This is a genomic window from Rhodospirillales bacterium (genome assembly GCA_014323865.1).
GTDB lineage: Bacteria > Pseudomonadota > Alphaproteobacteria > SP197 > SP197 > SP197.
In genome coordinates this window covers 414,567-472,237 of sequence record JACONG010000016.1, presented here as the reverse complement: position 1 = coordinate 472,237, position 57,671 = coordinate 414,567, and the positions used below count along the sequence as shown (strand labels likewise).

The window sequence follows — 57,671 nt, the reverse complement described above, 5'->3', positions numbered from 1 at the left end:
CCGGCGAAGACGGCTGCGAGATTTCCGTCCCGGGCCACGCGGCCGAGGTTCTGGCGCGTCGTCTCCTGGAGGAGGACGAGGTCGAGCCGGTTGGGCTGGGCGCACGCGACAGCCTCAGACTTGAGGCCGGGCTCTGCCTCTACGGGCACGACATCGATAGAACGACGACGCCGGTCGAGGCCGGGCTCGCCTGGTCCATCCAGAAGCGGCGGCGCACCGAAGGCGGCTTTCCCGGCGCAACGGTCGTTCAGGAGCAGCTTCGCAACGGTCCGTCGCGGAAGCGTATCGGCATCCGGCCCGAGGGCCGGGCGCCGGTGCGTGAAGGCGCGGCCGTCCGGGACGGCGACGGCCGTGAGATCGGGCATGTCACCAGCGGCGGCTTCGGTGCCACCGTCGGCGGGCCGGTCGCCATGGGATATGTCGATGCGAACCATGCCACGCCGGGCACGGCGTTGGAGCTTGAGTTGCGGGGCAGGGGAGTTGCCGCCGAGGTGGCCGCACTGCCCTTCGTACCACCGGGTTATCACAGAGGTTGAGGGAGACCAGACATGAGCGACAGACTTTACAGCAAGGATCACGAGTGGGTGGCGGTCGACGGCGACATCGCCACGATCGGCATTTCCGACCATGCCCAGAAGCAGTTGGGCGACGTCGTCTTCGTCGAACTGCCGGAGACCGGGCGCAGCGTGACCCGGAACGAGGAAGCCTGCGTCGTCGAGTCGGTCAAGGCGGCCAGCGAGGTCTACGCGCCATTCGACGGCAAGATCGTCGAGGTCAACGAAACGCTCTCCGAAGACCCCGCCCAGGTGAATGCTGAGCCCTATGGCTCGGGCTGGTTCGTTCGCATGCGTGTCGACAACCCCGCCCAGCTCAAGGAGCTGATGGACGAGAAGGCCTATCAGGAATTTCTGGCGGAGCTCGACTGATGCGCTACCTGCCCCATACCGACTCCGACCGCCGGGCCATGCTGAATGTGATCGGCGCCGGCAGCATGGACGACCTCTACGTGGACGTGCCGCACGATGTCTGGCTCGACGGCCCGGTCGACCTGCCGCCCCATCAGGGCGAACTTGCCGTCGAGCGCGCCCTGGGAGCGATGGCGGCGAAGAACCTGCATGGCGGCAATACGCCGAGCTTCGTCGGCTGCGGTGCCTATCGCCATCACATTCCGGCCACGGTCGATGCCCTGATTCAGCGCGGCGAGTTCCTCACCTCCTACACACCCTATCAGCCCGAGGTGAGTCAGGGCACGCTGCAGATGCTGTTCGAGTTCCAGACCATGGTTGCGATGCTGACCGGCATGGATGTGGCCAACGCCTCAATGTACGACGGCGCATCGGGCGCGGCCGAAGCGGTGCTGATGGCCAACCGCGTCACACGACGTCACAGGGCGGTGCTGTCGGGCGGGCTTCATCCGCATTACCGCGAGACCGTCGAGACCTACGCGCGCTACGGCGACTTCGAGATCGCGAGCCAGGAGCTCAACCCTGAAGGCGTCCAGGACCTCGCGGCGCTGATCGACGGGAACACGAGCTGTGTCGTCGTTCAGACGCCCGACGTCATGGGCCGGCTGCGTGATCTTCGTGTCCTGGCCGATGCCTGCCACGCCGCGGGCGCGCTTCTGGTTGCCGTGGTGACCGAGGTGGTCTCGCTCGGCCTTGTCACCCCCCCCGGCGAGATGGGCGCTGACATCGTTGTTTGCGAAGGCCAGTCGCTCGGCAATCCCACGGGTTTCGGCGGCCCCTACCTTGGCCTCTTCGCAACCCGCGAGAAGTACGTGCGCCAGATGCCGGGCCGACTCTCGGGCGAGGCCACCGATGTCGACGGGCGGCGCGGCTATGTGCTCACACTCTCGACGCGCGAACAGCACATTCGCCGCGAAAAGGCGACCAGCAACATCTGCACGAACTCCGGCCTCTGTGCCCTTGCCTTCACGATCCACCTGTCGCTGCTCGGTGAGGCCGGTCTGACGCGCCTGGCCCATCTCAATCATGAGGCGGCGTTGCGAACCGAGGCGGCGCTCGCTGCGGTCAACGGTGTGACGGTGCTGAACGAGAGCTACTTCAACGAGTTCACGGTGCGGCTGTCGAAACCGGCGGCCGGCGTGGTCGATGCCCTGGCCGCGCGCGGCGTTCTGGGCGGCGTTCCGCTCTCGCGCTTCATGCCGGGGAGAGACGACGTGGCCGAGCTGATGGTTGTGGCGGCGACCGAGATGACGACACCGGATGAGATCACAGCGCTCGCCGACCGTCTTGGGGAGGTGCTGTCATGACCCAGATGACGTCCTCGGGCCATCGTGGCCTTGTGATGCACGAACCACTGCTGTTCGAACAGGATGCCGACGGCCGCACGGGTGTCGACCTGCCGGAGCCCGAGGGCCTGGCCCTGAAGCTCGGCGGCCTGGAACGCGCAGGCCGGATAGGCCTGCCCGGTGTGTCGGAACCCCAGGTGGTGCGCCACTTCACCCGGCTCTCCCAGAAGAACTACGCGATCGATGCCGGGCTCTACCCTCTGGGCTCGTGCACGATGAAGCACAACCCCCGGCTCAACGAGAAGGTGGCGCGTCTGCCAGGCTTTGCGATGGCGCATCCCCTGCAGCCGCAACAGACGGTGACGGGCTGCCTGGAACTGATCGGCACGCTGGCCCACTGGCTCTGCACGCTGACGGGCATGCCGGGTGTGGCGATGTCGCCGGCCGCGGGTGCCCATGGCGAGCTCGCCGGGCTCATGACGATCCGGGCCGCGCTGACCGACCGGGGCGATGCGCGCAAGCGCGTTCTCGCGCCCGAATCGGCCCACGGGACGAACCCGGCGACGGCGGCGCTGTGCGGCTACAAGGTCGAGTCGATCCCCGCCAATGCGCGCGGGCGCATTGATGTCGAGGTGCTCAGGGAAGCGCTCGATGAGGATGTCGCAGCGCTCATGCTGACCAACCCCAACACCTGCGGCCTGTTCGAGGACGAGGTCGTCCAGGTGGCCGAGCTGATCCATGACGCAGGCGCCTTTTTCTATGCCGACGGTGCGAACTTCAACGCCATCGTCGGCCGGGTCAGGCCCGGCGACCTCGGTGTCGATGCCATGCACATCAACCTCCACAAGACCTTCTCGACGCCGCACGGCGGCGGCGGGCCGGGCAGCGGGCCCGTGGTTCTGTCGGAGCCGCTCGTGCCCTATGCGCCGCTGCCCTGCGTCGTGGCCGACGGCGAATCGTGGTCGCTGGTGGAACAGGATGCGACCGGCAAGTCTTTTGGCCGGCTGCGCGGATTCCACGGCCAGATGGGCATGTTCGTGCGTGCCCTGGCCTACATGATGAGCCACGGCTCGGACGGCCTGCGCCAGGTCGCCGAGGATTCGGTGCTCAACGCCAACTACGTCATGGCGCGCCTCAAGGGTGCCTACAACCTGCCGTTCCCCGGCCCCTGCATGCACGAGTGCCTGTTCGACGATCACACGCTGAGGGACACCGACGTCAGCACGCTCGACCTCGCCAAGGCAATGATCGACGAGGGTTTTCACCCGATGACCATGTACTTCCCGCTGGTCGTGCACGGTGCCATGCTGATCGAACCGACCGAGACCGAAAGCAGGCAGAGCCTCGACCTCTTCTGCGACACCATGCTGCACCTCATGGAGCGCGCACAGTCGGGCGACGCCGCGTGGTTCCACGACGCACCGCATCTGGCACCCTGGAGCCGCCTGGACGAAACGGCGGCAGCCCGCCATCCGGTGCTGACTTGGCGACCGCAACCGGAGACAAACCGGGCTGCCTAGAGCAGATTCAATTTGATCGCGGTCATATCCTGCGGTGGCGAAGGTCCAATCCGTAACAACGCGCCATATCTGCTTCCCGTGTGACTTGTGGGTACAGAATCATGTGGCGGAACGAATGGGGGCCCCCTTTTTCCATTCAGCTTGAGATGAAGACGTTCTAGGCTCGCACCCTTCCGGAGGGATGGCCGAGCGGTTCAAGGCGCACGCCTGGAAAGCGTGTTGGGTGAAAGCCCTCGCGGGTTCGAATCCCGCTCCCTCCGCCACGCGGCCGCACATTGTGGAGCCCAGTATGACGGAAAAGGTTATGACGGGAACGGACAAAGACGAACAAGATCCACGGCATGACGTCAGGGCGGTGACAGATGGCGGCCCGGCGGCGGAGCCGGGCGCAATGTCGCTGCGCGACATTCTGGAGCGATTTCGCGCCGAGGCGCGTTCGGAACGCGAGAAGGGCGACTGTTTCGAGCGGGTTGTGCGCGCCTATCTTCTGCACGATCCGGTGCAGAAACAGTTCTGGTCGGATGTGAAGCCCTATGGCGAGTGGGCCGAGGCGCAGGGCCGGGCGAGGACCGACATCGGGATCGATCTGGTGGCGACACATGCCGACGGCTCGGGCCATGCGGCGATCCAGTGCAAGTTTCTGGAGCGCGGCGGGCGCATCTCCAAGCCCGCGATCGACAGCTTCATCTCGGCGGCGGGAAACGAGACGTTCACCCGCCTGATTATTGTTGACACGAGCCAGGACGGCTTCGGGCGAAATGCGAAGGAAACGCTCGAAAACCTCTCGAAGAACTGGAACCGGATCGGGCTTGGCGAGCTGGAGGCCAGCGGCATCGACTGGTCGCGGTTCCTGCGCAGCGGCACGGTCAGCCTCGCGCCGAAGAAGGAGCTGCGCGACCACCAGCGCAATGCGCTGCAGGCGGTGACCAAGGGTCTTGCAGACGCCGACCGCGGCAAGCTGATCATGGCCTGTGGCACGGGCAAGACCTTCACCGCGCTTGCGATTGCCGAGACCATGGCGGGGCGTGGCGGGCGTGTGCTCTGCATGGTGCCGTCGCTGGCGCTGATGTCGCAGACGGTGCGCGAATGGAAGACCGACTGTGCGCAGGACTTCACCGCCTTTTCGGTCTGCTCGGATCAGGCGGTGGGCAAGAGGCGGCCGGACCCCGACAGCCTCGACCTGACCGTGCATGACCTGGCCTTTCCGGCCACGACCGATGCGGACCGGCTCGCCGGTCAGGTGGCCGGTGCCCCGGCGGAGCGGATGACGGTGGTCTTTGCCACCTATCACTCCATCGACGTGCTGACCCGCGCGCAGAAGGACCACGGCCTGCCGGCGTTCGATCTCGCGATCTGCGACGAGGCGCACCGCACCACGGGCGTCACGCTCAAGGGGGAGGACGACAGCGCCTTCGTGCGCATCCACCGCAACGAACACGTGTCGGCCCGCAAGCGGCTCTACATGACGGCGACGCCGCGTATCTTCGGGGAAGGGGCGAAGCGGAAGGCGGACGACCATGAGGCCGCCCTCGCCTCGATGGATGACGCGGAGATGTTCGGCGAGACACTGTTCCATCTGGGCTTTGGCCAGGCGGTGGAGGACGGGCTGCTGACCGATTACAAGGTGGTCGTGCTGGCGGTGGACGAAAGGCTGGTCTCGACGACTGTGCAGAACCGCCTGCGCGACGGGCCCGAACTGACGCTGGGCGACGCGACCAAGATCGTCGGCTGCTACAAGGCGCTGGCGAAGGAGGGCATGAAGGACGATACCTGCCCCATGAAGCGGGCGCTGGTGTTCTGCGACAAAATTGCCGCCTCCCGCATCGTCGAGAAGGAGTTTGCGCAGGTGGTTGCCGAATACACCAGCGACTCCGGCGAGGATGTCCGGCACATCACCACCGAGGTGCGCCATATCGACGGCAAATTCAATGCTTCGGCGCGCGAGGAGAGGCTGGACTGGCTCCGTGAAGAGGCAGGCGAGGACACCTGCCGCATCCTGACCAACGTAAGGGTTCTGTCCGAAGGGGTGGACGTGCCTGCCCTGGATGCGATCCTGTTCATGCATCCGCGCAAGAGCCAGATCGAAGTGGTGCAGTCGGTGGGCCGCGTCATGCGCCGGGCCGAAGGCAAGACGCTGGGCTATGTCATCCTGCCCGTTGCCATTCCGCCCGACATCAGCCCCGAGGAGGCGCTCAATGACAATGAGCGCTACCGGGTGATCTGGCAGATCCTGAACGCGCTGCGCGCCCATGACGAACGGCTCGATGCGCGCATCAACCAGGCCCGCATCGGCGAGGATATCAGCGACCGGATCGCCCTGATACGTGTGGCGGAACTCGATGCGGTGACCGCCGTTGTCGAGGATTTCTCCACCGGCGGGACCGGGAAGGAAGGGCGCGGGGGCCGTGACCCGGGAGCCCGGTACATCCATAACCCGGAACCCCAGTACGAGCTGGCATTCGACGCCGTAACCCGCGCCATCATGGCGAGGATTGTCGAGAAATGCGGCACCCGCGACTACTGGGAAACCTGGACCGGGGATATCGCGCGGATTGCCGGCACGCACATCACACGCATCGGGACCATCGTTGCCTGTGACGGCCCGGCGCGGCAGGCCTTCCTGGCGTTCCTTGAGGAACTGCGCGACGACCTGAACCCGTCGATCACCGAGGCGGAGGCCATCGAGATGCTGGCCCAGCATCTCATCGCGAAGCCTGTCTTCGACACGCTCTTCGGGGACAACGCCTTTACGGCACAGAACCCGGTATCGCGTGCCATGGAAACCGTGCTGGAACAGTTGCATGGCCACAATCTGGCAAAGGAAACGACAGACCTGGACCGGTTCTATGCCAGCGTGGCGCGCCGCGCCGAAGATGTGGTCACCGCCGACGGGCGCCAGAGGCTGATCGCCGATCTATACGACCGGTTCTTCCGCAATGCCTTTCCGCACCTGACCGGGCGGCTGGGCATCGTCTACACGCCGGTCGAGGTGGTGGACTTCATCCTCCGTTCGGTCAATGACGTGCTGAAGGCTCAGTTCGGCCAGACACTGGGATCGAGGGGTGTGCATATCCTCGACCCCTTCACCGGCACGGGCACCTTCATCGCCCGGCTCCTGCAGTCGGACCTGATCGCGCCCGAAGAAATGGCGCACAAATACGCCTGTGAGATTCACGCCAACGAGATCGTGCTGCTGGCCTATTACATCGCGGCCATCAATATCGAGACCGTGTATCGTGAACGGGCCCATGGCGCATTGTCGGACAACGCGCCCTACGAGCCCTTTACCGGTATCGCGCTGACCGACACGTTCCAGATGTACGAACAGGAACGCGACATGATCGCCGACCTGCTGCCCGACAATTCGGAACGCCGGACGCGGCAGAAGAAACTCGATATCCGGGTGATCGTAGGCAACCCGCCCTATTCTGCCGGGCAGAAGAAAGAAAACGATAATGCAAAGAATCTGAAATACGAAAACCTCGACGCCAGGATCAGGGACACCTACGCGGATCGTTCCAATGCTGTGCTGAAGAAAAACCTTTATGACAGCTACATCCGCGCCTTCCGCTGGGCCAGCGACCGGATCGGGGATGCGGGCGTGATGGCCTTTGTCACCAATGCGGGTTGGATTGATGGCAATGCGATGGACGGTCTGCGCGCGTGTCTGGCCGAGGAGTTCAGCGATCTTTATGTGTTCCACCTGCGGGGCGACATCCGCAAGGATATGCTCTCGAAGGGGGCTGCCGGGGAAGGGGGGAACATCTTCGGATCGGCCAGCATGACCGGCACATCCATTGCCATTCTGGTCAAGAACCCCGGGGCGACGGAACACGGGCACATCCGTTTCCACGACATCGGCGACGATCTCGACCGCGAACAGAAGCTGGGCCTTATCCGGGACTTCCGTTCGATCGATGGCATCACACAGGCCGGGAACTGGACACAGATTACGCCGGACGCGAACAACGACTGGCTCGATCAGGTGGACCGGAGCTTCGAGCGTTTCCCTGCAATGGGTGACAAGACGTCAGCCGATATGGCGATATTCGGGAATTACTCCTGCGGAATTGTCACCAGCCGCGATGCATGGTGCATCCAGTCGAGCCACAGGAAACTCATGGACAACATGGCCCGCATGATCGAATTCTACAACGCCGAAGCTGACCGCCATGCCGAGGCCGGGGAAAGCCCGATGTGGATGGCTTCGTCAACACCGACTCCAGGGCAATCAACTGGAGCCGCGCCCTGAAACAGGACCTGAAGAAGGGCCGCAGGATAGCATTCGACGCGGGGAACATCGTTCCCAGCCTCTATCGCCCGTTTCACAAACAATGGCTTTATTTTGACCGCCGCTTGAATGAGATGGTCTACCGGATGCCGCGCATCTTCCCCCATGCGGAGGCAAAAAACAGGGTCATCCAGGTCTCGGGCACCGGAGCGGGGGCCGGGTTTTCAGCACTGATGACGGACGCGGTGCCCAATTTTGACACGATAGAAAAAGGCCAGTGCTTCCCGCTCTACCTCTACGAGCAGGCAGGGCCGGAGGGCGGTCTCTTGAGCGGCGGGGAGACCGAAACCGGCCATGACCTCACCCGCCGCGAGGCCATTGCCGATGCGGGGCTGGCACCGTTCCGCGCCGCCTATCCCGGTCGGGACATCGGCAAGGAAGACCTCTTCTACTATATCTATGGCCTGCTTCATGCGCCCGACTATCGCACACGCTTCGGAAACAACCTCGCCAAGGCCCTGCCGCGCATTCCGCCGGTGAAGCGCTTCGAGGATTTTGCCGCCTTCCGCGATGCGGGCCGCGCCCTTGGCGACCTGCATGTGAATTTCGGCAGCGTCGAGCCCTTTGCGGTCACCTTCAGGGAAGGCGACCACCGCCTGATAACGGAGGCCCGGACCGATCCGGTCGCGTTCTACCGGGTGAGGAAGATGAAGTTCGGCGGCAAGGGACGGGAGAAGGACAGAACCACGGTCATCTACAACGAGCACATCGTCATCACGGACATTCCGCCGGAAGCCTGGGACTACATCGTCAACGGCAGGCCCGCACTCGAATGGGTGATGCAACGGCAGGCGGTGAAGACCGACAAGGCCAGCGGCATCGTCAACGATGCCAACGACTTTGCCAACGAGACCATGGGCGATCCCCGCTACCCGCTCGACCTGTTCCGGCGTGTCATCACCGTCAGCCTGGAGACCGTGAAAATCGTGAACACCCTGCCCCCGCTCGACATCGATTGACATTGAACGATCATTGTTATCCCCGGCGGCGAAGACGTTCGTGCCGTGCTGTGGCGTCAAGCTATCGATAATCGTTGCGATGGCCTCCCGGAGGTCACCGGGCGGAAGCCCCCATCCGTCAGAGCGTCACTGGCCAGACACGTGCCTCGATCTCTTCGGGAAGACGAGGGGCACCGGCGTTGGCGCCGATGCCCTTTCGGGGTCCGGATTTGCCTCCGGATATGCTGGGAACTCTCCTAGGAACTCTCCCGGGAACTCAGTGCAGCCGCCTGGCGACCTCGGCGATTGCGTCGTCGACCAGCCTGGCCTGTTCGGCTTCACCGATCCTGTCGTCAAGCAGTTTGCGGGTGGCCTTCAGCGCCAGATCGACCGCGCTTGTGCGAACCTCGCGCACAGCGTCCGCCTCGGCCTGGCCGATACGGTCCATGGCCTGCTGTCGGCGGCGCGCGACCTGATTCTCGAGATCCTCGGCGGCCCGCCTGGTCAAACGGTCCGCTTCCTCGCGCGCCTGGTTGACAATACCCTCGGCTTCCCTGGTGGCCTCACGCTGCTTGCGCTCGTAGGACGCCAGCAGTTCCTGGGCCTCCTCGCGCAGGCGACGGGCCTCGTCGAGCGCGCTTGCGATCTTCTCGCTACGGCGATCGAGGCCGCCCAGAATCATCCTGGAGAGTGGCTTCCAGACGATTGCAATGGCCGCGAAGAAACCGATTGCGACCCAGAAGGTCGGATCCGCAAAGAGCTTGTCCATCCTCAGGCCTCCCTGGAGGCCGCGACGGCCCTGTTGACGTCGTCTTCGGAGACCTCGACACCGATCAGCCTGGCGGTCGCATCGCGTGCCGCTTCGGCTGCCATGCCGGTCAGGTTGTCCATGGCCTCGGACCTGGCGTCGGCGATAGCGCGCCGGGCTTCCTCGATCTGCCCGGCGATCTCGGCGTCGAGCTCGCGGTTGCGCGTTTCGGCCGCCCTGGCACCGGCTTCCGAGGCCGCCGCGATCACGGCATGGGCTTCGTCACGGGCGCCGGTCAGCGAAGCCTCGTGGGCTTCCAGCGCCGCATCGGCCTGCGACCTGGCCTTCTCGGCAGCGTCGAGGTCGGTTTCGACCTTCTCCTTGCGCTTGGCCAGCACGCTGCCGATGCGCGGCAGTGCGACGAAGGCCATCACGCAGTAGAGGATCGTGAAACAAACGACGAGCCAGAAAAACTGCGGCAGAAAGTGCCAGAATTCCAACTGAGGCATGGCTTCGAGCCTTCCTGTTCGGAAAGAACATGCGCCGGACCCGTCAGACGGTCCGGCGCGGCGATCAGAACACGAAGAGCAGCAGAAGCGCGATGAGCAGCGCGTAGAGCGCCACGGCCTCGACCAGCGCGAAGCCGATCCACATGAAGCCCTGGACGTTACCCGCCGCGGCCGGGTTGCGGCCGACCGACGAAATCATTGAGGCGAAGATGTTGCCGATACCGGCACCGACGCCGCCAAGGCCGATCACGGCCAGACCGGCACCAATGAGCTTTGCAGCTTCAGCTTCCATGATCAATGTCCTCTTCCCTGGTCCTTTGAGGTTTGTTGTGGCGTTCCCGGGAGCGCCCCCGAGAGCACCGTTGATTCAGTGCATGTGGATCGCGTCGTGCAGATAGATGCAGGTCAGCACTGCAAAGACATAGGCCTGCAGGAACGCGATCGCGAATTCGAGAAGGGTGAGGCCGATGGTCGCCGCCATCGGGATCGCACCCGGGAGGATGTAGAAGGCACCCAGCGGGGCGATGAAGCCCGCGAACACCTTGAGCATGGTGTGGCCGGCAGTCAGGTTTGCGAACAGACGCAGACCCAGGCTGACGGGGCGGATCAGGTAGCTCAGCACCTCGATCGGGATGACGAGAGGTGCGAGGAAACCCGGCACGCCGTGGGGCAGGAAAAATCCGAAGAAGCCAAGGCCGTGCCTCACGAAGCCGACGATGGTGACGCCGATGAAGACGGTGAAGGCGAGTGCGAAGGTCACGATGATCTGGCTCGTTACCGTGAAACTGTAGGGCAGCATACCGAGCATGTTGCAGAACAGCACGAACATGAAGATCGTGAAGATGAACGGGAAGAAGGGCCGGCCCTCGCTCCCGACATTGTCGCGAATCATGTTGGCGATGAACTCGTAAGAGACTTCGACCAGGGACTGCATCCGGCCCGGAACAAGAGCGCGCTTCTGCATGAAGATCGTGGTGAAGGCAATGATCAGGACCGTGGCGGCCATCATCCAGACGACGGAGTTGGTGATGTGGAACGACAGACCGCCGATGTCGATCCCGATGATCTTCGAAACAGCAAACTGCTCGAGAGGGCTGTGTCCGCCATCGCCGTGAGAGTCAGTCGCCACCCGCCCGGTCCTCTTTGTCGTTCTTCTCGTCGTTCTTCGGAGCGCGGAGCGATCCGTGTGTAAAGCCGCTTACGGCCTTGTAAGCGTTGATAAATCCGGCCCCCATGCCCATGACCAGCAGGATCATGAGAAACAGGGGCGCGGTGCCCAACTCGCCGTCAATCCAGAGACCCAGAAAGACGGACACGGCCAGGGCCGCAACCATCTCCATCGCCAACCGGATAGCCATGCCGTAGCCGGTCGCTGTCGCGCGCTTCCGGGAATCGGGCCGTCTGGCGGCGTCCTCCCGTTCGCGTACGGCGGCGATCCGCTGCTGCAAGTCGGAAAGATCTGACGGACAGTCCTGCTTGGTCATGACCACCGCCCTTCGTCATGCGCGGAGCACCCGGAACCAGGCGAAAGAGCGGACGAAACATACGGAGGCTCCCATGTCGTGTCAAGGACACCGGGAGACTCTTTCGATTCCCGAATAACACAATGATTTCAAAGGGTTGAGATGGTCACGCAATGGCGCGGAGCTGCTCCGCCGCGGCCAGATCGACCGAGACGAGCCGGGAGACGCCGGGCTCGCTCATGGTGACACCGAACAGACGGTCCATGCGCGCCATCGTGAGCCTGTGGTGGGTGATAATCAGGAACCGGGTGTTGCCGGAGTTGGCAAACTCGTCGAGCAGGTCGCAGAAGCGGTCGACATTGGAGTCATCGAGCGGCGCATCGACCTCGTCGAGCACGCAGACCGGCGAGGGATTGGTCAGGAAGAGCGCGAAGATGAGTGCCATGGCGGTCAGCGCCTGCTCGCCGCCCGAGAGCAGCGAGAGGGACTGCATCTTCTTGCCCGACGGGCTTGCCTCGATCTCAAGGCCCGCTTCCAGCGGATCGTCCGAATCGACCATGGTGAGCCGTGCATGACCGCCGAACAGCCGTTTGTGCAGGCGCTGGAAATGGCCGTCAATCTCCTGGAAGGCGATCAACAGGCGCTCGCGGCCCTCGCGGTTGAGCTCGCCGATGCCGCGGCGCAGTCGGGCTATGGCGGCCTCGAGGTCCTCGCGTTCGGACAGCATGACCGAGAGCTGTTCGTCGACCTCCTGCGCCTCGATTTCGGCGCGCAGGTTGACCGGTCCCATGTTCTCGCGCTCGCGCACGACCCTGGCGAACTTCGCCTCGAGTTCCCCGGCGTCGGGCAGCGTGTCGTGATCGGCGACCCGGTCCTTCAGGCCGTCCGGCGCGGTTTCGAGCCGTTCCTGAATCTGGCGGGCGATCTCGGTCCCGGCCTGGCGGGCCTGCTCGACCACGCCCTCGCGCCGGGCGCGTTCCTCGCGGCGGTCCGACATGCCGGCTTCGGCGCGGCGCAGGCCCCGGGCGCGTTCGGCGAGCGTTTCCTCGGCCGCCGCGCGTACATCGGAGGCCTGGCGCAGCGCGTTTTCCGCGTCGGAGAGCCGGTCGGCCAGATCGCGCCGCTGCGCCGCGATGCGTTTGGGTTTGTCCTCCAGATCGGCCGCGGCCTGGCGGCCCGAATCGAGGCGCTGATCGAGATCGGCGATGCGCGTGTCGGCACCTGAGGCGCGTTCCTGCCACGACTGTCGCTCAACGGCGATCGCCGAAACGCGGCGTTCGCGGAACTCGGCCTCGCGGTAGAGCCTGTCGTGTTCGGTCTGACGGCGCGAGAGCTCGCTGCGTTTGCCCGTCAGCTCGTCGCGCAAGGCTTCAAGCCCGTCATCGCCATCGTTCTGCGGCAGGGCATCGCGTTCGCTGCGGACCTCGCCGAGTGCGGTCGCAAGTTCGCCGCGTTCCGCCGCGATGCGTTCGGACATGGCCGTGAGGTCCCGGCGACGGCTTTCGGCAGCCTGACTGCGCGCCTCCTGAGACCGTCGGTTCTCGCGGGCATGGGCCAGCGCCTCGGCGTGTTCGTCGGCCGTGTCGCGGGCCGATTGCGCGGCTCGTGACGCCTCGACGGCGGCTTCGGCAGCCTCGGTCAGTGCGCTTTCCGCTGCTCCGCGCTGGCGTTCGGCGTCGGAGAGTTCGCGACCCAGTTCCTCAAGCCTGCGTCGCTGCGCCAGAAGTGCGGCCGCACCGGTCTCGCTGTCGTTGATGACGAATCCGTCCCAGCGCCACAGCCTGCCGCTGCGCGTCACCAGGCATTGGCCGGGACGCAGCCGGCGCGCCAGTTCGGGCCCGTCCATATCGTCGACCACGCCGACCTGGCTGAGACGACGCGCGAGCTCGCCGGGTGCGGCGACATGGTTCGCCAGAGGTTCGGCGCGATCCGGCAGCAGCGGCGCATCGGCATAAGGCGGCAGCATTGTCCATCCGGTCGCGCCGTCGGGTCCGACCGGCGAATCGAGATCGTCGCCCAGCGCCACGCCGAGCGCGGTCTCGAAGCCTTCGGCCACGCGGATCGAATCAATCACCGGCGCGCCGTCCCGGATGCCACGTTCGAGCAGGGACGCGAGCGCGTCGCGCTCGGCCTTCAGTCCGACATGGCGAGCATCGGCGTCACGGAACCGCGCGCGGCTCGTCTCTTCGTCGGTGCGTCGGGCTTCAAGTGCTTCGGTCGCTGCGACCAGGGCATCGCGCGCGGTGTCGAGCGCCGTCTGAGCCTGGCCCTCCTCGCGACAGAGCCTGTCGAGCGAATCGGTCTCGTCGAGACCCAGATTGAGCTGGCCGTGCTCGGCTTCGATGTCGCTCGCCTGCCGGTCGAGCCGGGCGAGCCGGCCTTCGAGATCGGTGATGCGCGCTTCCAGCGCGCGGCGTTGTGCGGCACGGGCGGCGCGTTCCTCGGCAAGCCGTGTGACACGCTTCTCAAGATCGGACACCACGCTCTGCATGTCGTCGCAGGCGGCCCTGGCCCCGGCGACGGCCTCGGCTTCAGCCTCGCGCTGAGCCAGGAGATCGCGTTCCTCGTCGTCGAGGGTCGACAGAGCCCGACGGGCGTCTTCGGCCAGCGTCGTCTCGCGCTCCAGATCGGTCGTGAACTGATCGAGACGCGCGACAATCTCGCGCCGCTGTTCGTTGATGCGCCGTTCTTCGGCTTCCAGTGCGACGCGGGCGACGGTGAGTTCGTTGAGCGCTGCGCTGGCCTGGCCCTCGGCCTCGCGCAGAGGCGGCAGGGCCTCGGCGGCCGTCGCCTGCGCGGTGGTCGCCTCGGCCACCTGGCGTGTCGCCTCGACCACCTCCGATTCGATGGCCAACAGGGCTTCGGTGCTGGTGGCGACGGCACCCTCGGCATCCTGCCAGCGGCGCAGGAGCCAGCGTGCCTCCGCATCCCGGATGCGGTCCGACAGGCGGCGGTAGCGCTGGGCCTGTCGGGCCTGGCGTTGCAGGTTGGCGAACCGGGTCTCAAGGCCGCCGATGACATCGCCCAGGCGTTCGAGATTGGTCTCGGCCGCACGCAGGCGAAGCTCGGCCTCGTGTCGGCGCGACTGCAGTCCCGCGATCCCGGCCGCTTCCTCAAGCAGGTGGCGACGAGCCTGGGGCCTGGAGTGGATCAGGTCGGCGATCTGGCCCTGGCTCACCAGGGCCGAGCTGCGCGTACCGGTCGCAATGTCGGCGAAGAAGAGCTGCACGTCGCGGGCCCGGGTCTCCTGGCCGTTGATCCGGTAGCTCGATCCACCGCCGCGCTCGATCCGACGCACGATCTGGACCTCGTCGTTGTCGTTCCAGGCCGCCAGCGCATTACGCTCCGAATTGTCGAGTGTGACCGTGACCTCGGCCACGTTGCGGCCGGGCCGCATCTCCGTGCCCGAGAAGATGACATCGTCCATGCCGCCGCCGCGCATCTTCTTGGCCGACGCCTCGCCCATGACCCAACGCAGGGCTTCGAGCAGGTTCGACTTGCCGCAGCCGTTGGGCCCAACCACACCGGTCAGGCCCTTTTCAATGACGAACTCTGTGGGGTCGACGAACGACTTGAAGCCGCTCAGACGAAGTCGCGAAAAATGCACGCTCGCGCTCTCAGCCGGATGAGGGTTGGCGATGGAACGAGCATTGCATCATTCAGACGTTGCCCTCGATGTTGCGCAGAAGCTCGTCGAACGCCTCGAAGCTCATATTGCCGGCGGTCTTCTCGCCGTTGACGATGAACGTCGGAGTCGCGCTGATCTCGTACTGATTCGAGCCGTCGAGTCGGATCGCCAGGATGCCGTTGATGATTTCCTGGTCTTCGAGGCATGCGCTGACGAACGCGGGATCCTGACCGCCCATGCGGATGATCTGTTCGATCGCGCCGATCGGATCGTCGGAGCGAGCCCATTGGTCCTGGGTCTGGAACAGCACGTCGACGAGGGGGAAGAAGCGCTCTTCGCCGCTGCAGCGTGCAATGGCGGAGGCGGCGAGCGCCACACGGTCGAGCGGGAACTCGCGGAACACCAGCCTGGCGCGTCCCGTATCGATGTACCGCATCTTCAGTTTCGGCAGGGTCTCCTTGTGGAACGCAGCGCAATGGGAGCAGGTCATCGAGGCGTATTCGATGATCTCGATGGGCGCATCCGCGTCGCCCAGCACCATGTCCGGCAGCATCACCGGATCCTGGGCACGGGCGCCGACAACGGGCAGAACCGCCGCGGTGGCAGCGGCGGTCAGAAACACGCGTCTGTTCAGCAAGGTCCGATCCTCTTTGGGATACGAGACGCCGGAACGGGTTGACATAACTCGGCTTGACATGACTGAAGTATAGCGGGCGGGAGACCGGCGCCTCAAGTGTCCCCCCACTCCCTGACAAGGCGTTGTCTCTGTGGATAAATCCGGTCACGCGACGTCCCGTCCTGAACCCAGGACGGCGCGACCCAGCCGCTCCAGCACGGCCCGCAGGGCGGTGTCGTCGACCGTATCCAGCTGGGCGTCGAGAACGGCTTGTTCCGCTTCCGTGAGCGGGCGCGGTTCGCGTCTGCGCGGGCTATCGTCGCGCAGGATCTCTCCCTGGCGCAGCTTCAGCCGGCTGACGGCCGGATGCCCGAAGAAGGTGGCGATGCGTTCCAGAACCCTGGGTTCCAGATGCTGGAGCTCCAGCGCGAAGGCAGGCACCACCCGAACGGTCAGGGCGCGATCGCGTGCCAGCTTTTCCGGTACGCACACATCGGCCAGGCGTTCCCCGACGATCGCGGCCCAGTCGGTGATGAGCCGGGCTTCGGCAAAGCCGTGCTTGCGATAGGCGCGGGCAGCCGCTTCGGGCAGCAGCAAACCGGCGCGGATCGGATACCTGCGCCGCCGCTCGTCGGTCTTCCTGCTGCCGGCCCTGGTCGTGGCCATCGCTGCCCCTTCCCTATGGGAACCTGTGCTACCGGTGCAGCACGCTCCGGCCGCGCCGATCCCCATGGCTGCAGACCGAGTGCGTCAGTAATGTGGCGAGGCGATGGCACAGGCGTCAACGACAGATGATGACCTGACGGGCAGCTTGCTCGACTGGTATGACCGGCACCGGCGTGATCTGCCGTGGCGCGCGCGGCCCGGTGAGCAGCCCGACCCCTATCGTGTCTGGCTCTCCGAGATCATGCTGCAGCAGACCACGGTGCAGGCCGTGATCTCCTATTTTCTGCGCTTTCTGGAACGCTGGCCGACGGTGACCGCGCTCGCTGCGGCCGAACGCGATGCGGTCATGGCGGCCTGGGCAGGGCTCGGCTATTACGCACGTGCACGGCGACTTCACGATTGCGCGCGCATCGTCGCGGGCGAGCTGGGCGGTCGCTTCCCGGATACGGAGAAAGGGTTGCGCGACCTTCCGGGAATCGGGGCCTACACGGCCGGCGCGATCGCAGCGATCGCGTTTGATCGGCAAGCAGCCGCGGTCGACGGCAATGTCGAGCGGGTGATCGCCCGTCTCGATGCCATCACTGAGCCGCTTCCTGCCGCCGGGAAGCGGATTCGCAGCCGCGCTGAAGCGCTCGTGCCGGTCGACCGACCGGGGGATTTCGCCCAGGCGCTGATGGATCTTGGCGCAACCGTCTGCACCCCGCGCAATCCGGCCTGCGGCATCTGTCCCTGGGGCGACAGCTGCGAGGGGCACCGCTCAGGGAGCGCCGGGGATCTGCCGGTGCCCGCGCCCAAGAAGGCGCGCCCGCATCGCCACGGCCTTGTTTTCTGGCTCGAACGGCCCGATGGCGCGGTGCTGTTGCGGACGCGCCCCGACGAGGGGTTGCTGGGCGGGATGCTTGAGGTGCCGTCGACCCCCTGGCGCAACATGGCATGGTCGCTCGACGAGGCGCTTACCCACGCCCCGGCGGCACGCCACTGGGTCCTTCTGCCCGATGTCGTGCGTCACGGGTTTACGCATTTCACCCTCGATCTGCAGGTGGCGGCAGCGGGCGGAGACGACGGCGAACCGGATGGCACCTGGCATCACCCCGACGACTTCGGTGAGCTCGCGCTGCCCACCCTGACGCGCAAGGTCGCGCGTCACGCCCTCACGGCAAACCGGCGAGCGCAGCGATTGGCTTGAACGAACGGCGGTGATGCGGCGTGAGCCCGAGGCGCTCCAGACCCGCACGGTGTTCGGCAGTGCCGTATCCGGCATTGCGCTCCCAGCCGTAGCCCGGGTGGCGCTTGGCCAGATCGGTCATCATGCGGTCGCGTGTGACCTTGGCGACGATCGACGCCGCGGCGATCGAGACCGAGCGGCCGTCGCCCTTGACAATCGTCGTGACCGGGCAGGCGAGCGACGGTGCCCGGTTGCCGTCGACCAGGGCGTGGGCCGGCGCGATCGCCAGCGCTTCGATCGCCCGGGTCATGGCGAGCATGGATGCCGCGAGGATGTTGAGCCGATCGATTTCGGCGACGTTGGCGATGCCGACACCGACCGCGGCGCTCACCGCGATCTGCTCTGCCAGAGCATCGCGTTTCCGTGCCGTCAGTTTCTTTGAATCGTCGAGGCCCTCGGGAATGGCTGTCGGATCGAGAATGACGGCGGCTGCAACGACGGGTCCGGCCCAGGGACCGCGCCCAACCTCGTCGACCCCGGCCACCGGGGACGCGACGGCGGCCTCAAACGTCAGGTCCGGACCCATCATCGTTTTTATCATCGTTTTTCCGGCGGGTCCGGGACGGCGGCTCATCAATCAGGCTCTCGGGCAAAGCTCTGCTGTGGCGGCGCGTCAGCTCTTCGCGGATCGTCTGCAGCCACGCGGCCGAGCGCACCGTGCGGTCGGTCGCCTGCGGGTAGAGTCGTGTCATCAGCTCACGCCAGGAGTCGGCATGGACGGCGAGGCGCTGCAGGCGGCGTGCGCTGTCGAGCCAGAGCGGGCTGATCATCAGGCTGAGCGCGATCACCGCAACGAACAGACGGTAGCCCTCGCTGTCGATCGCACCGACCGAGAGACCGAGAGCGAAGAGCACGAACGAGAACTCGCCGACCTGGCCAAGCGCGACGCCGCCGAGCCAGGCACGCGGCCACGGTTCCTTCAGGAAGCGCAGGATGCCAACGTTCATGGCCGTCTTGCCCAGCGTGACCAGAAGCAGCATCAGAAGGATTTCGCCGAAGTTGTCCCAGATGAAGCCAAGGTCGATCAGAAGCCCGATCGACAGGAAGAAGACCATCAGCAGAAGCCCCTGGATCGGCAGCGTGACGCGCAGCATCTGTTCGCGATCGGTGCAGTTGCCCAGGAGCAGGCCGGCGAGGAACGCGCCATAGGCGGTCGACATGCCGAACAGGCCGCTGACAGCCGCGGCGGCGAAGCACAACGCCACCGCCCCCACGGCGATCAGGTCGGCCTGGTTGCGGGCGAACTGGATGATCGGCAGATCGATCCGGCCGCGCCGACCGAGAAACCAGATGAGCCCCGCCAGGATGAAAACCGATCCGATCAGCGGCAGAATCGCGCGGATCGTGACCGAGGTGTCGGGCGCGAGCGTCGCCACGAAGAGCATCATCGGAACGATCGCGAGGTCCTGGGCGATCAGGATGGCAATCGCCCTCTGGCCGACCTCGTTGTGGATCTCGCCCACGTCCTCGAGAAGCTTGATCGTGACCGCCGTCGACGAGAGCGCGACGCCGAAACCGACCAGGATGCTCTGTTGCCAGGGCCAGCCCAGCGGCCAGGAAAGGGTCAGGATGACCGTTGTCGCGATGACGATCTGAAGACCCGTACCGATGAAGGCGAAGCGCAGGACCGAGCGGAAGTGGCTGACGTCGAGCTCCATACCGATGGTGAAGAGCAGGAGCAGCACACCCAGTTCCGCGAGCAGCGTGATCTGTTCACGATCCTGAACGAACCCCAGGACCGACGGACCCAGCACGACACCGGCCAGGATGTAGCCGACGATCGCGGGCTGCCGGATGCGCGCCAGCGTGAGGCCGCAGACCAGTGCCACCGAAATCAGGACGGCGATGTTCGTGAGATCGGAGCCGTGTTCCATCGGGCGACTTTATCACGCGCATCTGTGGTGTGATGAAGACATTGCGGTGTCAGCAGCGCAGAACGTCCTTCACACGGGCGGCCATGACGCGGGCATCGTCAGATCGGCATCAGGCCGTAGAGCAAGGTCTGGATGGTCAGGCGAAGATCAGCTGTCTTCACCATGGTTCGAAGACGTCATGGACATGGGCCGTTGCTCCGTCACGAAGCGAGCGACGGCCAGAGCAGGGCGAACTGGTTGGCGTCGGCGCTCGGCTTGACGAACTTCGTGGTGTCGAGCTCCCAGCGTCGCTTGTCGAGGCCATAGCGGCGGCAGGCGATGGCGAAGCGTCGGGCAACCATGTCGGCGAAGGGGCCTGTGCCCCTCATGCGCTTGCCCCATTCGGGATCGTAGTCGCGCCCGCCGCGGCAGTCGCGCACCAGCGCCATCACGCGCCCGGCACGGTCGGGATAGTGCGCCTCGAGCCACTCGCGAAACAGGTCCTTGATCTCGAGCGGCAGCCGGAGAAGCACGTAGCCCGCCGTGCTCGCACCGGCGTCACGCGCGGCCTGCAGCACGTCCTCCATCTCGCCGTCGTTCAGGCCAGGCACCACCGGGGCGAACATCACACCGACCGGCACGCCGGCCTGCGCCAGTGCCTCGATCGCCTTGAGCCGCTTCGCGGGGGCCGGTGCACGTGGCTCCATCCTGCGCGCCAGCGTGCGATCGAGCGTGGTGACCGAGATGCAGGCGCGCGCCAGATTCCCGGCGGCCATGGGACCCAGGATATCGACATCCCGGGCAATCAGCGCCGACTTCGTCACGATGCCGACGGGGTGATGGCACTCGGCCAGTACCGCCAGCACCTGGCGCGTGATGCTGTAGCCGCGCTCGATCGGCTGGTAGGGATCGGTGTTGGTCCCCAGCGCGATCACCTGCGGCCGATAACCCGGCCGCGCCAGTTCCTGCCGCAGCAGCAGGGCGGCGTCGGGTTTCACCAGAAGCTTCGATTCGAAGTCCTGCCCGGCCGACAGGCCGAGCCAGGCGTGGGTCGGGCGCGCGAAGCAATAGACGCAGCCGTGCTCGCAGCCGCGATAGGGGTTGATCGCGCGGTCGAACGGAATATCGGGCGAGTTGTTCCGTGCGATCACGGTGCGGCTCGAATCGATGCCGATCTCGGTATTGAGCGGTTCGAGGTCCTCGTCGATCGTGCCCCAGCCGTCGTCGAATGCCTCCCTTGTGTGCGTTTCGAAACGGCCGCTGCGGTTGCTCGCGGCGCCGCGGCCCTTGCGCTGCAACAAATGTGCCCGGTGTTGAGTCATTGTTCCTCCCGAATCAGCATAAGAACATTAAAAGAACAAAAGAACAGTGAACAAGTCCGTCAAGCGGATTTCACGAAGCCGATATATCATCGGTATGATCGGTGTCATGGAACGCATCGCCGTCATCATCCCGGCACTCAACGCCGCTGCGGGCTTGCAGCGGACGCTTGAGCGCGTGCAGGCAACGGATGTCCTGGCGATCGAGCCTGTGGTGGTCGACGGCGGATCGAGCGATCCGACGCCGGAGCTCGCGCGTGCTCTCGGCGTGACGCTGGTCGAGGCGGCTCGCGGCAGGGGCAGCCAGCTCGCCGCCGGGGCCGCGGCGTCCGACGCGCCATGGCTGTTCTTCCTGCACGCCGACACCTGGCTCGACGACGGCTGGGACCGTCTCATCGCCGGCTTCGTCGGTGACCGGAACAACGCCGACAGCGCGGCGGTGTTTCGCCTGCGCTTCGATGACGAGGCGTCCGGTGCGCGCCGCGTCGAGTGGTTCGCCAGCCGCCGAAGCCGATGGCTCGGCCTGCCCTACGGCGACCAGGGGCTGGTTATCGCGCGGACGCACTACGACCGCCTGGGCGGCTTCAAGCCGATACCGATCATGGAGGACGTCGACATGGTGCGCCGCATCGGACGGCGGCGGCTGATGACCCTGCCGTGCGACGCCGTCACGAGCCCGGCGCGGTACCGACGCATGGGCTATACACCGCGCATGCTGCGCAACCTGGTATGCCTCGCGTCGTACTACCTGGGCGTTCCGCCCCGCGTCATCGTGAAGCTTTACGGATGAGAGATCGGCGCCATGTCGTCGTGATGGCCCGGCGCCCGGAGCCCGGCCGGGTCAAGACGCGTCTTGCCGCCGGGATCGGGAACGCGGCCGCGCTCGCCTTCTATCGATCCATGCTGCGGCGCATGTTGACGCGCATCGGGCGATCGTCGCGCTGGTCCACCGTGGTTGCCGTGACCCCGCCCGATGCGGCGACAGGCGACGAGACGTGGACCCTGGGCCTGCCGGTCGTTCCGCAGTCGGACGGCGATCTCGGCGAACGCATGCAGGCGGCGATCGATGGCAGGCCCCCGGGACCGGTCCTCATTGTCGGCAGTGACATCCCCGATCTGACGCCCGGTCACATCGCACAGGCCTTCCGCCTGCTGCGCAGCCATGATGCGGTCCTCGGTCCGTCCGACGACGGCGGCTATTGGCTGATTGGCGCGGGCCCGTCCCTGCGCCTGAGGTCTCTCTTCGGAGCGGTTCGCTGGTCGAGCGAACATGCGCTCGCCGATACGCTGGCCGGTCTGCCTGCCGATGCCCGTGTCGCACTGCTCGGTGTCTTGCACGACATCGATACCGCCGATGATCTCGCGCGATGGCGCGCCCGCCGGAAGCGGATCCAGGCTCGCTGCGTTCAGCGAGGTCCGATGTCCGTTCCCTCCCGCCCTATGGCCTCCCATCCTATGGCCTCCTATCCTATGGTGTTTCGATGACGCAGCCCCCGGACGGTGTCGCCGACAGCCTGTCGGCCTGGCGCGTTGCCCTCGCGTCGCTGTTGCTGATCTCGATCGGCATGGGGATCGAGTACCTGCTGTGGTCGAACGTGAAGACGATCTCCGACGACATGGGCTGGTCGCGCGGTACGACGTCGGCGGCCTATGCGCTCGAGATGCTGGGCACCGGCGTGGGTGGTATCCTGATGGGCCGCTGGGCCGACAAGGTGGGCGTGGCACCGGTGGCGCTTATCGGCGCCATGATGATTCCCTCGGGCGCCCTCGCGCTGACCCGCGTGACCGAGGCCTGGCAGTTCTGCCTGATCTTCGGTGTGATGATAGGCTTCATGGGAAATGCCACGCTTTTTGCGCCACTGATCACAACGGCGACCCGCTGGTTCGACCGCAAGCGCGGGCTGGCTGTCGCCATTGTCGCCTCAGGCCAGGGTCTGGCCGGCATCATATGGCCCTATGTCTTCGACAGTCTCATCGCACTCTACGGCTGGCGCGGTGCGACCTTCATCTACGGCGCCTTCGCCATGGTTACGATGCCGCCGCTGGTTCTTCTGCTGCGCGGCAACCCGCCGGGCTGGAGCGCCATGCAGGCCGAACGGATCGAGCGCCAGGTTGGCGGCTTCCAGGTCGGCGGTGTTGCCGGGAATCTACCGCACGGTCTCCTGTGTGCGGCGATCCTGTGCTGCTGCGTCGCCATGGCCATGCCGCTGGTCCACGCTGCCTCCCATGCCCAGGACATCGGCTACACCAGTTCGGACGGTGCCTTCCTGCTGGCCTGGATCATGGGCGCATCCTTCGTCGGCCGCCTCGGCATGGGATTCCTGGCCGACCGCATCGGCGGCATGAAGGCCATGCTGCTGGGTTCGGGCATGCAGGCTGCAGGCTTGCTGATCCTCGCTCCGATCGACAGCTATGCGGTGCTGCTGGTCGGCGCGACGGTCTTCGGCTTCGGCTTCGGCGGCCTGGTGCCGATGTACGCCGTCGCCTTGCGCGCGATCTATCCGTCTCAGGGCCTGGGCTGGCGCGTCGGCGTGATCTTCCTCTTCGGCGCCATCGGCATGGCGGCAGGCGGCCAGTTCGCCGGCTCCATGTTCGATTGGACCGGCACCTATCGCTGGGCCTTCCTGCTCGGCTTCGCGGCGAACGTGGTCAATCTCGCGCTGCTGGTCGCCGTCATGACAATCACGAGGGGCACTCGGCCGCAGCCCGTCGTCGCCTCAGCCTGATGGGGCGGACGCAAGACTGGTCCGCACTATCGGGACTCGTTGGTGCCAGACTGGCACCAGATTCCAGTGTGAACTGCAAGCGTAGGGAGACCGTGCCGGGCAAGGCAGGCCGGGATGCCCCTCAAGGGGCAAATGCAGGCCTTCGGTTGATGTGGTGCCGGTTGCGGCATCTCACGATAACCTCCAGCATGGGTTCTTCTTGTGCAATTGCCGGAATCCTCCGGTCCTCTGGGGAGGTAAGAAACCCATGTCCATGAAAAAACTGATGGCGGGCGTTGCGGCTGGCGCGTTCGCTCTTGTTTCCACGGCCACCGGCGCGCTTGCGCTCGACAAGATCACCGTGGCCTATTTCCTCGAATGGCCGACCGCAAACCAGGTCGCCCAGGTCGAGAAGACCTATGATGAGGCGCTCGGTGTCGAGGTCGAATGGCGCGCCTTCGGCAACGGCAACGAGATGACCCAGGCCATGGTCTCGGGCGATGTGCATATCGCCTACAGCCAGGGCTTTGTGCCCTTCGTCGTGGGTGTCTCGAACGGTGCGCCGCTCAAGCTCGTTGGCATCGCCGTGACCTATGCCGAGAATGATCTCTGCGTTGTTCGCGACGACTCCGGCATCACCCGGGAGAACGCCAGCGAGCTCGAGGGCATGAAGGTCGCCACGCCGATCGGCAACGTGACCCATTACAAGCTGCTGCGCACGCTCGACCACCTCGGTGTCGATGCCTCCAAGGTCGAACTCGTACAGATGAACCCGGCCGACGCGGCCGTCGCGCTGATCCGTGGCGACGTCGTCATGGGCTGCGCTTTCGGCGGTGCGCTCGATCGCATGAAGGAAGTCGGCTCGCCGCTGATGACCGGCGCCGAGCAGGAAGCCGTCGGCATCAACACCTTCGACATCGTGACCGTGACCGAGGACTTCGCCGACGAGCATCCCGATCTTGTGCGGAAGTTCATGGAGGTCACCGAGGCCGCCAACGCAGCCTACAAGGCCGATCCCTCCGCGTCGCTCTCGACGATCGCCGGTGCCGCGGGCATGGATGAAGACGCCACGGCGTCGATGCTCGCGAACTTCGGTTTCCCGAGCGCGGACGACCAGATGGGCAAGAACTGGCTCGGTGGCGGCGTGCAGGCGATGACCAAGGGTGTCGCCGACGTCATGGTCGAGGCCGGCAACATGGAGTCGTCACTCGACGACTACTCGATGTTCATCGACTACAGCTATCTGCAGTAGCACCCAATCGGACGGCAGGTTCGCCTGCCGTCCGACACCCTTTCCGGAAGAGCGGGGACGGGGCCGTGGCAGGTATCGCGATCGACAACATTTCCATGGTCTACACCTTGCCGGGCGGCGGCAGCGTACATGCGCTGAGTGACGTTTCGCTCGATATCGCGCAGGGCGAGATCATCAGCGTCCTGGGGCCCTCGGGCTGCGGCAAGACGACATTGCTCAACATCATTGCGGGTTTCCTCTCGCCTACGGCGGGCGAGGTGCGGCTGGGCGATGCCGTGGTGCGCGGCCCCGGCGCGGAACGCGGCATGGTGTTCCAGCAGGGCGCGCTCTTCGAGTGGCTCTCGGTCGCCAGGAACGTGGCATTTGGACCGCGCATGGCCGGCAAGCCCAAGAGCGAGACCGAGGACAAGGTCGAGCACCTGCTCAACACTGTTGGGCTGAAGGGTTTCGGCGACAAGCCGGTCTACCAGCTGTCGGGCGGCATGCAGCAGCGTGTCGCGCTCGCTCGCTGCCTGGCAAACGATCCCGATGTCATCCTGATGGACGAACCGCTCGGCGCGCTCGACGCCCTGACCCGCGAGAAAATGCAGAACCTCGTGCTCAAGCTCTGGAAGGAAACGGGCAAGACGATTCTCCTGATCACCCATTCGGTCGAAGAGGCGCTCTTCCTGGGCGAACGGCTGATCGTCATGGCGCCGCGGCCCGGTCGCATCGAGAAGGAGTTCTGCCTGCCATTCCCCGACGAGGCGCTCGAACGACCGGCGCGTGAGGTCAAGGCCGGCGCCGAATTCGTCGCCACCCGTGAAGAGGTTCTCTCCATGATCTGGAACATGGAGGAGGAGATCATGGGCCAGGTGCAGAGCCCGGAAGGTTAGGAGGCGACCATGGACGACAAGAAGAAACCTTCCGAGCTCTCGATCTGGCTCGGCCTCTCCGACAACACCTTCACGCGCCAGAAGACCGTCAAGTTCGGTGATGCGACAGCCGTCAACTCGGGCCGCATCTATTCGATCGTCGCCATCCTGATTCTGCTCGTCGCCTGGATCATCGCTTCGGTCTTCGATCTCGTGGAGCCGTTCTACTGGCCGTCGATCGATGCGACCTGGGACCGGCTGATCAAGCTTCTCAGCGAAGGCTTCCGTAACGTCGCGCTGTGGGACCACGTCGGCATCAGCGTCTACCGCGTGCTGTCCGGCGTCTTCTACGGCACCTTGATCGGGGTGCCGCTAGGCTTCGCCATGGGGCTATCGTCGATCGGTCGGGGCCTCTTTGATCCCATCGTCGAGTTCATGCGGCCGATCCCGCCCCTCGCGCTGATCCCGCTCATCATCCTGTGGTTCGGCATCGACGAGTTCGCCAAGATCTTCCTGCTTTTCCTGGCCTCGCTCTTCATTATGACGATCGCGGCGCGGGCCGGCGTTTCCAGTGTGCGCATCTCGAAGGTCCATGCTGCCTATTCGCTCGGTGCCTCGAAGTTCCAGGTGATGCGCCACGTCATCCTGCCCAACGCGCTGCCCGAGATCTTCACGGGCTTGCGGACCTCGATGGGCGTATGCTGGGGCACGGTGGTTGCTGCCGAGCTGGTCGCTGCCGACAAGGGGCTTGGCTCGATGATCATGATCGCCAAGAATTTCCTGCAGACCGACACTGTGGTCATCGGCATCATCATCATCGGCCTGATCGGCTATATCATCGAACTCATCATGCGTCGTCTTGAGCGCTGGCTGATTCCCTGGAAAGGGAAGGGCTGATCACGCAGGGGGGCCCTTGCGCAAAAAGAACTGGATCAGGCTGGACTACGCTGGATTCAACGAGACAAAGGGGTGCGTTCGCCGGCTTATGCGAGTGAAGGCCAGACCCTGGCAGCAAGATCGGCCAGGGTTTCACCCCGAGCCCGGATGCTCATTTCATCCCACGCGTCGTGCTCAGCAATCTGTCGGTTCATGGCAAGATTGGAGTGCTCAACCAGCTTCCGTCTCTTGTCCGAAAACGCCGCGTTACTCAAGGACGGATTGAGTCGGTCCGTGACGATTGTCAGGTTGCCCAGGGTCTGGAGAGCGGCCTCGCGCTCCCGATAGCCTGGTATCTGCCAATCGTTCGTTTCTACGAACTCACCGTTCAAAGACCAATTCTCTTCCCAGTTTTGGGGCATGATGTGTTCGATCTCTATCGAAGGCGGGCGTGTCGTGGCTTCCGTCATACCAGACCGGCTCGCCAGTTCCAGTGACCACAACATGTCAGACAGGATGCGCGAAGGGACGCGCCCGTATGCTGGACTCTCAAGAATCCCCGATTTGAGTTCGGCATCGTTGGGAAATCGGGCGGTATCCGTTGTCATGCCAGAAAAGAAGTTTCTGACGACTTCGGTAGACACGCCCTTGCTGTGAAGGGTGTCGGCCAATCTTGGAAACACTTTGTTGAGGTTCTTGGTCGTAAGATCGCATAGCAGACGCCTTGCGAAATAGCTATCAAGCCATTTCGCGACCTGCCAACGCGTTTCGCTATCCACGGTGTCCAGGGCAATCTGGAATGCTATCGGATAAGCCGTGGTGTTTTGCCAAAGGCGCAGTCTATCGCCCAGCCAAGCTATGGCCTCGTCCCCCTTTTTGCGACCTTCCAGAGTCTCGAAGGCCGGGACATGACGTTGAAGGACTGCGAGCTCGTCCTCCACCTTCTCGAATCTGGGTTGTCGCTTCGGGGTCGCCCAGGCACGGTATTCCGCATAAAGTTCTCTGACCGTAATCCGATCACCTGTCTCGGCAGTCAGCACGTTTGCAAGGAAATGGTCGATGCGCGGTCGAGCCGGCCGGGCATTCGGTGCGTTCTCGCGCCACCAACCATGATCAAACGGCCCCCAAACCTCATGATAAAGGCGCTCAGCCCTCTTCCGAGCATCTTCTGCCCCGCGATATTGCGCTTCAGCTCTGTGGAAGATGTTGTTTCTCACGAGGTCCATGGCGAGAAGGGGCTGGGACTTCGAGTTCAAGGTCTCAAAGATGACCTGCGCGTCGTCTTCACGCTCAAGAGTGATGACAATCAGCTTCATATGAAAGACGAGGGCTTCGAGCAGGGCGTCCAGTCTCTTCCGGCTTTCTTCCGTGTTCTCGTTATCTGTTGTCTCTTCGGATTCGTCAGTGTCGATATCGATCTCTGTCTCATCGCTCATGCCATCTGAGACAAATTCACTGATCTGGGCATAAAAATACTCGTAGGCCCGGAGTGAGCGTGCTGCTGTATTTTGAGGTACGCGCCCTCCCCAATAATACTCATCCCAATTGTTTGATCGTACCTCAGAATAAGGATTCTCCAGAATATCGAGGAAAACAGTCCGATCCACGGGCGTAGGTGTCAGCTTGAACCGGGAAAGAGGATCAGTATCGGCGCGACCAGTTTCGTTGAACAGATATTTTTCAATCTGGTCGATCAGGACTTGATGGTCGTACCCTCGGCCAACTTCGCGCAATGCCGCCAGCATGATCAAAAACGTGGTCAGGCGCTGTTGCCCATCAACAACCTGAACGACAGGCGTTGCTCCAAAGGAGCGTGACATCGCCTCAGGAGCCAAAAGCAGCGCTCCCATGTAGTGATCAAACCGAGCGTTTCTGTCGATGACTTCCGAGGCTTTCGCAACAACATCAAGCCAGAAGGAACTTGTGCGGCCTTCATATCCTTTATGATCGTGCCACTGATATTGTCGCTGATAGAGCGGAACGACGAACCTCTCATTCCGGCTTAGTATGTCAGTGACTTTGAATTCCCTTGCATCCACGACTATACCCTCCCAAGTCTAGCAAAATCCCAGCTACCACACCCTAGCCTGTCGTATCCCGTACCAATGCTTCATCGCCTGCAAGGGCTTTTGCTGTTCAAAGCCGATTGCGGGCGTTGCCGGTTATCGCCATACCCGGGCGGGCCGGACTAGCCCGCCGACAGCGATGTTGTCACGGCTACTTCCGGGCGGTCGCGCGGCCTGACTCGGTCAGGCGCGGCATCAGTTCCACGAAGTTGCAGGGCCGGAAGCGGTAATCGAGCTGATGAACCAGGATGTCGTCCCAGGCGTCCTTGCAGGCCCCGGGCGAACCCGGCAGGGCAAAGAGATAGGTGCCGCCGGCGACACCCGCGGTCGCGCGGGACTGCACGGTCGACGTGCCGATCTTCCCGAATGACAGCCAGCGGAACAGCTCGCCGAAACCGGGGATCGCCTTCTCGCAGACCGCTTCGAAGGCTTCCGGCGTCACGTCGCGGCCGGTCACGCCGGTGCCGCCGGTGGCGATCACGACGTCGATGCTGTCGTCGCCGATCCAGTGCCCTAGCGCGGCTTCGATCCCGGCCTGTTCGTCCCGGATGATCTGGCGGTCGGCAACAATGTGACCGGCACCCTCGATGCGTTCGACCAGGATGTTGCCGGACCGGTCGTCCTCAGGCGAACGGGTGTCGGAGACCGTCAGCACCGCGATCCTGACGGCCAGAAACGCCCTGCTCTCGTCAATTCCCGGCATGTTGCTGTTCCTCCCGGTCATGGAGCCTGCGGCTACCACATCCAAGGTGGGCGTCGTCGGGTCGAGGCGCAAGCGATCGATCCAGTTGCTTGCCCCGGTCGTCTCGCCCCAGTCGTCTTGCCATGACGTTCTCCCATGGCGTTCTCGATTTGACGGCCGTGCCCCCCGGGATTGCCCTCAGGATTCCTGCGGAGTCGCGCCCGGCATCACCCCCAGCGCCTCGGCTTTGGACCGAATCGCCAGCAGATCGCGCCAGCTGTCCTTCTTGCGCGCGGGCTGGCGCAGCAGATAGGCGGGGTGGAACATCGCGATGGCCGGAATCGGCTCCAGTCCCTCGCGCTCCAGGCTGAACCAGCGGCCGCGCAAACGGGTGATGCCCTCGCTCCGGTTGAGCATGGCCTTGGCGGCCGTGCCACCAGTGTAAACCAGGAGCGCGGGGTTGATCAGAGCGACCTGCCGTTCCAGGAACGGCAGGCAAAGCATGATTTCCTCGGGCGTTGGCGTGCGGTTGCCCGGAGGACGCCAGTAGAGCGTGTTGGTGATGTAGGTCGTGGTGCGGTCGAGCCCGATCGCCGCCAGCATCCTGTCGAGCAGCTTGCCGGCGGGCCCGACGAAAGGTTTGCCCTGCCTGTCCTCTTCACCCCCCGGCGCCTCGCCGATGATCATGATGCGCGCCTCGGGGTTGCCGTCGTAGATGCATGTCGTGGTCGCCGTCCGCTTGAGCGGACAGCCCTCGAAGGCATGGATGGCGGCAATCAGCTCATCATGGGTGGTGGCCGCCATCGCGGCGGCGCGGGCATCGCTGTCGCTGGCGATCGGTGGTGGCGGTGTCGTGGACCGCCTGGGCAAATCGATCCGGGCAGGAGGTGCCGGCGCCGTTACGGCCGGAGGCGGCGCAGGGGAAGCGGGCGCGGCGAAGCGATCGACCGGCTGGGCCGCAACGGCTTCGTCGACACCGATCTCCATGTACCAGCGCAGCAGCGCGGCGGCCTCGTCCCGGGTCATCGTCATGGCCCGACATTAACATTCCCGGCGATTGTGTCGCGTGTTTCCCTCGTTTAGAGAGGATGCGCGGTGGCGGGCGTGGCAGGAGCAAGGCGCAGGAGCAAGGCTATGGGCGACGTTGAGCGCGAGAGCATGGAATTCGATGTGGTGATCGTGGGTGCGGGGCCGGCCGGTCTCGCAGCGTCGATCCGCCTGATGCAGCTGGCCGGGGAAGCGGGCCAGGAGATCACGGTCTGCGTCATCGAGAAGGGTTCGGAAGTCGGTGCCCACATTCTCTCGGGCGCGGTCATGGAACCGCATGCCATGAACGAGCTTTTCCCCGACTGGAAGGAGCGCGGCGCGCCGCTCAACACACCGGCCAGGAAGGACAGGTTCCTCTACCTGACCCATTCGAACGCGATCCGGTTGCCGACGCCGCCGCAGATGAACAACCACGGCAACTACATCATCAGCCTGGGCAATGTCTGCCGCTGGCTCGGCGAGCAGGCCGAGGCCATGGGTGTGGCGGTCTTCCCGGGCTTTGCCGCCTCCGAGGTGCTCTTCAACGACGACGGTTCGGTCAAGGGTGTCGCGACCGGCGACATGGGCATTGGCAAGGACGGTGAGAAGAAGGCGCATTTCGAGCCCGGCATCGAGCTCCACGCCCGCCAGACCCTGTTCGCCGAGGGCTGCCGCGGGCATCTCTCCAGACAGCTCATGGAGCACTTCGACCTCAGGAGGGATTGCGATCCCCAGACCTACGGTATCGGCATCAAGGAGCTGTGGGAGATCGACCCGGCCAGGCACGAGGAAGGCACGGTCATCCACACCACCGGCTGGCCGATGGATTCGAAGACCTACGGCGGCTCGTTCCTCTATCATCTGGAGAACAACCAGGTATCGGTCGGTTACGTTGTCGGGCTCGACTACGAGAATCCCTATCTCTCGCCGTTCGAGGAGTTCCAGCGCTTCAAGACGCATCCCGTGATTCGCCAGCACTTCGAGGGCGGCAAGCGCATCGCCTACGGCGCACGTGCGATCAACGAGGGCGGCCTGCAGTCCATCCCGAAGCTCACGTTCCCGGGCGGCGCGCTGATCGGCTGTTCGGCCGGCTTCGTGAACGTGCCGAAGATCAAGGGCAGCCATACGGCGATGAAGACCGGCATGGTCGCGGCCGAACAGGTCTTCGCCTGGCTCGGCGAGGAGAACCCGGACTCGAACGAGGTGACCGCCTATCCCGAGGCGCTCGAACAGAGTTGGGTCTATGACGAGCTGCGCAAGGTGCGCAACATCCGTCCCAGCTTCCACAAGGGCTTCTGGGCGGGTTTCATCTATTCGGCGATCGATACGGTCCTGCTGCGCGGCCATGCGCCCTGGACGTTCCGCAATCGCCCCGATCACACGGCACTGAAGCCCAAGTCCCGGTTCAAGCCGATCGCATACCCCAGGCCCGACGGCGAGATTTCGTTCGACCGCAACAGCTCGGTTTTTCTGGCATCGACCAACCATGAGGAAGATCAGCCGGTCCATCTGACGCTGAAGGACCAGACGGTGCCGATCGCGACCAACCTCGCGACCTACGACGCACCCGAGCAGCGTTACTGCCCGGCCGGTGTCTACGAGATCGTCGAGGGCGACGACGGTCCGGCACTGCAGATCAACGCGCAGAACTGCGTGCACTGCAAGACGTGCGACATCAAGGACCCGACCCAGAACATCGTCTGGGTCACGCCCGAAGGCGGCGGCGGCCCCAACTATCCGAACATGTGACGCTCCCGGCTGACGCTGATGTGACGTGTCGTGCTTTGAGTGTCATGGCCGGCTCTGCATCGAAAGACCCGGAGCATCTTCACCTGTTCAGATTGATTCAATCTGAACGGGATATGCTCTAGAGTGATGGGATGGGTGATGGCCTCGGCCGTCCCGTTTTCCCGAACCTGGCAGGATCGCGTGATCAGATCGGTTCCACACCGCCACCTTCTTCCGGTCGTACTCGCGGCGGCGGCGCTGTCGCTTGCTGCCTGCAAGACGACGACCGGGACCAGCTCCGCACCGCAAGCTGCGCCGACGCTGGCCCAGGCTTCCGACGAGCTCGTCGACCTGTCGTCCGGTGTCGGGGTGCCGCTCGCGCCCGTGGCTTCGTCGTCGGGCGCCTATCTCGCGGCGCAGTCGGCGCTCTCGAACCGCGACATGGTGGCGGCAGCGGACTATCTGGTGGTCGCGCTGGCGTCCGACCCCGACAACAAGGATCTTCTGCGCCAGACTCACTTTGCCCTGGTGTCGGCCGGCCGCATTCCCGAGGCCCTGCCCCTGGCGCGCAAGCTGACGGTCGGCGAGGGCACCGATCAGTTTTCGCCGCTGACGCTGGCGGCCGATGCGCTCGACCGGGATGCCTTTGCAGATGCCAACGAGGCCCTGGGGCGGCTGTCGGTCAACGGTTACAACACGATCATCATTCCCATGCTCGAAGGCTGGGTCGCGGCCGCCCGGGGCGACTACGATGGCGCGTTGTCGGCAATCGGCCCGTCCAACCTGACCGACGGCTTCGATCCCCTGCGCGCCTACCATATTGGCCTGATCGAGGAACGCGCCGGACGCGATGAGGAGGCCGACGCGGCGTTCCGGCAGGCCGTGGAGAGCCAGCCCGGCGGCGCGTTCCACGTTGTCCTGGCCTATGGCGCGTTTCTCGAGCGTCAGGGCCGTATCGACGAGGCGCGAGCGCTCTACGACGGTTTCGTCGCCGCCAATCCCGAGACCCTCTGGCTCGATCTGACCTATGAGCGCCTCTATGAAGGCGGTGCGCCGCCGGAAGCGATCGACGAGGCCCGCGAGGGTGCGGCGGAAGCGCTGTTTGCGGTTGCCAGTTCGGCCGAATCGAGTGACGGGCCGGAGATCGCGCTCGCCTTCGCCCAGCTGGCGGCCTACCTGGCACCGCAGAACAATGTGGTCTCGCTTCTGATCGGCGACCTCTTCGAGGCCCAGGGCAAGCATGACGAAGCCGTCACGGCCTATCGCCGGATCAGCGCCAAGTCGCCGATCGACTGGAGCGCCAGGCTTCGGATCGCACTCAGTCACGACAACGCCGGCCGGTCGGACCAGGCGATCGCGCTGCTGCGCCAGATGGCCGACGAACGGGAGGATCGCTCCGACGTGCTGGTCGTGCTGGGCGATATTTTCCGCATGCACGAACGCTGGCCCGAGGCGGTCGAGGCTTACGACGGCGCCTTCGCCCGCATGAGCAGCGCGGCCGGGGACGATTGGCGCATGCGCTACGTGCGTGGCATTGCGCTCGAACGTTCGGGCGACTGGGACCGGGCGGAGCGCGATTTTATCGCTGCGCTCGAGGTCGAGCCTGAGCACCCCTTCATTCTGAACTATCTCGGCTACACCTGGGTCGACCGGGGCGAACACCTCGACGAGGCGCTCGACATGATCGAGCGTGCGGTCGAACAGCGGCCGACCGACGGGTTCATCATCGATAGCCTCGGCTGGGCCTACTACCGTCTCGGACGCTACGAGGAGGCCGTCGTGCAGCTCGAACGTGCGGTCGAGTACGAGCCCGGCGATCCCGTGATCAACGATCATCTGGGTGATGCCTTCTGGAAGGTCGGGCGGTTTGCCGAGGCACGGTTCCAGTGGCGTCGCGCGCTGTCGCTCGGCGGTGAGGATGACCCCCTGGCCGCGACGATCGAGTCCAAGCTGCAGTCTGGCCTTGACGACGAAGGCTCCTGATTGGTCGGGACCGTTCAAGGCCCGGGCCAAGGTCAATCTCTATCTTCACGTCACCGGCCGTCGGGACGACGGCTATCATGAGCTCGACAGCCTGTTCGTGCGCGTCGATCTGGCGGACCGGCTCTGGCTCGCGCCGTCGGACCAGGACCGGCTGGAGGTCTCGGGACCATTTGCCAATGCGATCGGCAACGAGCCGCCGTACAACAACCTTGCAATGCGGGCGCTTTCGGCGCTGCATGAACGCTCCGGCCGGCGGGATCGTTTCAGTGTTCACCTCGAAAAGAACATCCCTGTCACGGGCGGGCTTGGTGGCGGATCAGCCGACGCCGCGGCGATGTTGCGGGTCGCCGCGCCCATGTTGGGTGTCGATGACGGTGAGCTGGAGAGTGTCGCCCTGGAGCTGGGCGCGGATGTGCCGCCCTGTCTCCACGACGAACCCGTCCTCGCTTCGGGTATCGGCGAGGTTCTTCGCGCCGCGCCGCGCCTGCCGGTCGCGGCCCTGGTCCTCGTCAATCCCGGTGTCGCGGTCCCGACACCTGCGGTGTTTGCCGCGCGCAGCGGTCCGTTCTCGCCATTGCACCCGCTCCAGTGGAGCCCGGTCACCGTCGATGATCTCATGGCGATGCTGGCCGACCGCGCCAACGATCTGGAGCAACCCGCGATCGGGATTGCGCCGGTGATCGCCGATGTTCTCGAAACGCTCGACGCCTGCCCCGGTATCCGGCTGGCCCGGATGAGCGGGAGCGGCGCCACATGTTTCGGTCTTGCCGCGGTTCTGGACGAGGCACAGGCCGCCGCATCGGCGATCGCACGGGATCACCCCGCCTGGTGGTGCGGTGCGACAGAGATCCTGGTCGGGCGGTAACGGGAGCACTTCGGCAGCACTTCACAAGACTCAGGCGAGCGGATAAAGGGCCGTCATGAACGAACTTCAGACCCGTATTGCCGAACGCGACGCCTGCGTGGCCGTGATCGGTCTGGGCTATGTCGGCCTGCCGCTGGTGCTTGCTGCGCATGATGCCGGCTTCCGCGTGCTCGGCTTCGACACCGATCCCGACAAGATCGCGCAGATCGCTGCCGGGACGAGCTACATCAAGCACATTCCGGCAGACCGCATTGCCGAACTGGCTGGTTCCGACCGATTTGATGGCACGGTCGACCCCGCGCGCCTGGCCGGTGCCGACGTGATCCTGATCTGCGTGCCGACCCCGCTCACGCTCAATCGCGAGCCCGACATGCGCTACGTCGAAGCGACCACGCGGACGATCGCCTCGGTGCTGCGGCCCGGCCAGCTGATCATCCTGGAGTCGACGACCTATCCCGGCACCACGGACGGGCTGATGAAGCCGATCCTGGAAGAGAGCGGGCTGCTCTCCGGCCAGGACTTCCTGCTGGCCTATTCGCCGGAGCGTGAAGATCCCGGCAACCAGGGCCACAGCACAGTCGAGATTGCCAAGGTTGTCGGTGGCGACGGCGCGTTGGCGCGCGACACGGCCTGCACACTCTACGGTGCGATCACGCGCGCGGGAACCATTCCGGTGACCGACAACAAGACCGCCGAAGCGGTCAAGCTGATGGAGAACATCTTCCGCTCGGTCAACATCGCGATGGTGAACGAGCTCAAGCTCGTCTACGGTGCCATGGGGATCGACATCTGGGAGGTGATCGAGGCGGCCAAGTCCAAGCCCTTCGGCTTCATGCCGTTTTATCCCGGACCGGGTCTCGGCGGGCACTGCATTCCGATCGATCCGTTCTATCTGACCTGGAAGGCGCGCGAGTTCGAGGTTGCGACCCGCTTCATCGAGCTGGCCGGCGAGATCAATACCGCCATGCCGCTCCACGTCACGCGCCGCCTTGCCGAAGAACTCGACCGCCGCTTCGCCCGCGGGCTGAACGGAGCGCGAATCCTGCTCGTCGGCATGGCCTACAAGAAGAACGTCGACGACATGCGCGAGAGCCCGGGGCTCAAGATCATGGCCCTGCTCGAGGATCGCGGCGCGATCGTCGACTTCCACGATCCGCACGTCGCCGTCATCGGCATCGTCCGCGAACACGCTGCGCTTTCGGGCCGCGAAAGTCTCTCCTGGGATGCGGCACTCAAGGGCGGTCACGATGCGGCGCTGATCGTCACCGACCACGACGATATCGATTATGCGGGCCTTGTTGCCGCGCTGCCGCTCGTGGTCGACACGCGCAATGCAACAAAATCGGTGAGCGGGACGCGCGACAGGATCGTGCTGGCCTGAACTCCGTGTGACCGCCTTGCGCCCGTCCCGGAATCCGGGTTACGAGGGCACCCGGTTGGGGCGTGGCCAAGCGGTAAGGCAACGGGTTTTGATCCCGTGATCCCTGGTTCGAATCCAGGCGCCCCAGCCAGTCCATTCCAATCGTCAGGTGTCCAGCGATCCTCCAGACTGCCGAGCGCAGATCGGACGAGAGACCTGCCTGCTCGCGACCGATGACGGCTGGGACGCGGCGTTCAACGAGATGCGCGCGATGGGCATGCCGATCCCCGGGGATCCGGCCAGGTGCGTGAATCCGCTCTGCATCCAAAGACTCGGAGCATAACCTGCATGACGACCTGTTCGGCGAGAATCAGGTTCCCTAGAGTGTATTCTTGCGTATTTTTCTGCTTCGATTACGGAATTTCGTCTGATCGTGGAAGGAAACCGGTGCCAGGATAGGTTTCTCCGCCGAGAGGGAACGATGCAGGATCTCGGCGGTGCCTTTGGCGAGGCCTTTCGGCTGATTGCGACGTTGGACGGCGACCTTGTGGAGATCGTCTCGCTGTCGCTGGGCGTCAGCCTGATGGCGGTTGGGATCGCATCACTTGTCGGCCTGCCGCTCGGGGCGGCGGTCGCGGTGACACGGTTTCCCGGGCGCCCGGCAGTGATTGCGGTGCTCAATGCCCTGATGGGCCTGCCGCCGGTGGTCGCCGGCCTGACCGTCTATCTGCTGCTCTCCCGCGCGGGACCGTTGGGCGAGCTCGGTTTGCTCTACACGCCCGACGCCATGGTCATTGCCCAGGCTGTCCTCGTGACGCCGATCGTTGCCGCCCTGGCGCGCCAGACCGTGGAGGATTTCCACCGCGACTACGACGAACAGCTCCGCGCCTTCGGGATCGGGCGGACAGGCACCATCGCGACCCTGCTGTGGGAGGCGCGGCTGTCACTTGTCACCGTGCTGCTGGCCGGCTTCGGGCGCGCCGTGGCCGAGGTCGGTGCGGTCATCATGGTCGGCGGCAACATCAACCACGTCACCCGCGTGATGACGACGGCCATCGCGCTCGAAACCTCGAAGGGTGCGCTCGATCTGGCGCTCGGACTCGGCATCGTGCTGCTGGTGATCGTGCTCGTCGTCAACGGCATCGCCGGCCTGCTGCGCCACGCAAGCACCGGTTCCCATGCCTGACGACACGTTCCCGATGGATGCTCCTGTCATCACGTCACCGCGGGGCGCCCTGCCGATCGACGGGCGGCGTCTCCGGTTGGTGCGCGACGGCCGCACCCTGGTCGACGACGTCGCGATCACGCTCGATGCACATCCGGGAATCACGGCGCTTCTGGGTCCCAATGGTGCAGGCAAGAGCCTTTTGCTGCGCCTGATGGCGGGTCTCATTGCGCCCGACGCCGGGTCGGTCACCTGGGCCGGGCGGGCACCGGACCGGCAGCGGGCGAGTCTCCTGGGCCTCGTGTTTCACAGGCCGGTGCTGTTGCGCCGCTCGGTCCTCGACAACGTGCGCTATGCGCTCAAGGCCGCGGGCGTCGCGCAAGCGCAGCGGCGTGATCGTGCCATGGCCGCACTCGAGATGGGCGGCCTTGCCCATCTTGCCGGCGGTCCGGCCCGTGTGCTGTCGGGCGGCGAGCAGCAGCGTCTCTCGCTGGTCCGTGCCCTTGCCGCCGTCCCTGAAGCGCTGCTGCTGGACGAAGCGACCGCCAATCTCGATCCGGCCTCGACGCTGGCGATCGAAACGCTGGTCCTGCAGGCGCGCGACACCGGCACCGCTGTGCTGCTTGTGACCCACGATCTCGCGCAGGCACGCCGCCTGGCCGACCGGGTCATCTACCTCCACGGCGGTCGATGCGAGGCGGATATCGCCGCCGACACCTTCTTCGCCTCACCGCCGACCGAACACGCCCGTGCCTTCGTGGAAGGCCGTCTGGTTCCCTAGAGCGGTTCCAACCAGGTGCGTGAAATCCGCTCTGCATCCAGGGACTCGGAGCAGGAACAGGAAAGGACCCCGACCCATGCGCCGTCATCTCATGGCTCTTGCCTGCCTGCTTGCGTCGGGCTTCGGCGAGAGTCTCGCCGAGGCGTCCTACATCATCGTCCAGTCGACCACATCGACACGGAACTCCGGCCTCTTCGATCACATCCTGCCCGTGTTTACGGCCGGGAGCGGCATCGAGGTCAGGGTGGTGGCGGTCGGCACGGGTCAGGCGATCCGGAATGCGGCGAACGGCGATGGCGACGTGCTGCTGGTCCATGCCACGGAGGACGAGGAGGCGTTCGTCGCCGCCGGCTTCGGCATGGCGCGTTTCGACCTGATGTATAACGACTTCGTTATCGTCGGACCGGCCGCCGATCCGGCCGGGGTCAACGGCATCAACGACGCGACGGCCGCTCTTGCCTTGATCGCCGCGGCGGAAGCGGACTTCGCCTCGCGCGGCGACGACTCGGGCACCCACAAGAAGGAGACGGCGCTCTGGCGGATAGCCGGAGTCGATGCCGCGGAGGCCAGCGGCACCTGGTACCTCGAGACCGGCTCGGGCATGGGTGCGACGCTGAACACGGCCAGCGGTCTCGGCGCCTACACCCTCACCGACCGGGCAACCTGGATCGCGTTCGCCAACAAGGGCGATCTCGTGATCCACGTCGCGGGCGACGACAGGCTTTTCAATCAGTACGGCGTGATCGCCGTGAACCCCGCGGTCTTCGACCACGTGAAAGCCGAGGAGGCCCGGGTCTTCGTCGACTGGCTGCTGTCGGATGCCGGACAGTCGGCCATTGCGTCCTATCGGCTCGACGGCCAGCAGCTCTTCTTTCCCAACGCGGAGTGATACCTCAATCCGTCATCGCCCCACGTGATGGAGCGATCCATCGACGATCCGACCGGGCCGCTCGAACCCGGGATGGATGCAGAGCGGATTCACGCAGTCAGTTGGAACCGCTCTGGCCGCGGCATGACGGCTGTGGTCGGGTCAGCGCCGCCCGTTGAACTGCACCGTTCCGGTGTCGCGGAGGTCGTAGCCGCCCAGTTCTGCGGCGCGTTCGGCGAAGCTCTCCGTGCGGGTGAAGGCGAAGAGCTTCTGCATCGGTTCCTCGAAATAGGCATGACGCCAGACGGCGAGGTCGAAGCGTTCGCGAGCCAGGGGCACGAAGCCGAGACCGAACTGCGTTGCCACGGCCTCGATCGCGAGGCCGGCGTCCGCCTTGCCGCCCGCGATGGCCTGAGCGATATCGGTCTCGTTGCGGGCCGGCGTGTCCAGCAGCGTCACGGCGCCGTCGAGGCCGGCCCTGGCCATCAGGTGTTCCAGGAGCATTTGGCTGCCTGCGGCCGCCTGACGCGGCAGGATGGTTCGGCCGGCGAGATCGGCGACGCCGGTGATCCCAAGCGGGTTCCCGGCAGCAACGACGAGACCCTGCTGGCGGCGCGCCCACGCGATCAGCACGACGGACGTCAGCCCCGGCGTGCGGGCGACATGAACCCGGTTCCAGCCGCCGTTCTCCGGCTCGAAAATATGCAGCCCCGCCGCCTGGGCCTGGCCGGAGGCGAGCTTGTCGAGCCCCGCGAGACTGCCCTCGCAGACCGTGGCGAGGCCCGAGCGGGACTCGCGCAGGGCCCAGTCGAGCAGCGGGTCGTGGCTTCCGGCAACGACAGGCGGCGACGGCCGCAACGCATCGGTATCGCCTGCGTATTCGGCGCTCCGATCGACCCAGGCCTCGATCATCCCGCGCGGGAACAACAGCTTGCCGGTCACCCGGCAGACAGGAATGCGACCCTCGGCAACAAGGTCATAGACCTTGCGCTCCTTGATACGCAGCAGGTCGGCGACCTCACGTGTCGTCAGGTAACGCTGCGTCGTCAAAGAAGCCTCAGCGTGTCGTGACGATCCTGCGTGTCGGGCCGGTTGTGGCCGAAGCGGAAGCAGGTGACGCCGTTCCACAGGGGCTGGATGACCTGGCCGCCGTGGCTCCGCATCGACGGGATGCGCACCTCATTGCCCGCGTTTGTGCTCATCGGCAGCCGCCAACAGGCGAGAGGGCAGGTCACCTTGCGGTGCCCGGCGTCGTAGCAGAGCCGGGCCACGCCGCGATGGCTGTCGTTCTCCCGTTCGTTCGAGAGCCGGAAGGGGAAGGCCGCATGGCTGAGCATATCGTCGGGTTCATACCAGCCCGTTCGCGATTCCCGGAAGATATGGCATTCGCTGCCCGTGCGGCCACCGGGATCGGCGCCGTCGTCCCGTGTCCCGACCGGGAACCGGGCGGCATCGGGCTTGCTGTCGACATCCTCGAAGACATGCGCGCCGCAGGTCTTGCAGAAATGACGGTGGGTGCCTTCCGACGAATCGCAGGTCGAGACGTTGTCGTCGCGATGTTGTCGATGCCACGCAGCAGCCGGAACCCGCTGCGAGCGACGACGGCATGAGTCGGACAGAGCGCGACCTGGAGCTTGCGGCAGATCGAGCGGTGGCCGTGGCAAGTGTCGTTGCGCGGGTGCGGTGCGCTCATGGCGGACGGCACCGCACAGTCCGCCGCCTGTGATCGTTTCGCTCATGATTTCCCGCATCCTTCGTGTTTCGGCAGGTCCCCGCCGGGATCGTAACAGTCTACGCGGTCTTCCCGGAAAATGTGGCGCGCGCTGGCGGGATCGTGACCCGGGTTCTGGCCGGGATTGAGCGCGGTCAGACGCTGACTCGTGATCTGCCGTTTGCGCAGCCAGGCAGAGAGATACTGTTCGTTACACCTTGACTCGTTACTCCGAGCGGTGTCAGGTTTGCCGGATAGAAACTCACAACCAACCCTCACAACCAACAGGGGAAAGGTAACTACCCATGAACAAGCTTCTTACATCTGTTGCAACCTGTGCCCTGTTTCTCACCGCCTGTGGCGGGGGGGGGGGGGGGGGGGGAGGATCGGGTGGAGCCCCAAGCATAACCTTTCCCGATGTCAGCAACCTTGAGTCGCCGCAGGTACTCCCCAGCGGCAGGGCCTCACTGACAGGGCATGTCGTCTTTAATGATGATGACGGAAATGATGATGATGACGGAAATGATATATGGGGGGATCTAACAATCGAGGCGAATTTCGATTCTGGAAAGGTAGACGTAAAGGCTAATAATTTCGCCGTCACTGGCAATCTAAGTAGGGGGCAGCGTACAGTAGTGACCTTTGACCGCAATTTCACCGGCACCCTTCGAGGGAAGGGTACGATCACACGTACCGACATCGAGAGTACGTTGGACGGCACCCTTAGACAGAGCGTTAATGTTCGGGACCGACGGTCGGGAGAGACCGTTACAATCCCCTGGGAATTGCATGTTGACTCGGACATGGATGGGAAGGTGTATGAAAAGGATGAGAAAATCCTGGTCCGGGGCGACGTAAACGGTTCCATGTCGGCAAATGTGAGCCAAAGTTTCCTTCGGCAATACAACATTGACCCATCATCGGTTGCAATACCAGATGGGCAAATTGACGGCGAGTTCTACGCCGAGGAATAGTCAAGGAAAAGTCCCGACAGAGACTATGACCTTATTGTTGTACGCAATGCCGACCATAACCCGTAGTTTTCTATTGACTTCGGGGAGCGGTGTTGCGTACCGCAACCAACCTGACAGAAAGGTAACCAACCATGTCGCCATCACCGGGCCGTCTTCCCAGCTTGGTGTCACCCAGACGAAGGCAACGGCGACAGCGCTGAGAACTGTGAAGGCGATGGCGGTGCAGATCGACAACGAGGCGGTCGTGACGACCCGGCCCAGAACGCGCGTCATCATCATGCCGGTGGTGAACATGATGTTGGAGAAGAGCAACAGCAGCGCGCCCTGCCACGGGATGTCGCCGCCTGGCCGGTCGCGGTCGTGCGCCGGACCGCTCACCGCGCGGCTCTGGTGCAGCGTTCGCGTTCGGCGCGGGCGGCCGTCAGGAGGTCGTGCATCGGCCCGCGCGTCTGACCCATCTCGATCAGCAGTTTCACCGTGTTCTCGAGATACTCGATGCAGGGGCCCAGCGGGCCCTCGGCACAGCCGATGTGATGGGCCTGGACCTCGAACGGCACCCGGTGGCCATAGCGCTCGTAGCCGGGATTGATGGCGAAGCTCATGGCGGGGACGGTGCGGTCACCGAGATCGGCCCGGACCCAGATCGGAATGTAGGCGCCGGCGATCATCTCGCGACGCCAGATCAGGAAGGTCTCCGACTCGACCTTGTCGGCCTCGATCCGGAGCGCCATGCCGCGGCAGGCTCCACCGGGCTCCAGCCCCAGCGTCAGCCCCGGGAACCCGGCATTGCCGCGCCCCAGGTGGGTCCAGAGATTGAAGCGACGATGCCAGCCCCGCACCAGGGCGGGGATGACCTCGGCGACGTCACAGGCCGGGTTCCACATCAGAGAGCCGAAGCCGAAGACATAGGCGTCGGTGCCCGGCGGATGCTGTTCCAGCATGGCGCGCCGGTTGGCCTCGCGGTCCTCGTCGGACAGCAGTTCGATCAGGCCGGCACCCTCGGCGGCCTTCAGATGGGGCGACAGTTCGCCCGAGGCGAGCGCCTCGCGGGACAGGTTGAACCGCTCGGTCATGACGCGGGGAACGTTGCCTCCGGATCGAACGGATACAAGGGCCTGCGGACGTTCCTGAAATCGAAACGCGTGAAATCGGGGGTGGCGAGCGCGCCGGAATCGCAGACGATGACCTTTTCGGCCAGCGGCTCGTAGGTGGCGCGGAAGTGCTGCATGGATTTCAGCGCCACGGTCTTCTTCATCCGGGGATCGATACCGTGGGCCAGGAACTGCTGCAGGTCGATGATCTGCATCAGGTTCGAGACGACCAGAATGTCGATGCCGTCGACCCGGAAGACGGCCGTGGGGCCGAAGCTTGTGGTCACGCCCGCCATCATCGGCCCGTCGAAGGTCATGACGCCGTCCGAGAGTGCGACGACATCGCCGGTCAGCAGGAGCGGCGGGCCGCCGAAGGCGGGATCGGTCCTGCCGCCGAGGTGAAGCGTCATGCGAACGCCGAGCCCGGCGGTGGTGAGGTCGGCGGCGGCGGCAGGGTCGTGGAGCGCGCCGAAACAGGCATCGTCGACACCCGCATCCAGCATTGCCTTCAGGAGATTCGTCGCGTCGCCATAGGCACCCGCGCCGGGGTTGTCGGCATAGTCGGCGATCACCAGCGGCTTGTTGCCGTGGTTGAAGCTGCGCGCGATCTCGGCCGCCTCGCCGACGCTGTAGTAGCGGTTGTTGACGACGTCGCGGGTCTCCCAGATCTCGACGATCAGCTCGTCTGCGATGGCCTGGAAGGCCGGGTCCTCGCCGTCGGCGGTGACGATCACGGTGGGGCCGACGTCGTGGATGTCGGACTGGTTGAAGCCGGCGTTGATCGAGATGTCGAGCACGCGCGGATCGGCCGCCATGTGGGCCGCGGCTTTGGCCTGCAGGCCGATCATCGGTTCGACATCGGTCCTTCCGCCATCCGCACCCTGCACCATGGGTGCGCGGGCGTAAGCCAGTCGCGGGCGGATCGCGCCCGCCATGGCGCGCTGCAGCAGGTCGCCTGCCTTCTTCGCGCGCTCGCGCATGTCGATGTGGGGATAGGTGAGATAGCTGCAGACGATCTCTACCATCGCGGCGAAATCCGGCCCGACATTGGCGTGGAGATCGAAGGTCGTGCAGATCGGCACGTCGGGCCCGGCGATGGCGCGGATGCGCCGGACCAGCTCGGTCTCCGCATCCTCGTGGCTTTCACTCACCATTGCACCGTGCATTGCGAGCGCAATGCCGTCGACCGGACCGTGCTCGCGCAAGCCGTCGAGGATCAGGCCGGTGAAGTGTTCGTAGGCTTCGTCGGTGACATGGCCCAGCGGATTGGCCGCCGCCGCCACCGTATGGATCAGCTCCCAGCCGTGTTCCCCGGCGGCGTCGATATAGCCGGCGGTCTCCGTGTTGGTGTCTTTAAGATGACTGACGACCTCGTCCTCGCCCCGGCAGCAGATCATGCGCTCGAATTCGGCGATATCGGTCTTCACCGTCGCGAATGTGTTGGTCTCGTGCATGAACTGCCCGGTCAGCACCCGGAAGGCCATCGGTGACTCCATTGCGGGGTTGTTGGCGTGGTGGAGCCGGAGGGTGTCACGGAACGGATGACGGTGTCATCAACGACCCTCCCCGACCTCCACAGTCATGCCCCGGTTCAGCCGTGGCATCCATGCCTGAGCGTTTCGGCAATGCCTGGTCTCGTCACGGGACTGCGGAATGGATGGCCCCATCGCGTGGGGCCATGACGGAATGACTGGAAGGAACGGAACCCCAACCCGTCGTGTCATCGCGGCCGAGGTCCCGGCTCGGCGCTCGCGTTGCTCGCGGGACCGGGATGACAGCTTCGGTCGCTTACCGGCCGCTCGCCCACTGGCAGCTGGCCCAGTACTCCTTGAAGAAGTGCCAGTAGCCGGGGATCAGGTGCCGGTGGCGCGGGGCGATCCTGTCGCAGGCCTCGTGGAGCCGGTGGAAGGGGATCGCCGGGAAGACATGGTGCTCGACGTGATAGGGCATCTGCCAGGCGAACCAGCGCACCAGTGCGTTGGTCTTCATGGTGCGCGTGTTTTCCAGCATGTCGGGCACATGCGGCAGCAACGTGTGTTCGGCCAGCAGGTAGAGCCGCAGCGTCCAGGCCGAGAGCACCATGGGCACGATCCAGTAGGTCAGCGGTGCCCAGCTCCGGAAGACGATCGCGGCGAGCGTGATCAGTCCGTAGCCCAGCAGATGGAGCCTGGCCTGCCGGATGCAGAGCCGCCGCTCGGTCCCGTCGGGAATGAAGCCGTCATCGATCCGGCCCATGGCATGGCGAAGAAGCGTGCGCAGCGCCGGGAGCCAGAACGACTTGAGGCCGGTCAGATAGAACAGGAATTCGAGCTTGCCGGTCGGCTTGGCCTCGCCCAGCTCCGGGTCCCCGCCTTCAATGTGGGTCTCGCGGTGATGCTCGAAGTGAAAATGGCGGAACCAGCGGAACGGCAGGAAGACGATGAAGCCCAGCACCGTGCCCACGGCATCGTTCAGTCCTTTCGTCCTGAATGGCGTCCAGTGCGTCGTCTCGTGGACACCGCAGAACAGGAAGGTGATGAGCACGCCCATCGCCATCTGCGCAGGGATCATCAGCCACCAGCGATCGCCAACCGCCCAGACCACGACACCCAGCGCCACGATGGCACCGACCTGCGTGCCGACCTGCACGAGCCCCGCAACATCCGACCGCTCCGACATCTGCCGAACCTCGGTGAACGAACAGATATCCTTACCGGCGGCGAACCCTTCCATGACGGCAGTGATGGCAGGGGAGGGCACGGGGTGCAAGGACTCGCCGACGTCCCTCTTCAATCGAACATGAGCGGCGATGTCGCCTGTCAACAGACCAAAACAATCGGCGTCGCCCCGGTCACGCAAGTGCCGGCCGGTGTTGTCGGCAGCGCCATGCGCCCGTCTTGTGATCGCGCTCTCACAACAGCCACGTCATTGCGGCCATGGTTCCCCCATGCGGCGATAGGATCTGAGTCTTTGGGTGCAGAGCGGATTCACGCAATGGCCTTTCCGTCGACCAGGATCGCGTCGACCTTCTCGGGGTAGAAGCAAAGGTAGTTGGCGATGCGCCGGACCTCATCGAGCGGTTCGGGATAGAACCACACCGCGTTCCCGACCGTCACCCCGCCGGCGCGGACGTGGTGATAGCTCGCCGTGCCCTTGTAGGGGCAGCCGGTGTGGAGGTCGGACGGCAACAGGGTGCCGGCCGTCACGTCCTCGCGCGGAATGTAGTAGCGCGGCACGTGGCCGGTCTCGAACAGGAACCGCGCGCGGGTCGTGCTGGCGACGGTCTTTCCACCGACGATCACCGCGACCGGCCGTCCGCTTTCGAGGATGTCGATCCGGACAAAGGGGTCGCGGGCGTGGATGAAGACCTCCTCGTCCTCCTCGTACCAGTGATCCAGCTTGTTCCAGCAGAAACCCAGGGCCCCGCCAAGATCGGCGACCTCGTCATAGGGCGTCTCGTAACTCCAGACGGCATTCTCCTCGGACCGGCCATCGGCGCTGAGCGTGTAGTAGCTCGCAGACCCCTTGAACGGGCAGCAGGTGCTGTGGTCGGTGCGCGTCAGGAGGCTCATGTCGGCATCCTCGCGCGGGATGTAGTAGAGCGCGATGTGGCGAGTCTCGCACACGACCGACGCACGCGTCGTGTCGAACACGGTGCGGCCCGCGAAGGTGGCCCGCACGCGCTTGGCGCTCGGCACGATATCGACCCTGTAGCCCGGATGGTCGGCATAGCCCGGTGCGTGATTGTCCCGCGCTTCGGCGGTGGCCATGGCGTCTCTCCCTGTTGGTGTTGCTGTGATTATGCTTAAGTTCACGCCACGCGACCATGTGGGGAGAGACATGAGCGACGACGATAACGACCAGGGAATTCCGGAAGCCCGCAAGCTGGCATGGGGCGCCGTCTACAAGCCGCGCTATGCCGGTGTGGCGACGTTCATGCGCCAGGATCTGCGCGAAGACCCGGAGCACTGGGACGGCATCGAAGTCGGTCTGATCGGGGTGCCGTTCGACGGCGGTGTCACGAATCGGCCGGGCGCACGCCACGGTCCCCGCAAGCTGCGTGACATGTCGTCGCTGATGGGGCGCATCAACCATCACACCAGGGTCAGGCCATACGACTGGGCGGTCTCGGCCGATCTCGGCGACGTGCTGATCGAGGGCGTCTACGATCTCGACCGCGCGATCGACGACATCGAGCAGTTCTACGCCAAGGTCGCGGCCGCCGGCATCATGCCGCTCACCGGCGGCGGCGATCATGCGATCACGCTGCCGATCATGCGGGCGCTCTCCAGGCATATGGGCGAGCCCCTCGGCATGGTGCATTTCGACGCGCACTGCGACACGGGGCCCGAGCTCTTCGGTCACAAGCACCATCATGGCGGGCCGTTCCGCTGCGCGGTCGAGGACGGCGTGCTCGATCCCGGGCGCACGATCCAGATCGGCATCCGTGGTCCGGCTGAGGTGCTGTGGGACTTCTCTTACGAATCCGGCATGACCGTGATCCACATCGAAGAGCTCTACGAGATGGGTATCGAGGCCACGATCGCGAAAGCCCGCGAGATCGTTGGCGACGGCCCGACCTATGTCAGCTTCGATGTCGACGGTATGGACCCGGTCTACGCGCCCGGCACCGGCACGCCCGAGGTCGGCGGCTTTACCACCTTCGAAGCCCAGCAGATGGTGCGCGGCCTGATGGGCATCAACATCGTCGGCGGCGACCTCGTCGAAGTCTCCCCGCCCTTCGATACCGCCGATGTCACCGCGCTCAATGGCATTCAGATGATGTGGGAAATCCTCTGTCTGATGGCCGACAGGATCGGCCGTGAGAAGGGACGGATCGAGGGCTAGAGCATATCTCGATCAGATCGAGTGAAGATGCTCCAAGTTATTGAAGCCGTGCGCGCCGCTCTGGCGACCGGAACGAACAGTTCCTGTTGCCGATGATCAGCCGCGGCCTGGTCATGCGGAGGTCCCCGGTTCGACAGGCGGCAGGTCCATTGCCTCGCGGACGAGGTGCTGGAAGAAGATGGTGCCGGGTTCCTTCTCGTCAGAGAGTTTGCCCGAGGTGTAGAGGCCCGCTTCGAGGTTCTTCTGGACCAGCTCGGAGACGGCCATGTCCTCGCCGATCACGATCCGGGAATCCTGCACGTAGTCGTCGCCGAAACGTTCCTCGCCCTCGGGAACCCAGTAGTAGGACTGGATGCGGATGCGGCCCGGGCCCAATGCCTCGACCTGTTCGATGTTGATCGCACGGTCGGAGTAGTGGAGCAGGATGGCCGGGAACTTGTAGATCCACAGGCCCGCACCGTCGCGCACGTCACCGCTGTAGCCGACATGAAAGCCGACGAACCCGCCGTTCCTGTAAGGACGGATATCTGCGCAAGCAACCGCCTTGTTGAGGCCCTCGTGCACGAAGGGCAGGTGGTAGCCCTCGCACGAGTTGTCGCCATAGGCCTTCCAGTCGCAGGCGCCGTCATGGGCGGTGACCGAATGGAAGGTGAAATCGGTGATCGCGGGATAGGGCGCAGTCACCTCGTTGACGTCGCCCATCCAGGCATCGAGCGGTGGTGCCTCGGGATCGAGGCAGACGAAGAGCAGGCCCTGCCAGGTGTCGACGCGGACGGGAAAGAGGCCGAACCTGCTCTTGTCGAGCGCCCTGGAGTCCGGAAAGCCCGGTGCGGTCCTGAGGCTGCCGTCGAAGCCGTAGAGCCAGCCGTGGTACTGGCAGCGCAGCGCCTGGCAGCGGCCGCTCTCGTCGGTGAAGAGCGGGCCTGCACGATGACGGCAGACATTGTGGAAGGCGCGCAGGCCGCCCTCGCGGTCCATCACGGCAAAGACCGGCCAGCCCGCCACGTTGCCCGTGACATAGTCGCCGGCGCGCTGGAGTTGCCCGGCGCGGCCGATCAGATGCCAGTGGCGGGCGAAAATATGACGACGCTCCCGGGCGAAGTGCTCGGGGTCGCGGTACCAGGCGGCGGGCAGGGTATCGATCAGGTCGGTGGCGTTCATGGCGTCTCTCCGTCGAGGGCTTCGTCGCCCGTCCCGGGCGCGGGATGTCGTCCGTCCCGGGCGCGGGATCAGGTGATCTTGCCCCGGGTCTCGACCGAATGCGTGCCCTGATGCTCATCCTGGTGCCCGAAGACCTCAAGTCGGTGCGGGATGGGGTCCCGGCTCGCGCCCGCTCGGTCGGGATGACACGGGGCGCGAGGACGACTCCGGCGCCACGACCTCGCTACGCTGCTCGCCCATGCCTTCGATGCCGAGGCTGACGATGTCGCCGGCCTTGAGGAAGACGCGCGGGTCCTTGCCCTGGCCGACGCCGGCCGGTGTGCCCGTAAGCACCACATCACCCGGTTCCAGCGTCATGAACTGGCTGATGAAGTGGATAAGGTGGGCAACGCTGAAGATCATGTCGGAAGTCGTTCCGTCCTGCATGCGCTCGCCGTTGACGTCGAGCCACAGCTTGAGGTTCTGCGGGTCCGGGACCTCGTCGGCGGTGACGAACCAGGGCCCGAGCGGGCAATAGGTGTCACCGGACTTGCCGAGGATCCACTGGCCGGTGCCCTTGGCCTGGAACGTCCGCTCGGAGACGTCGTTGGCGACGCAGTAGCCGGCCACATGGAACAGGGCGTCGGCCTCGTCGACATACTTGGTGCGCTTGCCGATCACGGCGGCCAGCTCGACCTCCCAGTCGGTGTGGCGGCTGTTGCGCAGCAGCACGATGGGGTCGTTGGGGCCGGTCAGACAGGTGTTCGGCTTGAAGAAGGCGATGGGTTCGGGCGGTGGCTCGGTGCCGAGCTCACGCGCGTGGTCGATGTAGTTGAGGCCGGCGCAGACGATCTTGCGGATGCCGCCCACAGGCATGCCGAACCGCGCATCCTCCTCGACCGGCGGCAGCGTCCCGGGCCGGATCGAACGGATGCGGTCGAGCGTGTGCTCCTCGAAGATGGGCCCGCGGATATCCTGCACATGCTCCTTGAGGTCGCGCAGCACGCCATCGGCGTCGATCATGCCGGGACGCTCCTTCCCGGCTTCGCCATATCGTACCAGTTTCATGTCTTCGCCCTCGCGTCACGTTCAGGTGGTAAGGCCGCCATCGACATTGATGGTCTGGCCCGTGATGTCGTCGTCATGCGCCGACAGGAACAGGATCGTCTCGCCGTCGTCAACCGGCGTGCCGATCCAACCCATCGGGATCGCGCCGGAATCGCCGACATCGCCGGGTGCGGCGACGGCGAGACGATCCTCCGGGGAGAGCTCGGCGATCACGCCCGCGTGTGTCTCGAAGCCCGGCAGGTCGTTGATCGCCACGCTGACACCGCAGCGCAGGTCGCCGTCACGGTGCCCAGGCCGATGCCCGAAGCGCCGCCTTGCAGCGCATCAACATTGAAACTGACGGATGTCAAGACATGCTAACCTGTCCGACGGGGACGACAAGAGGAGCAGCCCGACAGCGCCAGTGGGCGGAGTCAGCGACCTTCGGCGCGCCAGGCGGCGGCGAGACCGCCGACAAACAGGAGCAACGCCAGCCACGGCGGCAAGAGCGCCAGGGTGTCGATGCCGCGCACGAGATAACGGCTGTGATCGACGACACCGATCCAGCCGTTTCCGCTGAGATCGCGGTCCTGCGAGATGCGCCGCACGGTCGGCAGAGGATCGTCGGCCAGCCATATGATGCTGCCGCCCGAGGCGGTGACCACCGGCTCGATCAGAGCGGCGCTCGCGCGCGGGTCGCGCCATTCCAGCGGGTTGAGTTCGCCCGCGCTGACGACGGTCTCCAGTTCACCGTCGCTGATACGGAACAGCCCGGCTTCGCCGACCGGAACCTCGGCAGCCGCGCGTCCGGGCAGGCCGGGTTCGAGGATCACGGTCTCGGTGGTTCCCGACGGCGCGGTCACCTGGACCTCGAAACTGCGGTCCTCCATCGCCTGGCGCACGATCGAGAGCTGGTTGCCGACCACCGTTGCGGTGAGCGCATTCTCTTCGAGGTCAGGCTCCTTCATCAGCCAGTGCGCGATGCGGCGCAGCAGCTCCTGGCTTGGCCCGCCGCCTTCGTAGCCGCGCGACCAGAGCCACAGGTGATCGGACAGAAGCTCGGCGACACGCCCTTCGCCGACACGCTGGACGACCAGGAGCGGACGGTCCTCGATGCCGTTGAGCAGCACGTCGCCACCCTCGGCTTCGGCGCTGACAAAACGGAACCACGGCCCCCAGGCCGGCACCTCGCTTTCGATGCCATGCAGACCGGAGACGACGGGATGACGCAGGCCGCTATCGGTCGGCATCACATGATAACGCTGCTCGATCACCTCGCCCGTCGGAATCGCCGGCATCAGGTCGCCGAGGACCGTGGTGTGGAGGCCGAGCCGGGTCGCGAAGTCGGGCCCGGCCGAGACCATCATCGCGCCGCCCTCGAGCACGTGGTTCGCGATGTTGTGGAGGTAGATCTCCGGGATCACGCCGCGCTTGCGGTAGCGGTCGAAAACGATGAGGTCGAAGTCGTCGAGCTTGACCTCGAACAGCTCACGCACCGGGAACGAGATCAGGGACAGTTCGCGGATCGGTGTACCGTCCTGCTTCTCGGGCGGGCGCAGGATGGTGAAGTGCACCAGTTCGACCGAGGGGTCGGCCTTGAGCGTGTTGCGCCACACGCGCTCACCCGTGTGGACCTCGCCCGAAATCAGCAGGACCTTGAGGTTCTCGCGCACACCGTTGATCGCAAGCACAGCCGAGTTGTTGACTTCGGTCAGCTCGCCCTCGCGCGGCTCGACATCGAGCCTCACCACCGACTGGCCCGCACGATCCGGCAAAAAACGCATTTCGTAGCGTTCGCCGATCGGGACGTTGTGGGTGACCGGATCGGTGTCCGGCGCGGTCAGCGTGACGGGCACGACACCGGCCGGCGCGGCGCTGTCATGGACGCGGAAGACCAGCGTGACCGGCTTGTCGACGATGCCGTAGCGCGGTGCCTCAATCAGCTCGAGTCTGCGGTCGACCTCTTGTCGTGTCCCGGTCAGCAGGGCATGAACAGGCGCTTCGATGCCGATCGCCACCATCGACTCCGGGACGTCGTGGACGGCGCCGTCGGTAATCATGACGATACCGGAGACGGCATTGTGCGGCACGTCGGCCAGCGACCGGCGGATGGCGCCGAAGAGGTTCGTGCCGGAGCCGGGCAGGGTGCCTTCGCCGGCGGCCCGCGCGGGATCGATCTCGGCGACGCGAAGCTCGATGTTGGCGAGCCGGGCGAAGCGATCGGTCAGTGCCGCGAGGGCTTCGTCGGTCTGATCGGAGCGCCCCTCCACGGTCTGGCTCGACGAACGGTCGACCAGCACCAGAGCAACATCGGGCAGTGCTTCGCGGCGTTCCTCGACCAGCGAGGGATTGGTCAGCGCCAGCACGAGCGCGCCAATGGTGAAGCAGCGCCAGAATGTGCCCGGCGCGCCACGCACGAAGCCGTAGACCAGCAGCCCCGACGCGACGACACCGAAGCCGATCGCCAGCCCCAGCGGCAGAAGCGGATTGAGGACGATATCGGTGACGGTTGCCGCGCTCATTGACCCAGCCGCTCCAGGATCGTCGGCAGATGGACGGCATCGGCCTTGTAGTTGCCGGTCATGGCGTACATGGCGAGGTTGACGCCGAAGCGGAAGGCCATTTCACGCTGGCGTTCGCCACCCGGCACCACGGGGTAGAGCGGCTGCAGGTCGTCGTTCAGCGCCCAGGCCGAGGCCCAGTCGTTGCTGCCGATGACAATCGCGGAGACGCCATCGTTGAGCCCACCGGGATGCTGCTCGACCCAGACCGAGCCGCCGTCCCAGCGGCCCGGGAAGCCGGTGAGGAGATAGTAGGCCTGGGTCAGCACATGGCCCTGGGGCACGCGCATCAGGGCGGGAATGTTGAGGCCGCCCAGGAGCTCGGGAAGGCGCGCGGCGTTGGGGCCGGTGCCGGTGACGCCCTGCATTTCCCGATCGGCATCGCGGGTGTCGATGACGAGAATGCCGCCCGCCGCCAGATAGGCGTCGAGTCTGGCCTTGGCGACGCCCGACGGCACGGGCTGGTCGAGCGTGATCGGCCAGTAGATCAGCGGATAGAGGATGAGGCCGTCGGTCTCGACCTCGATCGCCACGGGATCGCCCGGTTCCACGGAGGTGCGAGCGGTCAGCATCATGCCGAGACCGCGCAACCCGGCGAACGAGATGCGATCGACCTGGCTGTCGCCAGTTTCGATGTATCCGAACCGGACCTCCAGCGCAGCGACGGGGATGCCGTCCCCGTTCAGCTCCTCCTCCGCTTCCGCCATGCCGGGCAGGATGGACAGGAACAGCAGCGGAATGGCCGCAAGTCTTGTGCCCGTGACAAGGCCGGGCACCAGCCCGCGCAGGGCCATGCTGGCGTAGATCTCGGCGAGGGCGAGCAGGGCCGCCAGGCCCAGGATGATCGGCCGGAGATCGAACTCCTCCTGGCGCTCGAAGCCGGTCACCGCGACCTCGGCCGGCGGCACCAGGGCTTCGGGTTCGGGGATTGCGGGACCCAGGTTCAGCGTTCGCCGCAGGTCCAGCGTACCGTAGAGGCCGGGCGGCGTGGCGGGGCTGGGCACGGCCTCGGTGAAGGCGCTGGCCGTAATCGCGGTCGCCGTGACCGGGGGCGGACCGAGCACACCGAATCCGGTCAGGGTCCGGATGGCCGGCAGCGGCTGGTCGCCGAGTTCGGCGGCCGTGCCCTGCGAGAGATCGACCAGGCGCTTCAGCATGGCGGCGAAGAGGCCCGAGATCGGCAGGTTGGTCCACTGCGTATTGGCCGAGGTGTGCACCAGCACAAGCCAGCCGTCGCCCCGGGGCTCGGCCGTCACCAGGGGCGTACCGTCGGTCAGCCGCGCCCATGTCTTGGATGTCAGGTCGACGCTGGGCTCGGCCAGCACCTGGCGATCGACCAGGACGTCGGGCGGCGGCTCCAGGCCGGCGAAGGGCGAGGTCGGGTCGAAGGGCGCGACACGCTGCGCGCTCGCCCAGCTCATGGCCCCGCCGAGAGCCCGGTCACGCCCGCGGATCTCGACCGGCACGAGGTCATCGCTTTCCCGGGAGAACTCAGGCCCGGCAAAGCGGATCAGCACACCGCCGTCCTCGATCCAGCTCTTCAGCGCGGGCCGTTCCGTGTCGGCGATGATGCCAACATCGGCAAGGAGGATCACGGCAGGCGGATTGGCGAGCAGTACATCGAGCGGTGCGGCGCGCGTCTCCGCGGAAGTCTCAAGCGCACGTTCGACATAGAAGGCGGGCGACAACAGCGGCTGCCGGCTCTCAATGTCGCCACCGGCCACGAGACCGACCGGCGGACGTTTCCAGCGCTGGTCCAGCAGGATGACCGCGGCGGCCGTCGGTTCGTTCTCGATCTCAAGGCGGGCGATCCCGTTGCGCAACGCGATCGGGACGGTGAGAGCGGCCCCGGCATCACCGGCTCCGGAAGCGAAGACGAGCTCCTGGCGGGCGACAAGATCGCCCTTCTCGTCGGTTGCGGCGACCCAGACACTGCGTTCGGGGCCGGTTCCGGCGCGCCGGGCCTGCAGAACCAGCGCACCGTCCCGGTCCTCCGGCGGCATGAGGGCAAGAGCTGCGGCCGACTGGCGGTTGCTCATGATGGTGACGGTGCCGAGGCTCTGCAGCGTCTCAAGGAAATGGCTGTCGCCGTCGGTGGCGACACCGTCGGTGACCCAGAAGATCTGCGACACGCTCTCCAGGCCTGTCATGCCGTCAGCCGCGGCGGCGCGATCGGTCGGCCAGGGCAGGGGCGTCAACGCGCCGATCAGGCGTTCCGCATCGGCCGGCATCACGAGGCCGCTGTGCTCCATCGGTGCGTCCGCCTCGCGCGGTGCGGTCGTCATCAGCGCGACCGAACGGCCCTGACGTTCGGCGAGCGACATCAGATTGCGCAGCGCTGTCATGCGCTCGGTCCAGTCGCGCGCCGAGGCCCAGCCATCGTCGAGCACGACCAGCATGTCGCCGGGCGCGAGCGTCCGGTGGGACGGATTGAGCAGGGGGTGACTGACCGCCAGGATCAGCAGCGTGACCAGCGCAATCCGCAGCAGGATCAGCCAGAGCGGAGTCGACTGGGCGGCACGTTTGTCGGTGTCGAGGCCGAACAGCAGCCGGATCGCCGGGAACGACACACGCCGCGGCATGGGCGGCACAACCTTGAGCAGCCACCAGAGCAGCGGCACCAGCGCAAGGGCGATCAGCGCCCAGGGAACGACGAAGGCGAGCGGTCCGAGCGTGGCCATGGTCAGGTCACCTGGCCTGCGAGATCGACATAGAGCGGCAGCAGGGCCGCCTGCGGCGAGGCGTCGGTGTGGTGCGTCGTGAACGACCAGCGCACCGAACGCGCGATCCGTGCCAGCTCCTCGCGATGAGCGTTCATCCGTCCGACATAGTCCTGGCGCAGCGCCTCGGCCCGGCTCGCCAGCATGGTGCCTTCGTGTTCCAGCCCGTCGAACAGGATGCGGCCCGCATAGGGCAGGGTCTCTTCGGCCGGATCGAGCACCTGGACCAGATGCCCGGTGACGCCGAGACCGGCGAAGTGCCTGATCATGCGGTCGAGATCCTCGAGCGGCTCAAGAAAGTCGCCGAGCAGGACGAGCTGGGCATGTTTGGGCAGGATTTCGAGCGGCGGCAGGCTGCGCGGAGCGCCCTCGGCATTGCGCATCAGGCTGGTGGCCAGCCGGGTCAGCGCCGCACTCCCTGTGCGCGGACGACGATCGACGCCGAGCAGCGCGATGTTCTCGTCGCCACGAACCAGAAGGACCGCAAGCGCCATGAGGATCAGGCGGGCGCGTTCCATCTTGGAGACGTCGGCAAGGCGCGAACCGAACTGCATTGATGCCGAGCCGTCGGCCCAGAGCCAGACGCTCTCGGCCGCCTCCCACTCGGTTTCGCGCACGTAGAGCCGGGTCGACTTGGCCGAGGCGCGCCAGTCGATCATGGTCGCCGCATCGCCACGCTCATAACGCCGGAACTGCCAGAACGTCTCGCCCGGACCGACGCGACGGCGACCGTGCACGCCTTGGGCGACGATCGCCGCGACGTGTTCGGCCTCCACCAGCAGGGGCGGCAGACGGGCGACGAGCTGTTCGGCGCGCCGTCGGAAGCTGACGGCGGTTTCAGCCACAGCCGTGATCCAGGGGGTTCATGAAACGGAAGCTCAAGCCAGCGGAGCCTTCAGGCGCTCGATCACCTGATCGACGGTCGTGCCGTCGGCGCGGGCGGCGAAGGTCAGTGCCATGCGGTGGCGCAGCACGGGGCCGGCAAGCGCGACGACATCGTCGATCGACGGTGCGAAACGGCCGTCGAGCAGCGCCCGGGCGCGAACTGCCAGCATCAAGGCCTGGCTGGCGCGGGGGCCGGGGCCCCATGCGATCTCCGTCGCGCTGTCGCTCTCGTTGGGCCGGCCCGAGCGGGCGAGCGACAGGATCGCTTCGACCACGCTCTCGCCGACCGGAATGCGGCGAACCAGTTGCTGAGCCGCCATGAGCTGGTCGCCGTCGAGCACCTGGCTCGGGCTTTCCTCGCCCGCACCGGTCGTGACCACCAGCATCTCGCGCTCGGCGTCGCGGTTGGGGTAGTCGACGTCGATCTCCATGAGAAAGCGATCGAGCTGGGCTTCGGGCAGCGGATAGGTGCCTTCGAGCTCCAGCGGATTCTGGGTCGCCAGCACGTGGAACGGTTCGGGCAGCGGGTGGCGCGTGCCGGCAACCGAGACGTCGCGCTCCTGCATGGCCTGCAGCAGCGCCGACTGGGTGCGCGGGCTGGCGCGATTGATCTCGTCGGCCATGAGCAACTGGCTGAACACCGGACCCTGGATGAAGCGGAAGGCGCGTCGGCCGGTGTCCGACTCCTCCAGCACCTCCGAACCCAGGATATCGGCCGGCATCAGGTCAGGCGTGAACTGGACGCGCTTTTCCTCGAGGCCCATGACCGTGCCGATGGTTTCAACCAGCTTGGTCTTGCCCAGGCCCGGTACGCCGATCAGCAACGCATGGCCGCCGGCCAGCAGAGTGATCAGCGTCTGCTCGACAACCGTATCCTGACCGAAGATGACACGACCAACGGCTGCGCGTACCTCGGCGAGTGCCGCGCCGATGCGGTCAATTTCTGCCGTAAGATCGGATGTGTCCTGAAGCGGGCTGTTATGGGGTTCGGCCATGTTTCTTCCCGGATACGTGAACGCGCGTATATTAACAAAGCGTTTGACAATACGGTGTCCCGCCCTGCCATGACCGGTACAAATGCCTGTGAGCATGACGAAACGATGGCCGAGGCGGGTGCGGCGGGGGATATGCGTCGGCTGTTTACGGCCGACATCGACATCAGGATCGCCCGTGACGGCACCTGGTATCACGAAGGTCGTGCGATCCGCCGCAAGCCGCTGGTCAAACTTTTCGCGAGCATCCTCAAACGCGGGAGCGATGGCGAGTTCTATCTCGAAACGCCGGGCGAAAAGCGCCGCATCGTCGTCGAGGACGCGCCTTTCGTCGCCGTGGAGGTCACCGTCTCGGACGGTGAGGTCAGGTTCCGCACCAATGTGGACGACGAGATCGTGGCCGATGAGGAGCATCCGGTCCGCGTCGTGTTCGATCCCGAGACTGGCGAACCCGCGCCCTATGTCATGGTGCGTGACGGGCTGGA

At 65.3% G+C, this 57,671-nt stretch carries 49 protein-coding genes, 2 tRNA genes and 1 pseudogene (2 of these 52 cut by a window edge); 24 read left to right on the top strand and 28 right to left on the bottom strand.

Going from position 1 to position 57,671, the window contains the following annotated elements; genetic code table 11:
* The 6 genes and pseudogenes from gcvT to GDA49_11195 all read left to right on the top strand — a co-directional run.
* Positions 1 to 536: the 3' end of a glycine cleavage system aminomethyltransferase GcvT gene (gene gcvT / locus GDA49_11220; GenBank protein MBC6440951.1), read on the top strand. Its footprint begins 592 nt before the window's first position; only the last 536 of its 1,128 coding nucleotides appear in the window; the start codon falls outside the window, past its left edge; the stop codon is at positions 534 to 536.
* 12 nt (positions 537 to 548) lie between these two features.
* On the top strand, positions 549 to 926 hold the full coding sequence (gene gcvH / locus GDA49_11215) for a glycine cleavage system protein GcvH (GenBank protein MBC6440950.1): 378 nt from the start codon (positions 549 to 551) through the stop codon (positions 924 to 926).
* Positions 926 to 2,272: an aminomethyl-transferring glycine dehydrogenase subunit GcvPA gene (gene gcvPA, locus GDA49_11210; protein ID MBC6440949.1), complete on the top strand. Its 1,347-nt coding sequence runs from the start codon at positions 926 to 928 to the stop codon at positions 2,270 to 2,272. The genes gcvH and gcvPA overlap by 1 nt, the downstream gene beginning before the upstream one ends.
* A complete protein-coding gene (gene gcvPB, locus GDA49_11205) occupies positions 2,269 to 3,771 on the top strand; it encodes an aminomethyl-transferring glycine dehydrogenase subunit GcvPB (protein MBC6440948.1) in 1,503 nt (500 codons plus the stop codon). The genes gcvPA and gcvPB overlap by 4 nt, the downstream gene beginning before the upstream one ends.
* A gap of 175 nt (positions 3,772 to 3,946) precedes the next feature.
* A tRNA-Ser gene (locus GDA49_11200) sits at positions 3,947 to 4,034 on the top strand.
* Positions 4,035 to 4,162: 128 nt separating this feature from the next.
* A pseudogene (locus tag GDA49_11195) lies at positions 4,163 to 9,021 on the top strand (DEAD/DEAH box helicase).
* Positions 9,022 to 9,277: 256 nt separating this feature from the next.
* Here the strand turns inward: GDA49_11195 and GDA49_11190 are convergent.
* The 8 genes from GDA49_11190 to GDA49_11155 all read right to left on the bottom strand — a co-directional run bounded on the left by GDA49_11190 (position 9,278) and on the right by GDA49_11155 (position 16,630).
* Entirely contained in the window at positions 9,278 to 9,769 is a 492-nt protein-coding gene (locus GDA49_11190) for a F0F1 ATP synthase subunit B (protein MBC6440947.1), read from the bottom strand.
* Between the two features lie 2 nt (positions 9,770 to 9,771).
* Positions 9,772 to 10,257, bottom strand: a complete 486-nt coding sequence (locus tag GDA49_11185) for a F0F1 ATP synthase subunit B' (GenBank protein ID MBC6440946.1) — start codon at positions 10,255 to 10,257, stop codon at positions 9,772 to 9,774.
* 64 nt (positions 10,258 to 10,321) lie between these two features.
* Complete coding sequence (locus GDA49_11180) at positions 10,322 to 10,549, bottom strand: F0F1 ATP synthase subunit C (GenBank protein MBC6440945.1); 228 nt, start codon at positions 10,547 to 10,549, stop codon at positions 10,322 to 10,324.
* Between the two features lie 75 nt (positions 10,550 to 10,624).
* On the bottom strand, positions 10,625 to 11,386 hold the full coding sequence (locus GDA49_11175; protein ID MBC6440944.1) for a F0F1 ATP synthase subunit A: 762 nt from the start codon (positions 11,384 to 11,386) through the stop codon (positions 10,625 to 10,627).
* Entirely contained in the window at positions 11,376 to 11,741 is a 366-nt protein-coding gene (locus GDA49_11170) for an AtpZ/AtpI family protein (GenBank protein MBC6440943.1), read from the bottom strand. Before GDA49_11170 ends, GDA49_11175 begins: the two co-directional genes overlap by 11 nt.
* Positions 11,742 to 11,886: 145 nt before the next feature.
* Positions 11,887 to 15,327 carry an AAA family ATPase gene (locus tag GDA49_11165; GenBank protein ID MBC6440942.1) on the bottom strand — a complete coding sequence of 1,147 codons (3,441 nt, stop codon included), beginning with the start codon at positions 15,325 to 15,327 and terminating at the stop codon, positions 11,887 to 11,889.
* A gap of 52 nt (positions 15,328 to 15,379) precedes the next feature.
* On the bottom strand, positions 15,380 to 15,985 hold the full coding sequence (locus GDA49_11160; GenBank protein ID MBC6440941.1) for a DsbA family protein: 606 nt from the start codon (positions 15,983 to 15,985) through the stop codon (positions 15,380 to 15,382).
* Between the two features lie 144 nt (positions 15,986 to 16,129).
* Positions 16,130 to 16,630: a DUF721 domain-containing protein gene (locus tag GDA49_11155; protein MBC6440940.1), complete on the bottom strand. Its 501-nt coding sequence runs from the start codon at positions 16,628 to 16,630 to the stop codon at positions 16,130 to 16,132.
* Between the two features lie 103 nt (positions 16,631 to 16,733).
* Here GDA49_11155 and mutY point away from each other — a divergent pair, with 103 nt between their 5' ends.
* Entirely contained in the window at positions 16,734 to 17,816 is a 1,083-nt protein-coding gene (gene mutY / locus GDA49_11150; protein ID MBC6440939.1) for an A/G-specific adenine glycosylase, read from the top strand.
* Here the strand turns inward: mutY and GDA49_11145 are convergent.
* The 3 genes from GDA49_11145 to GDA49_11135 all read right to left on the bottom strand — a co-directional run bounded on the left by GDA49_11145 (position 17,782) and on the right by GDA49_11135 (position 21,030).
* Positions 17,782 to 18,381, bottom strand: a complete 600-nt coding sequence (locus GDA49_11145) for a ribonuclease HII (protein ID MBC6440938.1) — start codon at positions 18,379 to 18,381, stop codon at positions 17,782 to 17,784. The two genes, mutY and GDA49_11145, sit on opposite strands and share 35 nt — an antisense overlap.
* Positions 18,359 to 19,729, bottom strand: coding sequence for a cation:proton antiporter (locus GDA49_11140; GenBank protein MBC6440937.1), 1,371 nt, complete (start codon positions 19,727 to 19,729; stop codon positions 18,359 to 18,361). Before GDA49_11140 ends, GDA49_11145 begins: the two co-directional genes overlap by 23 nt.
* 200 nt (positions 19,730 to 19,929) lie before the next feature.
* Positions 19,930 to 21,030 carry a PA0069 family radical SAM protein gene (locus GDA49_11135; GenBank protein MBC6440936.1) on the bottom strand — a complete coding sequence of 367 codons (1,101 nt, stop codon included), beginning with the start codon at positions 21,028 to 21,030 and terminating at the stop codon, positions 19,930 to 19,932.
* 94 nt (positions 21,031 to 21,124) lie between these two features.
* On the opposite strand from GDA49_11135, the gene GDA49_11130 reads away from it, so the two are divergent.
* The 6 genes from GDA49_11130 to GDA49_11105 all read left to right on the top strand — a co-directional run bounded on the left by GDA49_11130 (position 21,125) and on the right by GDA49_11105 (position 26,735).
* Positions 21,125 to 21,817 (top strand): TIGR04283 family arsenosugar biosynthesis glycosyltransferase, encoded by a 693-nt coding sequence (locus tag GDA49_11130; protein ID MBC6440935.1) that lies wholly within the window; start codon positions 21,125 to 21,127, stop codon positions 21,815 to 21,817.
* Positions 21,814 to 22,512 carry a TIGR04282 family arsenosugar biosynthesis glycosyltransferase gene (locus GDA49_11125; GenBank protein ID MBC6440934.1) on the top strand — a complete coding sequence of 233 codons (699 nt, stop codon included), beginning with the start codon at positions 21,814 to 21,816 and terminating at the stop codon, positions 22,510 to 22,512. Before GDA49_11130 ends, GDA49_11125 begins: the two co-directional genes overlap by 4 nt.
* The gene (locus GDA49_11120) at positions 22,509 to 23,753 is read left to right on the top strand and encodes an MFS transporter (GenBank protein MBC6440933.1); all 1,245 of its coding nucleotides are present in this window, start codon (positions 22,509 to 22,511) and stop codon (positions 23,751 to 23,753) included. Before GDA49_11125 ends, GDA49_11120 begins: the two co-directional genes overlap by 4 nt.
* A 247-nt stretch (positions 23,754 to 24,000) precedes the next feature.
* Entirely contained in the window at positions 24,001 to 24,984 is a 984-nt protein-coding gene (locus GDA49_11115; GenBank protein ID MBC6440932.1) for an ABC transporter substrate-binding protein, read from the top strand.
* 95 nt (positions 24,985 to 25,079) lie between these two features.
* Positions 25,080 to 25,859, top strand: coding sequence for an ABC transporter ATP-binding protein (locus GDA49_11110; protein MBC6440931.1), 780 nt, complete (start codon positions 25,080 to 25,082; stop codon positions 25,857 to 25,859).
* Positions 25,860 to 25,868: 9 nt separating this feature from the next.
* Positions 25,869 to 26,735 carry an ABC transporter permease subunit gene (locus tag GDA49_11105; GenBank protein MBC6440930.1) on the top strand — a complete coding sequence of 289 codons (867 nt, stop codon included), beginning with the start codon at positions 25,869 to 25,871 and terminating at the stop codon, positions 26,733 to 26,735.
* 86 nt (positions 26,736 to 26,821) lie between these two features.
* Here GDA49_11105 and GDA49_11100 read toward each other — a convergent pair whose 3' ends face one another.
* From GDA49_11100 to GDA49_11090, 3 genes are all read right to left on the bottom strand, one after another.
* A complete protein-coding gene (locus GDA49_11100; protein MBC6440929.1) occupies positions 26,822 to 28,753 on the bottom strand; it encodes a DUF262 domain-containing protein in 1,932 nt (643 codons plus the stop codon).
* Between the two features lie 178 nt (positions 28,754 to 28,931).
* Complete coding sequence (gene moaB, locus GDA49_11095; protein ID MBC6440928.1) at positions 28,932 to 29,483, bottom strand: molybdenum cofactor biosynthesis protein B; 552 nt, start codon at positions 29,481 to 29,483, stop codon at positions 28,932 to 28,934.
* A 177-nt stretch (positions 29,484 to 29,660) separates the two neighbouring features.
* On the bottom strand, positions 29,661 to 30,494 hold the full coding sequence (locus GDA49_11090) for a uracil-DNA glycosylase (GenBank protein MBC6440927.1): 834 nt from the start codon (positions 30,492 to 30,494) through the stop codon (positions 29,661 to 29,663).
* 126 nt (positions 30,495 to 30,620) lie between these two features.
* Between GDA49_11090 and GDA49_11085 the strand changes: the two genes are divergently transcribed.
* The 8 genes from GDA49_11085 to GDA49_11050 all read left to right on the top strand — a co-directional run bounded on the left by GDA49_11085 (position 30,621) and on the right by GDA49_11050 (position 39,259).
* The gene (locus GDA49_11085; GenBank protein MBC6440926.1) at positions 30,621 to 32,237 is read left to right on the top strand and encodes an electron transfer flavoprotein-ubiquinone oxidoreductase; all 1,617 of its coding nucleotides are present in this window, start codon (positions 30,621 to 30,623) and stop codon (positions 32,235 to 32,237) included.
* A gap of 138 nt (positions 32,238 to 32,375) precedes the next feature.
* Positions 32,376 to 34,199: a tetratricopeptide repeat protein gene (locus tag GDA49_11080; protein ID MBC6440925.1), complete on the top strand. Its 1,824-nt coding sequence runs from the start codon at positions 32,376 to 32,378 to the stop codon at positions 34,197 to 34,199.
* The gene (locus GDA49_11075) at positions 34,135 to 35,064 is read left to right on the top strand and encodes a 4-(cytidine 5'-diphospho)-2-C-methyl-D-erythritol kinase (protein MBC6440924.1); all 930 of its coding nucleotides are present in this window, start codon (positions 34,135 to 34,137) and stop codon (positions 35,062 to 35,064) included. Before GDA49_11080 ends, GDA49_11075 begins: the two co-directional genes overlap by 65 nt.
* A 55-nt stretch (positions 35,065 to 35,119) precedes the next feature.
* Positions 35,120 to 36,445: a nucleotide sugar dehydrogenase gene (locus tag GDA49_11070; protein ID MBC6440923.1), complete on the top strand. Its 1,326-nt coding sequence runs from the start codon at positions 35,120 to 35,122 to the stop codon at positions 36,443 to 36,445.
* Positions 36,446 to 36,501: 56 nt separating this feature from the next.
* Positions 36,502 to 36,575: transfer RNA gene (locus GDA49_11065), tRNA-Gln, on the top strand.
* A gap of 330 nt (positions 36,576 to 36,905) precedes the next feature.
* Complete coding sequence (locus GDA49_11060) at positions 36,906 to 37,610, top strand: ABC transporter permease (protein ID MBC6440922.1); 705 nt, start codon at positions 36,906 to 36,908, stop codon at positions 37,608 to 37,610.
* 13 nt (positions 37,611 to 37,623) lie between these two features.
* Complete coding sequence (locus GDA49_11055; protein MBC6440921.1) at positions 37,624 to 38,370, top strand: ATP-binding cassette domain-containing protein; 747 nt, start codon at positions 37,624 to 37,626, stop codon at positions 38,368 to 38,370.
* A gap of 76 nt (positions 38,371 to 38,446) precedes the next feature.
* A complete protein-coding gene (locus GDA49_11050; protein ID MBC6440920.1) occupies positions 38,447 to 39,259 on the top strand; it encodes a substrate-binding domain-containing protein in 813 nt (270 codons plus the stop codon).
* 141 nt (positions 39,260 to 39,400) lie between these two features.
* On the opposite strand, the gene GDA49_11045 is transcribed toward GDA49_11050, so the two are convergent.
* Both GDA49_11045 and GDA49_11040 read right to left on the bottom strand, forming a co-directional pair.
* Entirely contained in the window at positions 39,401 to 40,288 is an 888-nt protein-coding gene (locus GDA49_11045; GenBank protein MBC6440919.1) for a helix-turn-helix transcriptional regulator, read from the bottom strand.
* The gene (locus tag GDA49_11040; protein MBC6440918.1) at positions 40,285 to 40,977 is read right to left on the bottom strand and encodes a GFA family protein; all 693 of its coding nucleotides are present in this window, start codon (positions 40,975 to 40,977) and stop codon (positions 40,285 to 40,287) included. The genes GDA49_11045 and GDA49_11040 overlap by 4 nt, the downstream gene beginning before the upstream one ends.
* 277 nt (positions 40,978 to 41,254) lie before the next feature.
* On the opposite strand from GDA49_11040, the gene GDA49_11035 reads away from it, so the two are divergent.
* Complete coding sequence (locus tag GDA49_11035; protein ID MBC6440917.1) at positions 41,255 to 41,923, top strand: hypothetical protein; 669 nt, start codon at positions 41,255 to 41,257, stop codon at positions 41,921 to 41,923.
* Here the strand turns inward: GDA49_11035 and GDA49_11030 are convergent, their stop codons facing one another.
* The 5 genes from GDA49_11030 to GDA49_11010 all read right to left on the bottom strand — a co-directional run bounded on the left by GDA49_11030 (position 41,924) and on the right by GDA49_11010 (position 46,763).
* On the bottom strand, positions 41,924 to 42,301 hold the full coding sequence (locus GDA49_11030; GenBank protein ID MBC6440916.1) for a hypothetical protein: 378 nt from the start codon (positions 42,299 to 42,301) through the stop codon (positions 41,924 to 41,926).
* Entirely contained in the window at positions 42,298 to 42,996 is a 699-nt protein-coding gene (locus GDA49_11025; protein MBC6440915.1) for a gamma-glutamylcyclotransferase, read from the bottom strand. The genes GDA49_11030 and GDA49_11025 overlap by 4 nt, the downstream gene beginning before the upstream one ends.
* Positions 42,993 to 44,498 (bottom strand): M81 family metallopeptidase, encoded by a 1,506-nt coding sequence (locus tag GDA49_11020; GenBank protein MBC6440914.1) that lies wholly within the window; start codon positions 44,496 to 44,498, stop codon positions 42,993 to 42,995. The genes GDA49_11025 and GDA49_11020 overlap by 4 nt, the downstream gene beginning before the upstream one ends.
* Positions 44,499 to 44,802: 304 nt before the next feature.
* Positions 44,803 to 45,753, bottom strand: coding sequence for a fatty acid desaturase (locus tag GDA49_11015; protein ID MBC6440913.1), 951 nt, complete (start codon positions 45,751 to 45,753; stop codon positions 44,803 to 44,805).
* Between the two features lie 227 nt (positions 45,754 to 45,980).
* Positions 45,981 to 46,763, bottom strand: a complete 783-nt coding sequence (locus GDA49_11010; GenBank protein ID MBC6440912.1) for a DUF427 domain-containing protein — start codon at positions 46,761 to 46,763, stop codon at positions 45,981 to 45,983.
* A 70-nt stretch (positions 46,764 to 46,833) separates the two neighbouring features.
* Between GDA49_11010 and GDA49_11005 the strand changes: the two genes are divergently transcribed.
* On the top strand, positions 46,834 to 47,841 hold the full coding sequence (locus GDA49_11005; GenBank protein MBC6440911.1) for an agmatinase: 1,008 nt from the start codon (positions 46,834 to 46,836) through the stop codon (positions 47,839 to 47,841).
* A gap of 111 nt (positions 47,842 to 47,952) precedes the next feature.
* Here the strand turns inward: GDA49_11005 and GDA49_11000 are convergent, their stop codons facing one another.
* From GDA49_11000 to GDA49_10970, 7 genes are all read right to left on the bottom strand, one after another.
* Positions 47,953 to 49,002, bottom strand: a complete 1,050-nt coding sequence (locus GDA49_11000; GenBank protein ID MBC6440910.1) for an aromatic ring-hydroxylating dioxygenase subunit alpha — start codon at positions 49,000 to 49,002, stop codon at positions 47,953 to 47,955.
* Positions 49,003 to 49,137: 135 nt separating this feature from the next.
* A complete protein-coding gene (locus GDA49_10995; GenBank protein ID MBC6440909.1) occupies positions 49,138 to 50,049 on the bottom strand; it encodes a fumarylacetoacetate hydrolase family protein in 912 nt (303 codons plus the stop codon).
* Between the two features lie 21 nt (positions 50,050 to 50,070).
* The gene (locus GDA49_10990; protein MBC6440908.1) at positions 50,071 to 50,304 is read right to left on the bottom strand and encodes a hypothetical protein; all 234 of its coding nucleotides are present in this window, start codon (positions 50,302 to 50,304) and stop codon (positions 50,071 to 50,073) included.
* Between the two features lie 158 nt (positions 50,305 to 50,462).
* On the bottom strand, positions 50,463 to 52,550 hold the full coding sequence (locus GDA49_10985) for a hypothetical protein (protein MBC6440907.1): 2,088 nt from the start codon (positions 52,548 to 52,550) through the stop codon (positions 50,463 to 50,465).
* A complete protein-coding gene (locus GDA49_10980; protein MBC6440906.1) occupies positions 52,547 to 55,270 on the bottom strand; it encodes a DUF4159 domain-containing protein in 2,724 nt (907 codons plus the stop codon). The genes GDA49_10985 and GDA49_10980 overlap by 4 nt, the downstream gene beginning before the upstream one ends.
* Positions 55,271 to 55,272: 2 nt before the next feature.
* Complete coding sequence (locus GDA49_10975) at positions 55,273 to 56,163, bottom strand: DUF58 domain-containing protein (GenBank protein MBC6440905.1); 891 nt, start codon at positions 56,161 to 56,163, stop codon at positions 55,273 to 55,275.
* Between the two features lie 24 nt (positions 56,164 to 56,187).
* A complete protein-coding gene (locus tag GDA49_10970; protein ID MBC6440904.1) occupies positions 56,188 to 57,189 on the bottom strand; it encodes a MoxR family ATPase in 1,002 nt (333 codons plus the stop codon).
* A 69-nt stretch (positions 57,190 to 57,258) separates the two neighbouring features.
* Here GDA49_10970 and GDA49_10965 point away from each other — a divergent pair, with 69 nt between their 5' ends.
* Positions 57,259 to 57,671, top strand: partial view of a DUF1285 domain-containing protein gene (locus GDA49_10965; protein MBC6440903.1) — the 5' portion only. The gene runs 136 nt beyond the window's last position; only the first 413 of its 549 coding nucleotides appear in the window; it begins with the start codon at positions 57,259 to 57,261; its stop codon lies off the right edge, out of view.

Coding starts and splice junctions, on each gene's coding strand:
- GDA49_11115 (MBC6440932.1), top strand. CDS start 24,001: ATGTCCATGAAAAAACTGATGGCGGGCGTTGCGGCTGGCGCGTTCGCT.
- GDA49_11190 (MBC6440947.1), bottom strand. CDS start 9,769: ATGGACAAGCTCTTTGCGGATCCGACCTTCTGGGTCGCAATCGGTTTC.
- GDA49_11060 (MBC6440922.1), top strand. CDS start 36,906: ATGCAGGATCTCGGCGGTGCCTTTGGCGAGGCCTTTCGGCTGATTGCG.
- GDA49_11125 (MBC6440934.1), top strand. CDS start 21,814: ATGAGAGATCGGCGCCATGTCGTCGTGATGGCCCGGCGCCCGGAGCCC.
- GDA49_11025 (MBC6440915.1), bottom strand. CDS start 42,996: ATGACCGAGCGGTTCAACCTGTCCCGCGAGGCGCTCGCCTCGGGCGAA.
- GDA49_11135 (MBC6440936.1), bottom strand. CDS start 21,030: ATGACTCAACACCGGGCACATTTGTTGCAGCGCAAGGGCCGCGGCGCC.
- GDA49_11145 (MBC6440938.1), bottom strand. CDS start 18,381: ATGGGTCCGGACCTGACGTTTGAGGCCGCCGTCGCGTCCCCGGTGGCC.
- GDA49_11075 (MBC6440924.1), top strand. CDS start 34,135: ATGACCCCCTGGCCGCGACGATCGAGTCCAAGCTGCAGTCTGGCCTTG.
- GDA49_11180 (MBC6440945.1), bottom strand. CDS start 10,549: ATGGAAGCTGAAGCTGCAAAGCTCATTGGTGCCGGTCTGGCCGTGATC.
- GDA49_10995 (MBC6440909.1), bottom strand. CDS start 50,049: ATGAAACTGGTACGATATGGCGAAGCCGGGAAGGAGCGTCCCGGCATG.
- GDA49_10985 (MBC6440907.1), bottom strand. CDS start 52,550: ATGAGCGCGGCAACCGTCACCGATATCGTCCTCAATCCGCTTCTGCCG.
- GDA49_11070 (MBC6440923.1), top strand. CDS start 35,120: ATGAACGAACTTCAGACCCGTATTGCCGAACGCGACGCCTGCGTGGCC.
- GDA49_11005 (MBC6440911.1), top strand. CDS start 46,834: ATGAGCGACGACGATAACGACCAGGGAATTCCGGAAGCCCGCAAGCTG.
- gcvPA (MBC6440949.1), top strand. CDS start 926: ATGCGCTACCTGCCCCATACCGACTCCGACCGCCGGGCCATGCTGAAT.
- gcvH (MBC6440950.1), top strand. CDS start 549: ATGAGCGACAGACTTTACAGCAAGGATCACGAGTGGGTGGCGGTCGAC.
- GDA49_11170 (MBC6440943.1), bottom strand. CDS start 11,741: ATGACCAAGCAGGACTGTCCGTCAGATCTTTCCGACTTGCAGCAGCGG.
- GDA49_10980 (MBC6440906.1), bottom strand. CDS start 55,270: ATGGCCACGCTCGGACCGCTCGCCTTCGTCGTTCCCTGGGCGCTGATC.
- GDA49_11020 (MBC6440914.1), bottom strand. CDS start 44,498: ATGGCCTTCCGGGTGCTGACCGGGCAGTTCATGCACGAGACCAACACA.
- GDA49_11110 (MBC6440931.1), top strand. CDS start 25,080: ATGGTCTACACCTTGCCGGGCGGCGGCAGCGTACATGCGCTGAGTGAC.
- GDA49_11140 (MBC6440937.1), bottom strand. CDS start 19,729: ATGGAACACGGCTCCGATCTCACGAACATCGCCGTCCTGATTTCGGTG.
- GDA49_11090 (MBC6440927.1), bottom strand. CDS start 30,494: ATGACGATGACCCGGGACGAGGCCGCCGCGCTGCTGCGCTGGTACATG.
- GDA49_11155 (MBC6440940.1), bottom strand. CDS start 16,630: ATGGCCACGACCAGGGCCGGCAGCAGGAAGACCGACGAGCGGCGGCGC.
- GDA49_11105 (MBC6440930.1), top strand. CDS start 25,869: ATGGACGACAAGAAGAAACCTTCCGAGCTCTCGATCTGGCTCGGCCTC.
- moaB (MBC6440928.1), bottom strand. CDS start 29,483: ATGCCGGGAATTGACGAGAGCAGGGCGTTTCTGGCCGTCAGGATCGCG.
- GDA49_11055 (MBC6440921.1), top strand. CDS start 37,624: ATGGATGCTCCTGTCATCACGTCACCGCGGGGCGCCCTGCCGATCGAC.
- GDA49_11050 (MBC6440920.1), top strand. CDS start 38,447: ATGCGCCGTCATCTCATGGCTCTTGCCTGCCTGCTTGCGTCGGGCTTC.
- GDA49_11000 (MBC6440910.1), bottom strand. CDS start 49,002: ATGAACGCCACCGACCTGATCGATACCCTGCCCGCCGCCTGGTACCGC.
- mutY (MBC6440939.1), top strand. CDS start 16,734: ATGGCACAGGCGTCAACGACAGATGATGACCTGACGGGCAGCTTGCTC.
- GDA49_10970 (MBC6440904.1), bottom strand. CDS start 57,189: ATGGCCGAACCCCATAACAGCCCGCTTCAGGACACATCCGATCTTACG.
- GDA49_11040 (MBC6440918.1), bottom strand. CDS start 40,977: ATGAGCGAAACGATCACAGGCGGCGGACTGTGCGGTGCCGTCCGCCAT.
- GDA49_11080 (MBC6440925.1), top strand. CDS start 32,376: ATGGCCTCGGCCGTCCCGTTTTCCCGAACCTGGCAGGATCGCGTGATC.
- GDA49_11035 (MBC6440917.1), top strand. CDS start 41,255: ATGAACAAGCTTCTTACATCTGTTGCAACCTGTGCCCTGTTTCTCACC.
- GDA49_11130 (MBC6440935.1), top strand. CDS start 21,125: ATGATCGGTGTCATGGAACGCATCGCCGTCATCATCCCGGCACTCAAC.
- gcvPB (MBC6440948.1), top strand. CDS start 2,269: ATGACCCAGATGACGTCCTCGGGCCATCGTGGCCTTGTGATGCACGAA.
- GDA49_11120 (MBC6440933.1), top strand. CDS start 22,509: ATGACGCAGCCCCCGGACGGTGTCGCCGACAGCCTGTCGGCCTGGCGC.
- GDA49_11010 (MBC6440912.1), bottom strand. CDS start 46,763: ATGGCCACCGCCGAAGCGCGGGACAATCACGCACCGGGCTATGCCGAC.
- GDA49_11085 (MBC6440926.1), top strand. CDS start 30,621: ATGGAATTCGATGTGGTGATCGTGGGTGCGGGGCCGGCCGGTCTCGCA.
- GDA49_11185 (MBC6440946.1), bottom strand. CDS start 10,257: ATGCCTCAGTTGGAATTCTGGCACTTTCTGCCGCAGTTTTTCTGGCTC.